The sequence below is a fragment of the Thiomicrospira microaerophila genome (assembly GCF_000934765.1).
In the GTDB taxonomy this organism is placed as follows: Bacteria; Pseudomonadota; Gammaproteobacteria; order Thiomicrospirales; family Thiomicrospiraceae; genus Thiomicrospira; species Thiomicrospira microaerophila.
On the sequence record NZ_JYNN01000020.1, the window covers coordinates 1 to 54,721 of the forward strand.

The window sequence follows — 54,721 nt, forward strand, 5'->3', positions numbered from 1 at the left end:
GAGAATTTTGAAAACTTAATGATGCAACTTGAGCAACGTGGCGAGCAACGAGGCAAGCTAGAAATGGCGCTAAAGATGGTTCGTCGCTTTAATGTGTCTGCTCAAATAGCGGCTGAAGAGGCCTGTGTGTCTGTTAAGGAGTTAATGGACTATATGAAAAAGCACGACAAGTCGTGACTTCATCATTTAACTCAGACCTAAAAAAAACGCCCCTGTCACGGGGCGTTTTTCATTATCCGCACCTTAATCTACCTTTTTTAATCAATCTGCTATGCTGAAAATATGTGATAAAGCAGTGCGCTACCTGCGCCAAGCAGGAGGATGACCAGCAAGGCGCTTAGGCGTATTTTGTTTTACACCCACTCGATTTTTTATGACGGCTCCCCGTTAAGTGATTTTGATTTGGCGCAGTATATCGATGCGGGGCATTTGGGTATCCAATAGATCATACTCATGTGACACTCAAAGCTTTATTTAATAGCGATGTCGCCTGGCATTTGGGCGAAACACCCCTGAATGAGAGTCAAATATTAACCGAACAACAAGGCAAGATGTTGCTAACGGCACAAGTACCCAATGATCATCAAACCCTATGGTGGTTGATGATCATTGGGGGGGGGAAAGTGGATGTTATTGAACCGCTTCATTGGCGCAAAACTATTTATGACCAAGCCGAACAGATTATTGCTCGCGGCTTGGCTGTTAACTAGAAATCGGTCTGGTTTGAATTTTAAGATACTTGGCTTCTTTCTTCTTTTTCCAAAATAAGCGGAATTGTTTTTAGCACCGAATCAGGGTTTAAGCTCATCGACCCTATGCCAATATCAACTAAAAACTCGGCCATTTCAGGGTAATCAGAGGGGGCTTGACCACACAAACCTATGTGTTTGTTATTACGTTTAGCCCCTTCAACCGCCCACTTGATCATCATTTTGACCCCGTCATCGCGCTCATCATAGGAGGACGCCACTTTAGACGAATCACGGTCCACACCCAACACCAATTGCGTAAGATCGTTGGTACCAATCGAGAAGCCATCAAAATACTGTGCAAACTGATCGATTAACAGCACATTATTCGGGATTTCGCACATCATATAAATTTGCAGGCCCTTTTCACCCCGCTTTAGACCATAACGTGCCATGACCTCAATCACCCTCTGCGCTTCATTTACTCTGCGACAAAAAGGTACCATAATAATCACGTTATCCAGCCCCATGGTTTCACGCACTCGACGTATCGCGGCACATTCTAATGCAAAGCTGGATTGATAATCACCATCAATATAACGCGCCGCGCCGCGATAACCAATCATTGGATTTTCTTCTTTTTGCTCAAAATACTGACCAGCCAATAACGAGGCATACTCATTCGATTTAAAATCCGACATACGCACGACAACCGGACGCGGATAAAACGCGGCGCCAATCGTGCCGATGCCTTCAGACAATTTTTCAACAAAGTAAGCCTGGCCGTTTTCATAACCTTTAATCAAATCCGCAACCTGCTTACGTACCTGCTCACTTTCAATGCGTTTAGGGTACAACAAGGCCTGAGGATGCACCTTGATGCTTTCATTGATAATAAACTCCATACGCGCCAAGCCGACACCGGCAACCGGCAAGAAGCTATGCTGGAAGGCCAAATCAGGATTACCTAAATTCAACATCACATCGGTTTTAGGTCGAGGCAAATGTGACAGATCCGTTTCAGTCACTTTATAGTCCAATTCACCACGATAAATAAATCCAGCCTCACCTTCCGCACAGGACACGGTCACCAAATCACCGGTTTTTAGTTTTTCAGTGGCAATATCACACCCCACCACCGCCGGAATACCGAGTTCACGCGAGATAATCGCCGCATGACAGGTGCGGCCACCCCGATTGGTCACAATCGCTGAAGCGATTTTCATCACCGGCTCCCAATCGGGCGTGGTGGTATCACTGACGAGGATTTCACCTGCCTGAAATTCATGCAGTTTTTCAACTGACTCAATCACGCGCACACGACCCACGCCAATCTTCGCGCCGACTGAACGGCCCGTGATAATCAATTCCTTTTGCGTTGCGGTTAAGGCATAACTGCTAAGTGTGGTACCTGTGACCTGCGAAGCCACGGTTTCAGGACGAGCTTGAACAATAAACAACTCCCCCGTCAGGCCATCTTTTGCCCATTCCATGTCCATCGGCTTTTGATAGCCGGCTTGCTTTGAATAATGGTCTTCAATTTTAATAGCGTATTCGGCTAATTTAAGGGCTTCTTCGTCAGTGATACAAAAACGTGCACGATCCGCCTTTACGGTCGGTACATTTTTTACTGGCTCTTTGGTATTGCCATTAGAGTAAACCATTTTGATTTTCTTAGAACCCATGTGGCGCTTTAACACCGCACGAGCGCCCTTCTTAAAAGTCGGCTTATGGACAAAAAATTCATCCGGGTCCACCGCACCCTGTACCACGTTTTCACCCAAACCATAGGCGCCGGTAATAAACACCGCGTCTTGAAAACCGGTTTCGGTGTCAATCGAAAACATTACCCCAGATGAGGACAAATCTGAGCGCACCATCTGTTGAACACCAATCGATAACGCCACACTAAAATGATCAAAACCTTGATCAATCCGATAATGAATCGCACGATCGGTAAACAAGCTAGCAAAACAACGCTTACAGGCATCTAAAAACGCCGCATCGCCACGAATATTTAAATAAGTATCCTGCTGCCCCGCAAAGCTCGCGGTCGGCAAATCCTCTGCCGTGGCTGAACTGCGCACCGCTAAACTCATCTGGTCACCGCACAATTCACGCAATTGTGCATAAGCCGCCAAAATTTCTTGCTTCAGGTCGTCAGGGAGTTCGGCTTGGTAAATCATTTGACGTGCTTTTTGACCGCGCATCTGCAAGTCCGTGACATTATGCGGTTCGAGTGCACCAATCAGTTTTTTAAGCTCATCCCAAATACCGTTTTCTCTAAGCACATAGCGATAAGCCTCGGCGGTAATCGCAAAGCCGTTGGGTACAGGCACACCATTCGGCACGAGAATTTGATACATTTCGCCTAGCGAGGCATTTTTACCGCCCACTAACGGAATATCATCAATCCCTATCTCTTCAAAAAACTTAATATAGTGGTATTTCATCGCTAAATCCTCTTGTTATTTTTAAATACGAGACTCACCATTCAATTGCGACTTGTTCCCTAGCCGTTGGAACGCCATTAAATCGAATAAGGGCAGCACCGCCAATAAGCGGTCAAAAATATCGGATTGGATTTTTTCATAGTTCACCCAAGCCTTGTCCGCACTGAAACAATAAACCTCCATCGGCAACCCTAACTCTGTAGGCTGCAATTGACGCACCATCACCATCAGATTTTGATTAATCAATGGATGTTGACGAAGCGTCCACTCTATATAAGCACGAAACAGTGCCGAATTGGTTAAATCGACTTGATCTAAATCAACATAAGATTGTTCTTCAAAAAAGCGCGATAAAAAAGGATTATTTTTGAACTTTTTCAACTCTTCCTCATCGACAAAGCGAATAGTATGAATATCCAACTGAATGGAACGTTTTATACGCCGTCCGCCCGATTCTTGCATCGCCCGCCAATTGATAAAAGAATCTGAAATCAAGGCATAGGTTGGAAAGGTCGTCACCGTATTATCCCAGTTTCGAACCTTAACCGTAGTCAGTGCGACTTCGATCACATTACCATTCGCGCCATACTTTGGCATTTCAATCCAATCGCCCTTCGCCACCATCCGGTTCGCCGCCACCTGTACACTCGCAACCAAACCCAGCAACGTATCACGAAACACCAATAACAGCACCGCCGTTAACGCACCCAAACCACTTAACAAAAAGGCCGGCGAAGACCCAATCAATAAACTAATGGATAAAATCACTACTACAATTAAGGTTAACAACTTAATCAACTGCGAAATAACACGATAAGGCAAATTGGAGCTTGGAAATTTAAGGTTATATACGGCAGTAACCAGATTCACAACGCTCGCAAAGGTTAACCCTACAAAAACATAGAGATAGAGCCAGGTTAATTTACTTAACCAAGCCTCCCATGCAGGCCAAGCACCAAAAAACCAATCGACTAGCATAATTAATAAAATAGCAGGCACTAAATGTGCAATATTGCTAGCTAAAGCAGGTCGCTCCTCCTGGGTTGCTTCTAGCGTTTCGCCATCAAGATGGTCAATCAAACGATTTAAAAAAGGCATAAGCAATTGCCGTGAAATATAAAAACTAACCGACATAAATACCAGCAGTGTAATAATCGCTACAATTAATGCCGATACATCTAAACCAGTTCCGGTGAGCCCAAGCGGCCTCAAATTATCAAACAAAAAACTTTCGAACATACTTTTCCTATTGAATTTAAATTAACCGTTTAACTCTAACATTTATAAAAACAATCCTCAATAACGTGTAAAATATATAGTATAAATAACATCTTCATAAACAAAGAAGCAGCAAAACAATGAGCATGGATCAAATCCTTCGCCAAGCCATGATGGCAATTAAAGGCGTCAAACTTCCGGAACTGCCGGAAGAATTAATGTTAATTGAACATGAACTAGCTAGCCGGTTTTGTAGCAGTCAAAAAATTGCCTCCATTATTGAACAAAACACAACGCTGTCAGGTGAAGTCCTACGATTAGCCAACTCACCTGTTTATAAACTAAGACAACCGGCTGATACAATCAGCCAAGCAGTGTTAATGCTGGGGCTAGATAATATAAAAAACCTTGTCTTCTCAGCGAGTATGAAACACCTTTTCAACTCATCCGAACTCTATAAGGATATCATGAGCCACTCGGTTGATGTTGCTGTTTGCATGGCTGATTTGTCTGAATGGGTAGCCGATGTCACTCGAGATGAAGCCTACATGCTTGGACTCTTCCATAATGCTGGCTGCCTCATGCTGGCCACCAAAGACCCAGACAACTACCAAAAAATATTTCAACTATCCCACTCTAACCCAAGCGAGTATATGAAACGTGAGTTAGCACGTTACAATACCACACACAATGCTATTGGTGTTTTATTGGGCAAAAAGTGGCATCTACCTATCGACATATTAAGCGCCATCTATTTACACCATATTGATAGCTGCAGAAAAGTCCAGAACGACCGAGTTCGCGCACTGGTTGCACTCACAAAAATCGCTAACTCAATGGTCAGTGAAATTTCACTTGGCGCCTACCGAGGCGAAGAAATGAAAAGCTATGAGAAAGATGGACGCGATGAATTGATGATAACCGAGGGCGCTATCAAAGAAATCCGAATTGCGCTTATGGGTCATAGCAACAGAATGGCATCCTAATACCGCTTCATACAAAAGCCGAGCTCATTGAGACTCGGCTTGAAATCAACTTCACCGCTAAATCAATCAGCCAATCGGCGCAACTGCTCATACTGGCTAGCACTTAAAATGGTTTGCATAAACACATGACAACGCAGTTTTTGATTAAAAATAGTCTGACGAATCGCAATCGATTCCTGCCCAGCAATCTGAGCATCTTCAAGATTACCATTCTTTGCAAACTCAGCCGCCAGCCTTTCTAGCTTGATCACTTTCATCATATCTGCGCGCTGTGAAGATGAGTTCTGCTTATGGTAATTATTCAGCGCATTAATTTGCGATGAAGTTAACGCCAGCACCGCTTGATTATCCATCGCTGTCCGCATCAATGTAGGCATAAAATTGGCATGTTTAACGGCTTTTTGAAAACCCTTCTCAGCCCCACCATGCATACCATGGCCATGATGCATGCCATGGCCGTGGTGCTGAGCGTGAGCCGGAACAACCATCAACATAGAGGCCGACAAGGTAACAGCCGACAATATTTTGAACGAATTTTGTAACTTCATGACATAATCCTCTTTCAATTTTTTATAGAACTAAAACAATACGCAAGGTATTTAATAGTTAGGAACCTGTCGGACTAAAGCCAATCGACTGCAAAAGCGAGATTTGACCGATTTAGTCCAACAGGCTCCTAGCGTCATTTGACACTAGCCTCTATAGTAAGGCATGTCAATAATGCTTGCAATAGATTCTACCAACTCGGGGAACCACTGGCGCTATCCTAGTGTATGCAGACTGCACTCGCCCTTGAGAGATTACCGCGTCGATACGCGCCTCGCAATGACCGTTTTTTCTTAACTTAATGACAGTGACGCACAGCCTGGGAACGAGAAAATCAATCGTTAGGTTTTGCAATGTTTTGTTATGGAGGGTTATCGCTGAAAAGGGGTTAAATGCTTGATTCAATGAGTTTTGTTAGGGTTTGTTGTGTTTCGTGAGAGGGGTGTAAAAGGTGTAATGGTGCCCAGAGCCGGAGTCGAACCGGCACGCCCTTTCGGGCGAGGGATTTTAAGTCCCTTGCGTCTACCAATTTCGCCATCTGGGCGGATGACTTGTATTTAAAGCATTTGTAGCAATGGAGGCTGAGCCCGGAATCGAACCGAGATCCACGGATTTGCAATCCGTTGTATAGCCATTCTACCACTCAGCCATTTTGGAGCGGGAAACGAGACTCGAACTCGCGACCCCAACCTTGGCAAGGTTGTGCTCTACCAACTGAGCTATTCCCGCTTTGTTGGATGCGTATTATAGAGTTTAGTGTAAAAACGTCAAGCACTAATTTGCAATGTAATGAATTTAATTTTGCCTTTTTGCTAACCCATTGTTTTCCAAGCTGACAGGCCATACTGAGCCAATGACCAAAGGGTTAGCAAGGTTGCAATCACGAGCATAACCAGACCAAGCTGCACCCAAGGCACGCCAAATAATTGACCACCATAGATGAGCATCGCTAAGGCGATAAGCTGAAATGTGGTTTTATACTTGCCAATATTGGAAACAGCAACCGCATTACTCCTATTATGTTCCGCCATCCATTCGCGCAAGGCCGAAACGGCCATTTCACGCATAATGATAATAATCGCGGCCATTGTGACTATCCAATGCTGATACTCTACCGCTACGACGATCAACGCGACGGCAACAATCAGTTTATCGGCAACAGGGTCAAGAAACGCGCCAAACCGGCTAGTGGCATTGAATCTGCGCGCAAGGTATCCATCCAGCCAGTCGGTCATCGCCGCTATCACAAAAATCAGCATCGCGATAAAATTTGAATGGTCTATCGGTAAATAATAAATGATTAAAAAAACAGGGATGAGGAATACCCGCGTCCATGTTATTGCCATTGGCAATTGCTTTAATGTCATGTTAATCGAAGCTCTGTTTAGTAATTTTTGAATTTTACCACTTATCGTTTATAAATAGCGCAGCAAATTAGGCTTTCCAGCTAACCGGATCTCCGAAATTTAGCTCAATGGTCTGGTTTTGCAAGCATTGATAGAGTGCATTCGAATAAAGCAGGTTTTGTCCAAATAAAACATCACGCCCCTTTTTACGGTAACTTAACGCATTGGATACCTCGGCTTGGCGTTGAGTTGTAAGCGGATTAATGGATGGAATGATGCAACGTGCGCAGGGTTTTGCGACTTTAAAACAGTGTTCGCCAATCACAACGTCAGCATGCTGATCTTCTTCAAACGCACAGCCAGTATTGATGACAATATTCGGGCGAAACCGAATCATTTCAATCGGCTCGGCTAAGCGCTGAACTAAGCGCTGATTCAAGTCATCCAGTGAGGCTTGGTTGGTTAACAGCAAAGGAAAACCATCTGCAAACGCGACCTGCTCCCCTATTTGTGCGTAATTTAAGTCAATCTGCCGTTGACTCGTGTCGGGAAACCAAACCAATCTTACCGCCCTACGTAGCCCGGATATTTCATAAAGTTCACGCGCCCTCGCTTGTCTATTGATTCCCCAGCACTTTTTTCTCAGTCGGCTGTATGAATAACTACAGCGCTCCTTCGAAAAAAGCACTGGGAAACCAATATCCTGCGCGATCATCACGCGAATTTATGAAACATCCGGGCTAGTACATTAGAAAACCACTGATGCACAGACTCATCGGCTAACCAGGCCTGGCATTTGTCTTGCCAAACTTGGACTGCAATCGCGTTTTGTGAGGCTGGCTGCTGAATAAACAAGGCTTGAAAACCAGGGTAATTCACAACCAGGCCTGGTTGGTTTTTATCACTGGTTTTCACCTGAATTAAACACATTTTAGGAATTTGACGCTGTGTGACCATTTGATTATTTGGATCAATCAGCATCCAGCGTCGGTCGCCTTGAATACCCAGCTTGTCGAGTTTTGCTTGCTGCAACGCCTCACCGCCACAGGATTTAATGGGATAACGCCACAGTTCTGTAACCATCACATTAGCCCTTAGGTTTTAAACAAAAACCCAATAGCGCCTGCATGGACGCTAACCCCTTTTCTCTTGCCAAGTCGATATTGGTTTGCGGAATGCTATCAGCGTCAGGGTGGTGTTTGAGTGCCTGCTCTAAACTGGCTTCACGAATCAGATGCAGCATCGGAAAAGGCGAGCGATTGGTATAGTTAGCTGGATCATCCTCTGGGGCATCGGCAAAACAATAATCAGGGTGGAAGCTGGCCACTTGATAAACGCCTTCATAGCCTTCTTGTGCCAGCAACCCCTGCGCCCAGTCTTCCAAATCAAGATAATCAAAAAACCCCTCAAAACCATAAGGCAGAATCAACAGGGTCGTTTCTATTTCTGGCTGTGCATCCAAGCGATGACATTCTTCAAGCAGCGTTTGCAACACGGCTGGCGTTTCACGACTGTCGGCCACAGCATAATGCACACGATGGGCATCGACTTCGCGCTTGGCAAAAGGACAGAAGTTCAGCCCAACAACGACACGCTCAACCCAGCAGCGCGTAGGCTCAATAAATTCCGCCCATTCAGCAGGCGTTGATTCGAGGGATAGCTTTGTGCTCACCTTATTCTCCATGATAAAAATCGTAAATGCGTTGTGCTATTTTGCCACTAATCCCAGGTACTTTGGCAAGTTCTGATACGGCGGCGTTTTTCACCTGCTCCAAGCCTCCAAAATGCGTTAGCAAGGCTTTGCGTGTTTTGGGCCCTACGCCTTCTATTGATTCCAGCGTTGAGCGGGTCTGCGCTTTTTGTCGCCGTGCACGATGACCGGTAATCGCAAACCGATGGGCTTCGTCTCGAATATAGTTAATTAAATGCAGCGCAATATCATCCGGCTCTAAATCAATGCCCTCATCATTATCCGGCGTATAAAGCACCTCCAAACCGGCTTTGCGCCCCTCACCCTTTGCAACAGAAACAAGGGGGATGGACTCGAGTTCCAAGGTCTTTAACACATCTATCGCTTGATTTAGCTGACCCTTACCGCCATCCACGATCAACAAATCTGGCAACACCGCGTCTTCGTTTTTTAGCCGCTGATATCGACGGGTAAGCGCTTGATGCATAGCGGCATAATCATCTCCGCCGGTAATGCCCTCAATATTAAATTTGCGGTACTGCTGGGTCACAGGCACACCCTCAACAAACACCACACAGCTCGCCACCGTTTGCTGACCCATGGTATGGCTAATATCAAAACACTCCATCCGTGTGGGCGGCTTGGCCAACATCAACGCCTCTTGCAGCGCAGATAAGCGGTCTTGCTGGCTGGATTTTTGAGTGACCTGTTGTTTTAAAGCGGTTTGTGCGTTGGTAATGGCTAACTGCACCAAACCTTTTGCCGTCGCTTGCACAGGCTGTTTAATCTCAACCTTTTGACCCTTTTTATCTGCCAACCACTCTAACAACCAGGCCTGGTCGTCGGGTAATGTGTCAGTCAAGATGGTTTTTGGAATCGGATGGGCTTCATAGTGCTGAGCAATAAAAGCACTTAACACCTGCTCTATTCCAGCGCCGCTGACTTTTGGAAAATAGTTTTCACTACCCCATAAATGACCGCCACGGTAAAGCATCAAGGTGACACAGACATGCCCCGCTTGCTCACAGACCACGACCACATCCAAATCCTGCGAGCCGGGTTGATTGATTAAATGCTGGCTCTGAATCGCACGCAAGGCTGAAATTTGATCACGCGTTATCGCGGCCTGTTCAAACTCTAGGGCTTGCGCCGCCTGCTCCATCTTCTTCCCAAGCTCATCAATCACTTCAAAACTTTTACCCTCAAGAAACTTAAGCGTTAAGCGCACATCCTCCGCATAATCCGCCTGGCTAATCAAACCAACACAAGGCCCGGAGCAACGTTTGATTTGATATTGTAAACACGGGCGTGAGCGATGCTTAAACACGCTCTCGGCACACTGGCGAACCGGAAAAACCTTTTGTAAAGACTGCAAGGTTTGATGCACCGCCCCGCCATTCGGAAACGGTCCAAAATAACGCCCAACCCGTCGCTTAGCACCCCGATGAAAACTCAGCGCCGGATAGGGTTTACCCGTGGACACAAACAAATAAGGGTACGACTTATCATCACGAAACAACACGTTATAACGCGGATTTAAGCGTTTTATCAGCGTATTTTCTAAAATCAGCGCTTCCGATTCCGTATCCGTGACCGTCACCTCAATGCGTACCACCTGCTCAATCATCGCTTGGGTTTTAATGGCTTGCTGTTTAACAAAATAACTCGACACGCGGCGTTTCAGGTTTTTGGCCTTGCCGACATAGATCACCTCATCGGATGGGTTAATCATCCGATAAACCCCGGGGCGTTCGGTTAGATTAGCGAGAAATGCTTTGATATCAAACTCTGACACGTAATTCCTTCAACATTCGATTTTTAAAAGCGGTTAAAATTGCATCAAGTCTACATTAGCACTCACTTATTATAAATCCTTAGGAACCTAAACATGGAACAATACAACCCTTGGACTGACAACCAAATGGTCGATGCTGTCAATAAAACGCCAAAACAACCGGCTGCACTAGATCGCCTCGCCGATGCCGCCGATGCCTATGTAAAACAAGAACGCTGGTCACGCCGTTGGACCAATGTGCTCAAGGCGATGGTGGTTATTTATATTCTGGTGTCGATTATTCTTTTAGCTGGTTTTTTTAAGAGTGACGACAATAAAATATCAACCACACAGCATGCAGCCGTGATTAAAATCAACGGTGCGATTATGGCGGGCGGACGCACGAGCGCCGAAGCGATTAACCCCCTGCTACGCGAAGCCTTCGAAACCAACAGCGCCAAAGCGGTGGTGCTTTATATGAATTCACCCGGTGGCAGCCCCGTTCAATCCGCACTGATTAATGATGAAATTACCCGACTAAAAAATTTACATAACAAGCCGATTTATGTCGTCACAGAAGACATTTGCGCCTCAGGCTGTTATTACATCGCGGCAGCCGCTGATAAAATTTTCGCCAATAAAGGGTCGATAGTCGGTTCAATTGGCGTGCGCTTTGATAGCTTTGGCTTTACGGAGCTAATGGACAAAATTGGGGTTGAAAACCGTTCAATGACCGCAGGCGAATACAAAAGCTTTATCAACCCATTTGGCAAAGAAGATGCTGAGGGTAAAAAGTTTTTCCAAGAACGTATTCTAGAACGGACCCATCAGCAATTTATTGAAGTGGTGCGTGCAGGTCGCGGCGATCGTCTTAATGAGGTTGATGGCGTATTCTCTGGTTTAGTTTGGCTAGGTGACGAAGCGGTTGAAATTGGTTTAATTGATGGACTCGGAGACCTAGGCTCGGTGGTTCGCGACGAATTAGGTTTAACCCGTGTCCGTGAATACGAACAGAAAAGATCATTGATTGAGCATATTATGGGCGATTTAGTATCCGAAACCGCCCTGCGCTTGAGCCAATCCATGATCGGCATGAAATAGCGCTTAATTCGCTTAACCCGGATGTTTTGGGAGGTTATTTTAATCCTCCCAAACCACCTGATTGTTTTCAATTTTAGCGCCACGCGCTAGCGTTCTGTCTAAATTAAACATTAAAGCAGGATCTAAACGCACATTAAACCAGCTCATTCCCCAGTGCAAATGCGGCCCAGTTGCACGTCCAGTTGCCCCCATTTTAGCAATTAACTGGCCCTTTTCGACCCTATCGCCCTGTGCGACAAGCATCTCGTCTAAATGCATAAAATCAGAACGCAAGCCATAACCATGATCAACAAACAGGGTTTTGCCGCTGAGTTCCATATCCTCCGCTAAGGTCACCTCGCCCGCCGCTGGCGCATAAATCGGTGTACCTGTTGGCGCGGCAATATCCACACCCATGTGTGGGCGGCGCGGATGACCATTCAAAATGCGTTGACTGCCATAAATCCCCGTGACCCAGCCTTCCGCTGGCCAAATAAAGCCGTCTAAAAAATAGGGCGTCGCCAATTCGATTTTACGCGCCTCCACCGCTTTTTGACCATCGGCACGAATTTTTGCCAGCGTTGCTTCATCCGGCGTCACGTGACGTGAGGGTAAACCATCAATACGCTGAACGATATAATCGCGTTGCGCAATCTGCAAAATATACTCTCGCTTTTGACCGGTTGGCTCAATGATACGTAAGGTTTTTTGTGGTTTCGCATCACGAGAAAACGCAATCAGCGCTCGCCCTTGCTGATCAGCCTTAAGGGTTTTACCTTCAAACTCAATCATGGCATCAGGACTCACCACCAACTGTACCCAGTTACCCTGTATTAACTCGCCTTGAATTTGCAACGCCGATGCATTCATTGACATCAACCACATTAAACATAATACTAAAACGCGATTTACCATACTTACCCCTTTTTAGTTTGCGCTAATAACTCATCAATCGCTTGATTAGCCAATTGATCAACCCGCTCATTTTCAGCATGACCGCTATGGCCTTTTACCCAGTGCCACTCGACAGTATGCGCCGCTATCGCTTGATCTAAACGCTGCCATAAATCCTGATTTTTAACTGGATGATTGTTGGCGGTTTTCCAATTACGTTTTTTCCAATTCGCCATCCATTGGGTAATGCCGTTTTTGACATATTGCGAATCCGTGGTGATATCGACTTTGCAAGGTCTTTTCAGCGCTTCAAACCCTGAAATCGCCGCCATCAACTCCATCCGATTATTGGTGGTGTCGGCCTCATAGCCCTTGAGTTCTTTTTCAACGCCATTAAAGCGCAACAACGCCCCCCAACCCCCTGGACCAGGATTGCCTTTACAGCCCCCATCGGTAAACAGTTCTACATTCGTTTTCAATCAAAGACCCTTTTTGTTATTTTTATCAGGTTTAGGTGATGTTTGCGCTTGTTTTTGATGTGGCTCATAACTGGTCGCTACCTGACCTTTGCGCACAGGCAACCAGTTCGCCAACTTCCAATCTAAACCAACGGGTTTTGGCGTTACATCGCGTTTTTTAGCCACAATAATATAGACATTGCCAAAATGAATCCCGATTTTGTCAAGCCAGCGTTCAAAACGTTCAACCGTGTTCCAAAACCAGCTATCCAAGCGCCCTTTTCGATTCGCCAAACAGGAGATAGGACCATGCTGGGTGACTTTTAATTCATAACCCAACAGGTTCAGCCAATCAATAATGCGATGCATTTTAATAAAATGCGCCTGCTTCAACTCTTTACGAGCGCCGCCAAACCGACTTCTCAAAATCGTACACCCCCAAGGATTAAACCCGGTAATCACCAGCGAGCCTTCTGATCGAAGCATTGCATCCACTTGACGCACTAAATGATAAGGATCCGATACCGACTCTAGGGTATGAGGCATTAACACTACATCCATGCTCTCGGGTTTAAAGGGCAGAAAATCCAAATCGGCCAACACCAGTAAATCTGGCGTAATAACTGGCTGATCATCCAAAATGATTTTATTTTTAATCCGACTGGTATCGAGCAAGCTTTGTTCAGCTGTTTGCCCGACCTGAAGAAGATAATAGCCGAACAAGCGCGCAAGATGCTTTTCAAGCAACGCGCGCTCTTGCGAAAACAACGCCGAACCTACACGCGTGGTAAACCAACCTTTTAAAAATGTTTGAAAGCGTTGTGTTTGCACAAAATTCCTCAAAGTTGTTTGTGTTTTTTTGATGAACGCGTCATAGACAGGTATAATCAAATTTATTTTTTATCATTGTAACAATCAGGCCTGGTTATGCCTAGCCTCAAAACTAAAAAGCAAGTTAATGAGTTTTATTATTCACCGTATCAATGCGCTAACTGACAATTACATCTGGTTAATTGAAACGCCGAGCCAAGCTTGGGTCGTGGACCCAGGTGAAGCGCTGCCTGTCTTCAACAAACTCAACGAACTAAACCTCAGCCTTGCTGGCATACTGCTCACCCATCATCACTATGACCACACCGATGGCGTGATCTCGCTACTGACTCAGTTTCCGGATGCACGCGTATTTGCAGGTCATCAGATGCAAAAACCTTATATTACCGATTTTGTTCGAGAAGGTGATCAGATTGATTTAGATGGCATTCCATTAAACATACTTGAAACACCGGGCCACACGCTGGATCATATTGCCCTTTATAATAATCAGGTACTCTTTAGTGGTGATACCTTATTTGCAGGCGGATGTGGTCGCGTATTTGAAGGCACTTCTGAGCAAATGGCGCAATCCTTGCTTAAATTGCGCGATTTAAATGATACGCTCGCTGTTTACTGCGGGCATGAATATACCCTAGCAAATATGAATTTTGCACGCATCGCCGAACCGATGAATCCAGCGGTGATTGAGCGTCGTAATGAGGTGAGAAATAAGCGATTAAACAACCAGGCCTGTGTGCCCTCGACGCTTGGGATAGAAAAACAAACCAATCCGTTTTTGCGTTTTGACCTTGAACCCTTAGCTAACGTATTACGCAACAAAACAGGGACTGACAACCCCATGACAACAACAGATTTATTCACCGCCTGCCGAGGCTGGAAAGATCAACTAGACAGAACAGACTTATTAGATGACATCTCCTAACAAAAACCTGATCAAGCCACTTGCGTTAGCGATTTTTACGCTATTATTAACCGCTTGCCAGACCACTGGGCAGCGACAAATGCAGCAAGACAAGGCCGCCGAACAAGCCGGCTCAGCGAGTAAACTGCAATCTGACACAGCACTTGATCGTGCACGCCGACAGCATGCCGAAGGCTACTTAATACGCACTGATCAAGTCAATCTTGATGAGCTCGCCTATGACGAACTAATCAAATCGTCCATCACCCCCTTACCCTTTGACCTACCTGCAACAGAGCCCCGAGACAACTTATGGGATGAGCTTGCGGACCAATTTCATCTAATGGAAGCTAACCAAAGCCTATTCCAAGACTACCTGGCCTTTTACTTAAATAATAAACGGCACTTAGAACGCGTATCCATGCGTGCGCAACCCTATCTTCATTTTATCTACGAAGCAATTGAAAACCGCGGCATGCCTTATGAAATCGCCATGCTGCCGATTATTGAAAGCGCGTTTTACCCTTATGCGCGCTCGAATATGAGCGCCGTTGGTTTATGGCAATTCATTCCCTCTACTGGCAAAATGTTTGATTTGCACCAAAACTGGTGGTTTGACGGTCGCCAGGATGTTTACTTAAGCACGCATGCCGCATTAGATTATCTTGAAACCCTGTATGAGCGCAATAACCAAGATTGGTTCTTGGCCCTCGCTTCCTATAACGCCGGTTATGGTCGCATTTTACAAGCTACCGCACGTTTAAAGCGAGCCGATCCGAATGCCGAAATTAACTACTGGAATATTCGCCCTTACCTGCCCACTGAAACGCGTCATTACGTACCGCAACTGCTCGCGGTAAGCTATCTGATAAAGCACCATGAAAAATACGAACTAAACATTCACCCTATTGCCAATGAACCTCACTTAACACTCATTGAAATCGATCGACAAATCGACCTGAATAAAGCCGCAGAAATGGCCGGTCTTTCAAAAGAGTTATTCAGACACCTTAACCCGGGCTATCTAAAAAGCATCACGCCGCCCGATGGCCCACACCACCTATTAATACCCCTGAGCCACGAAGCGTCATTTAAGCAACAGCTTGGCGAAAACAGCCGCCTTTTTGATATTCAATGGGCACGACACGACATCAAGCCCGGCGAAACACTGGGGGGGATTGCTATGCGCTACAAAACATCCGTCAATCAAATTCGTCAATTAAACAACCTTCGTGGAAACATGATTCGTGCCGGACACACCCTGCTCATCCCGGTACCTGCTGACCAATATCAAAGCGTCACCCAATTGGCTCAAGAACCATCAGCCACCCAAACATCCAACACCTATCGAGTTCATTCCGTAGCGCGCGGAGAATCACTCTCAACGATTGCCCAATCCTACGGCATCAGCCTGACGGACTTAATCAAGTGGAACAATCTAAACCCTAACACGCCGTTACAAATCGCTCAGCCTCTCAAAATAAAAAGTGATAAATTTGGCCATCAACTGCAACACACTGTACGAGAAGGTGAAAGCCTATGGCGCATTGCAAGACGCTATAATGTCAGTGTGGCCGATTTACGCAGCTGGAATAAACTGTCCAACACGAGTCTTATTCGTCCAGGCACAGAACTGACTATTTGGCAATCCGCTCCATCTAATATTTACACTGTTAAGCATGGCGACACCATTTGGGATATTGCGCGCACCTATAACGTGAGCAGAACAGCGCTTATGCGCCATAACAATCTTGCAGAAAACCAGTTCTTACGACCAGGCCAAATATTACGCATCCCCGGACAAAGCTAACCCGACATGTACAGCGCGCCTAGCCTATGAGATTCAAATCATTGTTATTCTGTATCATGACAGGGCTGTTACCTCTCCATGCTTACAGCCAACTTAGCGAAGCGCAACAAGATTTTTTAACGGGGATTGAATACCTCAAACAAGGCGATAGGGAGAATGCAAATCGAATTAAAGCGCGCCTTCAAACCCACCCACTTTACCCTATTTTTTTACATCAAGACATGGTTCGCCAACTAGATAAAACACCTAGTTTTGTGATAGAGGGATTTTTAAACAACTACTCGCACCTTGCCGTCGCGCAACGCCTTACTGAAAGTTGGATAAAGCATCTGGATGAACAGAATAACTGGCCCCTTCTTCTCAAACAAGTTAGCGACCCACAACACATAAGAACCGAGCTGCAATGCGCCTATTACCAAGCTCAACTACAAACCCAAGCTGATGATTTTATTTTAGAAAACGCACAAACGCTTTGGCTATCTCAACTCGCATCCACTAAACCCTGTCAACGACTAGAAGCCCAACTACTTAAAACAAACCAGCTACCGAGTTGGATTATTTGGCAAAAAATTGAAAGCGCGTTTCAAACCAATCAAGCTGATGTCGCCCAAGCACTCGCGCGCCACCTTTCAACATCTGACCGTCAAGCCGTAACGCAATGGCTAGACTTTCACAACAACCCAAAAAAACTCATGCTTACACTACCAAACTTAGAATCGGCTTTTTTAAATCGAAAAATATTCCTTCACAGTCTAAACCGGCTCGCCAACATCGAACCACAAACAGCCCAACAACTACTACAGCTTCACCAACAGCGCTACCAGATCCACACCGATGAACAAAAAACCATTCTACGCACCGCAAGCCTACGCCTCTTTATTCGTGATGATGAAGAGGCAAAACACTTTTTGCATGACTACAACCAGCAGCACTCAGACGCAGACAGTCTACGCTGGCAAGCACAAATTTCCCTGCGCCAATCTGACTGGAAAACACTCCAACTTACCCTAGAAAAAATGGATACCACTCAACAACAACAAGCTAAATGGCAATATTGGCGCGCACGCAGCTATCAACAACTCGGGCACCCTCAGCAAGCTAGACATATTTTTCAACAATTGGCGCAGCAACGTAATTACTACGGTTTTCTAGCGGCAGACCAGCTTAACATGCCCTACCGCCTGGACAGCCAACCCAACCCATCAACAGAACAGTTAGCCGCCACTAGAAAAAAATACCCGGCACTCGACCTGATTGAAAACCTACTAGCCGTAGGCTGGCGGGTTTTCGCCACCCGCGAATGGAACCACTTGCTCAACCAAGCCGATCAAAATGATTTAACCGCGATTGCCCAAATCGCGCACGATTGGCAACATCATGTATTTGCCTTTCGCGCACTGGCGCAAGGCCAACAATGGGATCAGCTGACTTTACGCTTCCCTACCCCCTACCAACAACCTGTCATGCAAAACGCCGATAAAAACCAACTTGACCCCGCTTGGATCTACAGCATTATGCGTCGAGAAAGCGCGTATCAAACCGACATTCGATCCTCGGCTGGTGCGGTTGGGCTGATGCAACTACGCCCTAGCACCGCTAGATACATCGGTCGCCAAAACGGTCTACCTCGCCAAACCTACCAAAACCTCACCGATGCTCAATCCAATATCGAGCTTGGCTCAGCTTATCTAGCCTACCTGATGAACAAATTTGATGGTCATATCGTTAAAGCGACCGCCGCCTATAACGCCGGCCCCAGACGGGTTGAAAACTGGACAGCCACCATCGACCTGCTCGATGCCGATCAATGGATTGACAGCATCCCCTTCACCGAAACACGCCGCTATGTCAAAGCCGTACTCGAACACAAAATCATTTTTGGCAAACTACTAGAGCAAAAGCCACAACGCCTCTCTCACCTAATGCAACCAATCCAGGAGCCTGTCACAGGATCCTAGCGCACATACTAATCTAGCTTCGTCAACAACCAGGCCTGGTGGATTTTGGGGCTGCGTTTAAAGTCTTCTGGCAAGGTTTTACGGGTAATATCCTCAATCTGCCAAGCGGATAACGCGTCCTTATCCAGCTTAAACTTCTGCATATTATTGGAAAACACCAAAGTGCCGCCAGACGCGAGTAACGCCCCCGCCTGTTCAATCAATTCAACATGGTCACGCTGAATATCCAGCACGCCCTCCATCCGTTTAGAGGTTGAAAACGACGGTGGATCTAAAAAAATCACATCAAACGGGTCCATTTTGGGTGGATTTTTCAACCAAGCCACCACATCTTCTTGCAACAGCTCATGGCGTCTGAGATCAATGTCATTGGTCATGAAATTATGCTTAGCCCAATACAAATAGGTTTTCGACATATCCACACTCAGCGAGTTATTCGCCCCCGCAACGGCGGCCTGTGCCGTCGCCGTTGCGGTATAGCAGAATAGGTTCAACAGGTCTTTGCCCTTGGATAGCTTCGCGACCAACGCGCGCACATCACGGTGATCTAAAAACAAGCCAGTATCCAAATAATCGGTAAAGTTCACCCGCACCTTGGTGTTGTTTTCGATGGTGGTGAAATAATCTTTGCGTTCTTCCAGTTTTTCATACTGGCTGCTGCCTTTTTGCTTCTGGCGCATTTTATACACCACCCGCTCAGCCGCAATGCCAAACACCTCAGGCAATACCGCCATCGCTTCATACAAACGTCGTTTAGCCTTGGCGGCATTCACCGTTTTCGGCGGTGCATATTCATTCACCACCAACCACTCGCCCGCTTCAAGCGTATGATAATAATCAATCGCTAAGGCATATTCCGGCATGTCCGCATCATAGACCCGGTACGCCAGCACCTTATTGCGATCCGCCCACTTACGCAGGGTTTTTAAGTTTTTTCGCAGCCGATTAGCAAACATTTGCGCGCCTTCCGTTTGCGCCAAATCGGCCATCGAACTTTCTACTTCCGCCGCTAAATCCGCCCCCGCTTTTAACGCCGGTTGACGGAAAAATTCTTCTTCAACCTCAAAGCGGAACAACTTACATTCCATCGCACCATTAAAAAACGCATGGTCTCGCTTGGCTTTTAAACCTAAATACAAGCCCAGCTCCTTGTTACAAGTAAGCACCGCCGCCTGCCAACCGACAAAACTGCGTTTTAAGGTTTCGCCAATTTGCACATACAAGGCTTTGACTTCATCTTCCTCACCCAAGCGCTCACCATAAGGTGGATTAGTCACTACCAGGCCTGGTTGCAGATCATCCATTGGCTTGGCTTGATTAACCGGCAAGATATCCACTTTAATCACATCGGCATAACCCGCTTGTTGCAACGCTTGGCGCGCAATTTTCACCGCGCCGCCATGCGCATCCGAGCCGTAAATCGGTGGAATCTTCGCTAAACCCGCCAACTCACGTGCTTGCGCATCCTTAACCAGCTCATCCCAAACATCACGCTGATGGCCTAACCAAGATAAAAAACCCATATCATGGGATTTAGCCAGACCCGGTGCGGTGTCCGATGCAATCATCGCCGCTTCAATTAAAAATGTACCCGAGCCACACATCGGATCAACCAATGCCGCGCCCTGCTCGGCCAGCTGCGGCCAACCCGCGCGAATTAATATCGCCGCCGCCACATTTTCTTTCAATGGTGCTTTAACCTGCTGACCTTCACGATAACCGCGTTGATGCAGGCTATGCCCCGACAAATCCAAACTCAGGGTAAATTGATTACGATTTAAATGACCATGCAACTGAATATCGGGATATTCACGATCGACCGCTGGGCGATTGCCTGTGGTATCGCGGAAATAATCAACAATCGCATCTTTGATTTTCAACGCGCCAAAGTGCGTGTGCTCAATACCCATCCCTTTGCCGGTAAACGAAATCGCAAAACTATGATCTTCACTCATGTGACGTGCCCAATCGAGCGAGCGCACATTTGCATACAAATCTTCTTGGGTATCCAGCTCGGATTCTAACAAAACCAAATAAACATGATTCGCCAACCGCGACCATAAACAGGCGCGATAACCATCGACTAACCCACCCTCAAAACTCACGCCTCTGGGCTGGGCTTTAACAGACTGCGCCCCCAGTGCTTGCAGTTCTTCTTTTAACAGTTCAGATAAGCCATTTGGCGCAGTAGCAAAAAATTTCATCGGTTTTTCTCGATCATAAATAAAATTAAGGCTAATTTTACGCTTTTTAACATCAAGGTTTCGGTAAAATGTGACCACATCCATCAAATTGAGATATTAACCCTATGTTCATCGTTTATTCTAGACGCATAAAGTCCTTGTTTGTTGCACTCGGGCTACTTGGTTTATTCGCTTCATTTAACCTAGCCGCCCAAACGCTACCCCTGACGGCCGCTGACGAGCAGGCATTCCAAGCCTGGATAACCAACGACCTTAAACCCCGAGCCAGAGCCGAAGGCATTTCACCCGCCACCCTCGACAAAGCGTTTGAAAATGTCAAACTCAATCAGCGCGTGCTTGAACTGGATCGCCATCAGCCGGAATTTACCCGCACTTTTTGGCAATACCTAGAATCCGCCGTCAGTGATTGGCGTATCAAACGTGGCAAAGAAATGCTAGCCACCCACCAAAAACTGCTGGATGAAGTCACCGAAAAATACGGTATCCCAGGTCGTTTCTTAGTCGCTTTTTGGGGACTAGAAACCAACTATGGTAATTTTACAGGCAGCTTCCCGGTCATCGAGTCACTCGCCACCCTATCCTATGATCAACGCCGCAGTACGTTTTTCACCAAGCAGTTAATCTATGCCCTGCAAATTTTAGACGAAGGCCATATCCCGTTTGAGCAAATGAAAGGCTCATGGGCGGGCGCGATGGGACAAACGCAATTCATGCCTTACAACTACTTGCGCTATACCGTTGATGCCGACAATACGGGGCGCAAAGACATGTGGAATAGTATGGAGGATGTATTTCACTCCTCAGGTAATTTTTTGCAAAACCTCGGCTGGAAACGCGAAGAAACTTGGGGACGTGAAGTTAGCCTGCCAAAGAATTTTGATTTTGCCATTGCCGATGGCCGTACTCAGCGCCCGTTAGCGGAATGGCAGCAAATGGGCATCAGACAAGCAGACGGCTCCCATCTACCTTCTGCCGATATTTCAGCGGCACTCCTTATTCCTAGCGACTATCGTGGACCAGCCTTTTTGGTTTATCACAACTTCAACGTGATCAAGCGTTGGAATATGTCGAATAACTACGCTATAGCCGTTGGGCATCTGGCCGATAGAATTATTGACGCCCCGACCTTAGTAGCTAAGAAACCAGCCGATGATGCAGCGCTAACGCGGGCGCAGATCATTGACATGCAACAACGCTTAAATCAGTTAGGCTATGATGTGGGTGGCGCCGATGGTATTCCAGGTGCGCGAACACGCGCTGGCATCCGTGCGTTCCAGGCAACTCACAATATTCCTGCCGACGGTGCGCCGACAATGAATATGCTAAACCGCTTGCAAAAAGCAACTCAAGCCAACCAAGCAACTCAAACCACCCGATAAATAAACAGGACAAATTGAAGCGCAGATCATGAACACACAAAACACGGATAATACAGCTAACAAACCACTGTTTTTTCGTTTTTTACATTCTCCGCTTGGGTTAGGCTATGCGCTTTGGAAATCCCAAGCACGTAGCGTCAAGCTCGACCATCGACTTTGGCGTAAGCTTAAACAATTTAACCAAGCGAACAAGCCACTCTAATTTTTGACCCATTTTTTATCTACAAAGGCAAACCATGTTGATGTTCAAGCCCGTTTACCCGATTCTATTTATCAGTGCATTCAGCTTAAGTCTGGTTAGCGGTTGTAAACAACAGCCTGATCCTCCTTCAACCGACAACCCGCCTTTTGTTTTGGTATCTCAGGTGCAACAGGCTGGCGAACAACATCAAACGCTACTCGGTCATATCGAAGCACAAAGCCAGACCAAATTAAGTTTCCAAATACCCGGCCTAGTGACAAAACGCCATGTGCAAATTGGCGACAGCGTGCGTGCAGGTCAAACACTGATTCAACTAGACGCCACGGATTTAACGCTCAAGCAACGTGCGGCACAAGCGAATCTCAATGCGACAGAATCCGAACTTAAGCTTGCCCAAACCGAAGCCAAACGTGCGCAAGACTTGCTTAATCGCAACCTAGTTTCGCAACAGGACTTTGACCGCGCTCAAAACCAAGTGACCACCCTGCAGCAACGTTTAGTGGCACTGCAGCGCGAATTAGATCTGGTGAAACGTCAACTGGATTATGCTGAACTAAGCTCCCCAGTAAACGGCTTGGTGCAATTCATCCAAGCGGAACCAGGCCTGGTTGTGCAACCCGGTCAAACGCTGATTGAAATCTTCAGTCAACAGCAGGATATTCTGGTTAAACTGCCTGAATCACGCATCGCTTCAGCCAAACAACAAGGCTTCCTTCAACTACCAACGGGCGAACAAATACCGGTTAGCTTACGTGAAACCACACCCGCGGCCGATTCCGCTTCAAAAACCTGGACACTTCGCTATGCGCTGCCCGAAAACACACAACTAAAACTCGGACAAACAGCCAAACTGGTTTTTAGCACGCCAGAGCAACAGCTTAAACTGCCTAAATCAGCGGTATTCGATCTTGGGCAAGGCACTGGCGTTTGGCTTTACCAAGACGGCCGCATTCAATTTAAACCAGTTAAGGTCACTCAACTAACGCAAGACTTTGCTTTTGTGCAAGCTGACCTCAGCCCCAATGCCCAGGTTGTCAGCGCGGGTGTCCACCTGCTTAAAGCCGGACAAAAAGTACAAACCCGTCAGCTGCAGGAGCCAACGCTATGATGCAGCGGTTTAACCTATCGGCCTGGGCGGTGCGTGAACGCGCCTTGACCCTTTACTTTATTTTAATCGTCGCACTGGCTGGGCTTTATGCTTTTGTCAGCTTAGGCCGTGCGGAAGACCCGATTTTCACGATTAAAGTCATGACCGTTTCGGCTATTTGGGAAGGCGCCACGGCTGAACAAATGCAACAACAGGTCGCCGACCGACTTGAAAAACGCCTGCAAGAAGTGCCCTATTTTGACCGAGTGGAAACCACCGCCCGGCCAGGTCAGTTGAATATGCAAATTCAATTTCTTGACCAAACCCCCAAACACGAAGTACAAAACGTGTTTTATCAAGTACGCAAACGTATGCTGGATGAAGCGAGTTTTCTACCTGCTGGTGTCCAAGGGCCGTTTGTTAACGATGATTTTTCTGATGTCTATTACAGCCTCTATGCCCTCACCGCCCCCGAGCTTCAAGCCTTTCAACTGATTGAACCTGCCGAACAAATACGCAACCAACTCCTGCGCGTGCCGGGTGTGCAAAAAGTCAATTTAATTGGAGAGCGGCCCCAGCAGGTATTTATTGAGCTGGATATTGAACGTCTGAGCCAAATGGCGATTAACCCCTCACAAATCTTTGCCGAAATCGAAGCCCACAACCGCCTCACCCCTTCAGGACAAATTGACACCCAAGCCGCGCGGGTTTATCTGCGCATGAATAGTCAGTTAAACGACTTGAGCCGACTCGAAAATCTGCCTATGTCCATTCAAGGTGATCAGTTCCAGCTCAAAGACATTGCCCAAGTCAGCCGAGGGTACCAAGACCCGCCACAATACCTGGTGCGTGATCAAGGCCAAGAAGCGCTGCTAATCGGTGTCATTATGCAAACTGGTTACAATGGCTTAACCCTAGGTAAAGACCTAGAAAAGCTTGAGCAACAGCTTACCCAACACCTGCCGTTAGGTTTTGAGTTAGAAAAAATCACCAACCAAGCCGATGCCATTAGTCAGGCGATTGACGAATTCCAACTCAAGTTCCTCGTCGCCCTCGGCGTGGTAATGCTGGTCAGCTTTTTAGCCCTCGGCTTACGAGCAGGCCTGGTGGTCGCCCTCGCGGTGCCACTCACACTGGCAATTACGTTTTTTATTATGATGATGACCGGTAAAAATCTCGACCGCATTACCCTTGGCGCTTTAATCCTGGCGCTCGGTTTATTGGTTGACGATGCGATTATTGCCATTGAAATGATGCTCGTCAAAATCGAAGAAGGACTGGATAAAATCCAAGCCGCCTCCTATGCCTGGTCGGTAACCGCGATGCCTATGTTAATCGGTACCTTAATTACCGCTGTGGGTTTTGTACCGATTGGTTTTGCCGCCTCGAATGTCGGCGAATATGCCGGTAATATTTTCTGGGTATTGGCGATTTCTTTGACTGCTTCTTGGTTTGTTGCCGTGATCTTTACCCCTTACTTAGGGGTTAAATTCCTCAAAGATCCCATAGCCGCTAAAGAACTAGGCAGGCCTGGTTATGAAATTCAGCATTTAGACCCTTATCAATCCAAAGGCTATCGGGCGTTACGCGCGATTATAACCGCCTGTGTGCATCAGCGTAAAACGGTATTGTTCGCCACCTTTTTGTTGTTTGTGCTATCAATAGTCGGCATGGCAAAGTTAGTGGAAAAACAATTCTTTCCTAGTTCAGACCGTCCCGAATTAATGATTGATATCTATCTACCAGAAGGCACCTCCATTGGCGTCACCGACCAGCTTGCGCAACGCATGGAAACCCTGATTGCAGACCAACCTGAAGTCCGTACCCTTTCAAGCTACATTGGCGCAGGCGCACCGCGCTTTTTTATGGCGCTAAACCCTGAGCTACCCAACCCGGCTTTTGCCAAAATTATCGCCATTACCGGTGATCGCGATCAGCGCGATGCGCTTCAAGCGCGCTTACAAGGCTGGATTGATCAGGGTGAATTTGCTGAAGCACGTGTCCGTGTTCATCCGTTGCTCTATGGTCCTCCAGTACCTTGGCCGGTTACCTTCCGCGTAATGGGCGATGACCCGTTGGTCTTGCGCGAGATTGCCAACCAAGTTCAAACCATTATGGAACGCCACCCGCAAACCATCCAGCCGCACTTGGAATACGGACAACGCACACCGGTTATCCTGTTGGATTATGACCCACAGCATCTGGAAAACCTCGGCTTTAACCCATTGGACGTGCAACAGCAACTCAATTTCATCCTACAGGGTCAAACCATCAGCCAACTGCGCCATCAAACGCGCAGCGTTCAACTCATCGCGCGTGCGCCCGCTGAGGCACGGTTAAATCTAGAACAGCTGGGCAATCTACCGCTTAAAAACCTAAAGGGTGAAAGCTTCCCTTTAGACGCACTAGTCAACCTGAGGATAGACTATGAGGAACCGGTGCTTAAACGTCGAAACCGCACGCCTTATCTATCGGTTAATAGCGAAATCCGCGCTGGCGCTCAGCCGCCTGATGTGACCATGCAAATCTGGCCTGAACTGCAACAACTTAACCAAACCCTACCTCTGGGCTATAGCGTTGAAATCGGCGGTTCGGTCGAAGAGTCAGGCAAAGCACAAAACTCCATTCGTGCACTAATGCCCGTGATGGTGATTCTGATGTTTACCTTAGTGATGCTAATAATGCGCTCGTTTAGTGGCATGTTCATGGTGATCCTCACCGCGCCGCTCGGTTTAATTGGTGCGGTGATGGCACTGCTGATCTTCTCACAACCGTTTGGCTTTGTGGCAACCCTGGGGCTTATTGGTTTGGCAGGGATTTTAATGCGTAACACGCTGATTCTGGTCGGTCAAATTGACGACAACAAACGTCAAGGACTCAGTGATTACGACGCGGTGATCGACGCCACAGTGCGCCGTGCGCGCCCCGTTGTCCTAACCGCTTTAGCCGCCGTGTTAGCGTTTATTCCACTTACAACTTCGACCTTCTGGGGGCCGCTTGCGTATGTGTTGATTGGCGGTATTACAATGGGCACCCTACTCACGCTCCTATTCTTACCCGCACTCTACAGTGCGTGGTTTAAGGTAAGAGCCGCCTAGCTCGATATCCGCTTCCTACGCCTGTGCTTTAATGCGGATTAAAGCACAGTAATACCTAAGTTCTTGCAAAAAATAAATCTTGCCCTACAATAGCGCACATCATTTAGGTGCGCGGTTTCAATACCGCGTTAAACGGGAAGAGTCGTACGAACGAAAACCTCGTTCAAATCGAACGCTGCCCCCGCAACGGTGATGGAGAAGACTTTCAAACAAACCACTGGTTCAAACAGGTGCAAGCCACTGAACTGGGAAGGTGAAAGAAACCGCTCCTCAGCCCGGATACCGGCCTAGTGAGCCGGCTAAATTTAATTTAGTCAACAACCTATTGCGGTGGGCAATACGGCAGCTTGTAAAATTTTCAACCTTGAAATGCCTGAATCGTATCAGGATAAGTCCGTTTTGCCTTCGTTCATAATTTTTAAATATGAATTGAAGGAAATTTCCATGTTAACAACAGCAACACGTTTTAAAATTAAACCTCTAATCGCCGTCTTATGTCTATCACCAGGCCTGGCCATCGCCGACAATCCATTATCACAGATTGTGGTAACCGCCAGTAACACCGAACAAACCGAGCGCAGCGTCACTGCCAATATGTCAGTTATAACACGTAAAGAGATTGAGGCTAAACAATATCAAACCCTAACCGAAGCCTTAACCTCTGTACCCGGAGTCAGCCTTAGCCTAAGCGGTGGCCTTGGTCATGCTTCAAGTGTCTTTATTCGCGGTTCCAACCGCGTTCTTGTACTGTTAAATGGTGTTCCGCTCAATGACCCGACAAGCATCAATAACACCGCACTATTTGAATCCATGCAACTTTCAGATGTTGAAAGAATTGAAATCGTCCGAGGTGGGCAATCCTCAATTTGGGGAGCGAATGCCGCTGCGGGGGTAATTAACATCATCAGCCGACAAACCGAACACCCCCATCAGGTTGAAGCCAGCCTTACCCGTGGTAATCACGGCTACCAGCAGTTAGCCACCACCCTAGGTGTACGTAATGAGCAAGCTGACTTCACTTACCACTTTTCTAACACGCAATCTGATGGCTTTAGCCAAATGAAACCCTACAAAGGTGATGAAACACAATTTGAACGTGATGGATTTGATCAAACGGATGTATCACTCGCTATCGGCATTAATCCCACCAAAAATCAACGACTGGTCGCTTTTGTTAAAAATAGTGACATGCAAGCGGATTACGATTCCAATTGGTCCGGTGGGCCTGACGATGATGCATCAACTCGCTCAATCAACACCCAAGTTCGCCAACTAAACTATCAGATTCAATTGGATCAAGTTCAGGTTAAAGCCTGGGTTAATGAAACAGATCTTGAACGAAATGAAGCGGGCTGGTTATCTGCGGGCAAACAGAATCAAAAGGCACTGCAAATCGAAAGTCACTATGCGAATAATGCAAACGCACACATTATTCTTGCCGAAAACAACAGTGAGTCTGAAAGCTCAAACCTAAAGATTAACAACAAAACCATTGGCTTATATAATCAAAACCAATTTAATCGTTTGACTTTAAACCAAGCGCTACGACATGACGAATACAACGCCTTTCAAGATAAAACCACAGGACGGCTTGGTGCTGGCTACCAAATTAACCCCGCTATTCGATTGTTCGCCAATATCGGAACCGCTTATACCGCCCCAACGCTTTTTCAGCTAACACAAGGCACCACTGAAAACTTAAAACCAGAAGAAACGCAAGATTGGGATATTCGACTTGAAGCTTGGGGCTTAGGTATTACTTACTTTAAAAGTGAAGTTCGAAATATGATTGACTATGGCTCATCGGGCACTTGGGACATCGACTACACTGACTTTTACTACAACCTTAATGGTAAAAGTAAATTTAGTGGCTGGGAAATTGATTACGCACGTGATTTGAAGTCATTAAAAACGCAACTTGAACTTCAATTCACACAATTGGAGGCTAAAGACGATCAAGGAAAAACCTTGGCCAGAAGACCCGAACAATCAGCCTCGATGGATTTGCGTTTTTATGGTGTAAAAGACACACAAATCAACTGGCATACCCGCTATATTGGCACCAAATATGACTACCGTTCTAACGGAACCCAGCAAATTGGTGAGTATTTTGTTTCAGACTTAACCGCAAGCTATGCGTTAACAAAGCATATCGACTTACAGGCCAAAGTTAAAAACCTGTTTGATGAAGACTATACCGATGCAGTTGAAACCGCGACAGGCTCAACGCCCGATATTGTTTATGCCAATGGCGGCCGCCAATTTTTTGTAGGCATTCGCGCTGGGCTAAAATAAAACTTTAATTTAACCAACAACGCGTATTCCCCGTTGTCGTTCACAGCGGGGAAAGTATTAGAACTGCACGCGCTGTTCTAATAAATATGGCGTTGAGATCAACAAACAGAAAATAGAGAGCTAAGAGCCCTAAGTGATGGAAGTTACATGGGGGCCTATAAGTCTTGCGCCGACCATGGTCACTAATTGGTTAGGTTTAAATTTTGGGCGAAAAAAAAAGTGACCGAAATAGTTTTTAATTACTTCTAAGTCACTTTTTATTACTAAATTTGGTCGGGACAGTAGGATTTGAACCTACGACCCCCGCCACCCCATGACGGTGCTCTACCAGGCTGAGCCATGCCCCGAAACTTTGTGAGCTGTATTCTATATTAAAAAATAGAATATTCAAGCTAAAAAACACATTACCTTTGAAGTTAGGGCTTAGGTATTGTCTTGCCACTTACTTGATAAGCAAAAACCAGGACCTGCACCATCGCCTCATATAACACTGGCGGAATTTCACTATCTATTTCAACTTGACTGAGCATTTCAGTTAATGCCTGGTCTTGTTTTATAGGGATCCCTTTTTCACTTGCTATCTGCACAATTTTGTCAGCGATATGACCGGCACCTTTCGCTGTCACTTTTGGCGCACGGGTACCATCGTACTCTATACTAACTGCAAGCTTTGGTGCCTTCAAACACGCAACCCAAAATTAGACGCTAGCAAACTGAAACTTTGTTGATAAACCTAAGTTTGCAACACTAGACACAAATAGCTCACTGGGATTTAGCCACCTCAGCTTTAATCCTTTTTCAGCCAAGGATTCAACTACTACAAGCAACAACTGGATACCCGATGTATCAATTGTTTCTAGCGCTGACGCATCAATAGTCAATTCACCAGAGGCGTCAGCTATGGCTTTTTTCATCGCAACCATCTGCTCACTTGCATAGTGAATGGTAAGACTTTCGGGCAACTGAATAACTTGACTCATAAACGCTCCCTATAAGGCAAAATTTTAAAGTACACGCCCTATTACAGACAGTAACTTTTCTGGACTAAAGGGTTTTACGATCCAGCCTGTTGCGCCGGCATCTTTACCCTTTGTTTTCATATCACCTGAGGATTCAGTTGTTAAGCACAAAATAGGCGTAAACTTATAATTTGGCATAGCACGTAAAGCTGCAATTAACTCTATACCGTTCATATTGGGCATGTTAATGTCGGTTACAATCAGATCAAACTGCTCTGTTTTTGCAATCCCAAGTGCTACTGCACCATCTTCAGCTTCCGTAACATCATGACCTGCTGACTTTAAAGACATACCTACCATTTGACGCATAGATTTTGAATCATCAACCGCTAAGATTTTTGACATTTAACTTTCTCTCTATTTTTAAGTGTTTAACCCGTGGGGTATCGCTTTTCAAAGAATAATTTAGTTGAGATTTTACGCACAAACAAAGAATATGTAAAACATTAAACAACAAAAACCTGCTTTAACCCTACAAAAAAATAAATATAGCGCGTAATTTCACTAAAAAAGGCCTATCAATCTGTCAAGCGCAGATCTACTGGAGGCAAAAACGCCGGATTCGATTAAACCCACTAAACGACATGCGAACATCTCGCGAAGTTATGAAACATCTGGGCTAGGAGCCCGTCGGATTAAAGCCAATCGGCTGCAAAAAAGCTGGACTTGGCCATTTTTTACCCATTTCCTCGTCAAATAGCTCGCTATTCTCCTCGAAATTGAACAAAAACTGACTCAATCGAAGAAAGCGAAGCTAAACCAGACTTTTTTCGCTTCGACCGGTTTAGTCCGACAGGCTCCTAGGCCTTCACATTAATTAATTGATCGATTAAAGCAGGCTCGTAGGCGGCAAGCTTTCCCTGCTTCACGTCTAAATACGCTAAAACCAGGCCTGCGCGCTCAAACATATCTTTTAATATCGTCAAGTGTTGCTCAATTAACTTTACACCCGCGACGGATTCCATAAATAACTTGCAGTCAAAATAGCCTGTCTGCTGGTCATAACCTAAAACACATGCGCACCGTTCATCATGTATCGCCACAGAGAACTTTAACTGCCAACGTTTTTTTTTCGACTTCTCACTGGAAATCTCGACATCCAATTCTTCATATTCATTGGCTACATAAACAGGCAGTTGCACACTTAAGTCGGCAGGATTTTGCAATTGCAACAACTGACCTAAACTCACTTTATCAATCGCCTGCCCAACCAAGCTAAGCGCTTGCGCTATTGAGGGTGGCGTCTTAGCCTTTTCAGATGGGTTTGCCGTCAACAATGCGCGCAACTTATGTAGCTCGGCTTTTAGATCCTTATCCACCCCCTTACGCATCCCCTTGAGCCCCGACTCAAAAAACGAACCCGAATGTTCAATGGCGTGTTTTAGTTTTGATGCATTTAACTGGGAATCTAGCCGCAGAATTTGATGGAGAATAGCATTAATCTGCGCTTGTGCGGCAGGGGGTAAATGCGCGAAGAGCGGTGGGGAGGTTAGTTGACTCATGACATTGTTGAGACTCAATGCGTTAGGCAAAAGTTGACGGAAAAAAGCCTTTTCTAAAACAGATTCCTTTGCTACCGGTTCGCTCACGACCAAGCGAATTTGGCCCTCTACCTGCGCGACCCGAGCCATTAACGTTTGACCTGGCGTCAAAGCAAGCGCAGAGCTCGCTACCAGCGTTTGTCCGCCGACATCAAGCTTGATAGTTGAACTAGACACCTGGATTACGTTTAGACTCACCTGCTGGCCAACCACCCAGCCAAATCGCGCTAAGGACGCCTGTGAAATAGGGGCGAGCTGATTGGTTTTTAAACCTGATTCGGCGGAAAAATTGGTCAGCATCGCATTCATCCTTCAAATTTAAAGCCACATCATCAATTTTCAGTGCTTTTGTAAGCAACAGTTTTATAAACTGGTGTTAAACTATTACAACGAGTTCACAAAGTAGTCCAAAAACTATATTCACTATACTTCGGGCCAACACCCCAAGCTAACAAGGAACATGATAAATGAGTGTAAATGAATATGCATTCAACGACAATGATTTTAAACGTGTCAAAAAAATCGTTTATGACTTTGCAGGCATTGACCTCAACGACACCAAGAAAAATCTAGTTTACAATCGACTAGCGAAACGTATTCGTTTTTTAGAAATGAGCAGCTTTGAAAGCTACCTTAATTATGTTGAAAAAACAGGTGAAGAAGAGCTAGTCAATTTGATTAACGCCATCACCACTAACTTGACTTTCTTTTTTCGAGAAAACCATCACTTTGAGTATTTGGCAAACCAGGTTATCCCACAGCTTCTAAAAAAAAATCAAGCATCCAAAAAAATTCGTATTTGGTCTGCAGGTTGCTCTACGGGCGAAGAACCTTACTCTATTGCAACCGTCATTAAAGAGGCCGTGCCTTCAGGCTGGGATGCACGCGTATTGGCAACTGACCTTGACACCACTGTTGTGGAGTTTGCAAAACAAGGGATATACAACATTGAACGCCTTAAAGGTGTCTCTGAGCCGCGAAAAAAGCGTTGGTTTTTAAAAGGAACCGGTGACAAAGAAGGCGCTGTAAAAGTTAAATCTGAACTACAAAGCATTATTGACTTTGGTCAAATTAATCTCATGAATGATTGGCCTATTAGAGATAAGATTGATGTTATATTTTGCCGAAATGTCGTGATTTACTTTGACAAACCTACCCAAAGTCGGTTGTTTAATCGCTATGCCGACCTGTTACAAGAGGGAGGGCACTTATTTATCGGTCACTCAGAATCTTTGTACAAAATTTGTGACAGATTTGAACTTCTGGGTCAAACAATTTATCGAAAAATAAAATAACACTGATATAAACAACGAGAAAAATATGCAAAAAATTAAGGTACTTATTGTTGATGACTCCGCGCTTGTGCGTCAAATGCTACAAGAAATGCTATCATCTCACCCGCAAATTGAAGTCGTCGGCAGCGCGCATGACCCCTACATGGCGCGCGATATGATTAAACAAGTTCATCCCGATGTTTTAACCTTAGACATTGAAATGCCGAAAATGGATGGCATCAGCTTTTTAAAAAACCTGATGCGCCTTCACCCCATGCCGGTTGTCATGGTATCCACCTTAACAGAGCATGGTGCCGATGTTACACTCCAAGCACTGGAACTAGGTGCGATTGACTTTGTTACCAAACCCAAGCTTAACCTTGCTCAAACCTTTGAAAGCTACACCACAGAAATCTGTAACAAAGTCATCATGGCATCGAAGGTAACACGCGGTACACTTGAGCGCCAATATACCCGCTTCTCTAACAACCAACTCGCTCGCCCAAAAGTTGAATCCTCACCGGCAACAATCAGTGAAAAATACGATGCCGATGTCATTATCAAAAAAACAAACGTAATTAAAAAGCCACGCTATGCTGAAACGATCATTGCAATAGGCTCGTCTACCGGCGGCACCGAAGCGATCAAAGAAATTCTAATGCGATTGCCTGCTACCACCCCGCCGATTGTTATTTCTCAACATATACCTGCTGCATTTTCGGGGCCTTTTGCTCAACGAATGGACAGTGTCTCCGAAATGACCGTTCATGAAGCAAAAGACAACCAGCCTATTCTTCAAGGCCATGCCTATATCGCACCCGGTGATAAACACTTACTTATTGAACCAGTAGGAGGCAAGTTTATATGCCGACTCAATGATGGCCCTCCGGTTAATCGCCATAAGCCCTCGGTCGATGTGATGTTTCGCAGTGTGGCACAAAATGTCGGCAACAATGCTATCGGTATAATATTAACGGGGATGGGTGCCGATGGTGCCAAGGGGCTAAAAGAGATTCAAGAAGTCGGCGCCCCCACTATTGCACAAGACCAGAAATCAAGTGTTGTTTGGGGAATGCCTGGCGAGGCGGTAAAACTAGGCGCCGCTGATTTTGTTTTAAGCCTTGATCAAATTGCGTATAAAATTTTAGCGCTAGCTAGCAAATAGTGGCACGCATCCTGCTAAAGTTTCAAATATTTTCAGTTTATCGTTTTTTAACTTTTAACCCGGATATTTCATAAACTTGCGTGTTAATCGCACAGGACAGTGGTTTTACAGTGCTTTTTTTCGAAGGCGTGCTGTCGTTATTCATACAGCCCATCAAGAAAAATACTGAAAAATCAATAGAAAACCAGGGCGCGTGTGCTTTATAAAGCATGCGTGTTAAGAACTGCCAGCCTATCAAGGAATGTTTTGAATGAAACAAATCATCGAAAAAATGCAGCACAAGTTAAAGCAACAATGGTTAGCATGGACCGTTACGCTTGTCACACTATGCTTAATACTTCTAGTCGACCTCGTTATTGTGTCGCTGCTTGCTGTTATTATTATGTCCATTATTTGGGCAAAGACGCCCCCCGCTCAACCCACCATAGACAGCGCAACAGAGACACTAGACAATCTGTCGTATGACGAAAACGACGTGACCACAGAGCCAGCCTTTGAAGAGGTTTGTCTACCCCCCTCTATTGCCATTAAAGAATCAGGCGAAGCGCTACAAGTGATCATGCGCGATGTCGATGCCGTTGTTCATCAAGAAGTTGATATTGTTAAAACTGAACTCACGCAAGTTAACAAACTCATTGCAGAATCAATTGACACCCTCAACGACAGTTTTAGCGGGCTGCATAAACAAACAACACAACAATATGAACTCGTACTCTCCCTGCTCGCCAACCTGGGTGGCACCGGTGAAGGCATGAGTATTGAAAAATTCTCCTCTGAAACCAAACAGGTTTTACAGCAGCTCATTGACATGATTAAACATGGCAGTCAAAGAAGCAACCAAACCATGCACAAGATTGATGAAATGGTTGATCAAATTGATGGCATCTTTAATCTACTTGAGGACGTTAAAGGAATTGCTGACCAAACCAACCTGCTTGCCCTCAATGCCGCGATAGAAGCGGCGCGTGCGGGTGAAGCTGGCCGCGGCTTTGCCGTGGTCGCCGATGAGGTGCGCAAACTTTCACTTAACTCCAATCAGCTCAATGAGCAAATAAGACAGAAGGCACAAAAAGCGAACCATACCGTAGAACAGGTGAAAACAATCGTTAGCGAAATGGCTAGCAAAGACATGGAGCAAGCGTCTACCTCTCAAAATCGCGTTAACGCCATGTTAGTAGACCTTGAAGCGATGAATGCCACCATTTCAACCAAACTCGGTGATGTATCAGGGATCATTTCGGGCATAGAACGCAGTGTGTCGAATGCGGTGCGCTCACTGCAGTTTGAAGATATTGTTCGCCAACTCGTTGAGCAAGTTATTAATCACCTTGAAAACCTCAATAGCTTTTCACAAGAAATTAACCATTACCTAGATAGTGAAAAAGACAACCCCTCCTCTTCTGCTGCCGAATATCAAGAGCGACTCAATAACTTCCGAACCCGTATTCATGATGAACGCAACCAGATCGAGTCAACAAGAATGAAAAGAGTTAGCAGCGGCTCGATGGAAGAAGGCGAGATTGACCTTTTCTAATCAAAAAAAACACCTGTGAACCGAATACCTTCACCTACTGATGATGTATTCGGGCAAAAAAGCTGGATTTAGCCATTGGCTCGTTCTCACGCACAGCGTCACTGCCATTAAGTTAAGAAAAAAACTGTCATGGCGAGACGAAGCTTTACGCGGGATGCGATAAATGTCGCTGTTTAATCGATGCAAGTAACCCCTTTGATGCTTGCTCGACCATATCAAAGACCTGATCAAACCCCTGCTCACCACCATAATACGGATCAGGTACATGATCATGCCCTAAATGAGGCGCAAACGCCATAAACAGCATTATTTTTTCTTTTAGATCAGCAGGCGCCATTTGTTGCAAGATAGCTAAGTTATCCGCATCCATCGCTAAAATATAGTCGAATTCAATCAAATCTGAAAAGTCAACTTTACGCGCACGCAAGTCCTGCATAGTGACGCCGCGACTAGCCGCCGTTCTCATTGAACGCTCATCAGGTGGGTTACCAACATGATAAGCATGCGTACCCGCCGAGTCGATTCGTATTTTATGCGCCAACCCAGCCTCTTCAACCTGCTTTCTAAACACCGCATGCGCGGTGGGTGAACGGCAAATATTGCCCATGCAAACAAATAAAACTGAAATTTCATGACCCGACATTCGCTCTCTCCTATAGAATAAAGGTTAAATTTTACACTTAAAGTGACATCATGTTCAAAAACATCACCCCGCCTCATGACTGGATTGTATATGAAGACAGGGATATTATTATCCTTAACAAACCAAGTGGGCTTTTATCGGTACCTGGCAAAAGCGAACAGCATAAACACTGCGTTTTAAGCTACATTCACCTTACACATCCTGATGCGCTGATTGTTCATCGACTAGATATGGACACATCGGGTTTGTTATTGCTTGCACGTAACAAAGCAAGTCATCGAAACCTCAGCATCCAGTTTCAAGATCGACAAGTCCATAAAATGTATTTTGCATGCTGTGCAGGACAGATTGAAGAACCTGAAGGCGAAATTCAGCTCCCTATGCGATGTGATTGGGAAAGGCGCCCACGACAAATCATCGACTTCACCCATGGCCGTCATGCGCAAACACGCTGGCAATTGATTAAACAGCATACTGACCATTTTTCTGTTGCACTTTACCCTATTACCGGACGCTCGCATCAGCTTCGACTTCATATGAAATCTCTTGGTCACCCCATTTTAGGGGATAACTTTTATTCAGACCGAAAAAGCTTTACTATGGCGGACAGATTAATGTTACATGCACAAAAACTCACGTTCCAACACCCTACAACACACGAGTTCATAACAATTGAAAATAAGGCTGCGTTTTATTAGTTAATTTGGCATATTTTATGCTTTTTTGTACATTCACTCAGTCACTTGGTTAACAGGAGAGCACCATGACCGCACTTGAAAAAGAAGAGTTAGCTAATCAAGAAATGTTAAAAATGCTTGATCAAGAGCAACCTGAATCACTTGAAGATGATTTATTAAGTGACATAGACGAGCTTGACTTATTAAGCGACATGGAAACACATGACACCGATGACCTTGAGGACTTAAATGAAACTTCACTCGATGAACTGAGTAAACTGGAGGCATCGGGTGAGGATATTGAAGATACGCAAGAAGCCAGCGACATTGAAGCCCTGAGCGAACTAGACGAATTGGATTCATTAGAGGACGCCAGCGCTTCTGAGCAGTTGATGGATGATCAACCTGAAGAGGATGATCAACCTGAAGAGGATGATCTACTCGATATCGAAGATAACGCACAACCTGAAGTCGATACAGATGAAAAAACACCAAAGGAAGACGAACTTGAAGAAACCGATATCGACCTAGACATGGCCGATACCGAGTCGGAGATAGATGCGCTTGACCTAGACGATGAACCGCTAGATGAGGCGTTACTTAATGCTTCCTATGCGTCTGCAACTGATGACTTGCAACCAGAAGAACCAGAGGAAACCTCGCAACCTAAGCCGAGTGATACCCAGCCAACTGAGCCGGCGGCTACACAGGACAAGCCCCCCCTCAACCCTTCAATTGAGTCGTCAGTGGACTTTATGCAAGAAGCCATAGAGCTTGACAAAGAAATGCATACTATTGCTCAAGAAATTAAACAAACGGTGTCCGAAGTAAATAATTTAGCGATATCCACCGCAAAACAAGCACAAGACTCGGCTGAAAAAGCACGCTCACTGATTGAGTCTACCTTTAACGCTGCCGAACGGGCGTTTGAAACGGTAAAAAATGCAGGCTATACACTCGATAACACCCACTTCACTGAGCGATCTGAAGATCAAATTGCGCAAGAACTTCAGCAAATAAAAGAGAAAAACGATGCATTAAAATCAGCAAATCAACAAATACGCGCACGATTAGCACAGCTAAAAACAAAATAACTTGAATTTGCTAAAAAACAGGCCACTCTAATGAGCGATATAACCGACGAACTTCTTGATGAACTCGAAAGCCTCGAAAAAAACACCGAAGACCTGAGTGCGAAAGTAGGTGACGTAAAAAACACTAAAAAGCAATTAGATCATACGCCGTCAGCCGAAAATATCAGCACAACCGGTCTACTGTTAGAAGCGTGTAAGTCATCACAACAGGCCGCACAGTTTAGCCAAGAAACGGCCGATATCAATCTTCGTACAGCGCAAAAGCAGCAGTTACAGCTTGATGACATGCAAGAGATCGCGCTGGCTTCGCGTCAAGCCATGCGCAATGCCAACCAGGAAGCGAAGTCCAGTAAAAGCTTTGTGACCGCCTTATCCATCAGCAGCATTTTATTTGTCGGCGGCTTGGCTGGGGCATCCAGCTGGTTTCTCTACTCAAGCCAGCAAACACAGCAAAACCTTGAGCAACAAATCATCGATATCATCAAAACGGAAAACACGCTTAACCAGCGTCATTTAAATTTAAAAATTAATGAGCTAGCCTCACTCATCGAGCTGAGTCTCGCTGACTTAAAACACCCTCCACAAAGTTTTGACTTACAATTTGAAATCCCTGAAATCCCTGTGGAGCAAAATGCAAATAACATGCTAGCGCCGGCCAAAACGTCGATCAACCCTACCGATACGGTAGACCTTAATCACGCGATTCAGTCACACCAACAAACACTTTTAACTGCGCTGACGCAATTACAGGCGGATCTTCATCGTTTACAAGAACAAATGCCCATCACGCAAACAACCCAAAAAGCTAGTCCCTCGACACCTGACCTGAGTAGCTTAACACCTAGATTTAACCGTCTTGAAAATCAAATCAAAACACAAACAGCAGAAATAAAAGCATTACAAGCACTTATCACACAAAGATTTCATAATCAAACAACAGCCACCCCTACATCTACAACAACGGCTCATACCATCTCAACACAGGACTGGAGTGCTTTAAAAACACAAATCAACACCCTGAGTGAACAACAGAAGTCAATGGAAAAACGATTAGGGCAACTCAGCGAGTCGATGACCAATCTAAAGCAAGAGTCATCTGCGCCGCCCGCTCACTATCAATATAGAAACCCCTACCAATACTCGAACTAATGCAAGGCCGCCTCTACTTAGCGTCCGCTCAAAATAGGGGCGTTAACCAGGCCTGGTTAGTTAACCACATCCTTCTTGAATTAAAAATGACCTCTTATACTAAATGAGGGCAAGAACGGGAAGCCTTGTACTTTATCTGGATTGTTAAAGTTGCTGTAATCTGGCTCATAGTCATAACCAATGACAGCGGTATCGGGTGCGATCAATGCGCCGATGTTCAGCAACTCAAAGCGCACATCTAAATTCCAACCGCTATACTTGTAATTTTTCTCCATCGACAAATCCAATCGCGCATTAACCGGCAAACGCTCGCTATTAACCTTGCCATACTCGGGTATCCAGCGCTCGCCATCCTGCGTACGGCCAACAATCGGTGTATATGGCCGCCCTGATTGTACCTGCGCACTCACGCCCCAAACCCAATCGGCCCAATGGCCGCCAAACGGCTGTGCCCAAACCAGATTAAGGGTATGGGGTTGGTCACCATCAAACAGGCGCTCAGTGCTCGGGTCATCCTTATCACGGCGTGTTGACTCTAAATAACTGTAACTCAACCAGCCATAGCGGCGATCTTTAAAGTTACGCTTTACTAACACATCCAATCCCTGCGCCACACCCACGCCTCGGTTGGCCAAGTTTTCCGGTGGATCACGCGATACCACTAATTTGGTCATCGGCTTTTGATAGACTTCAACCTGCGTTGACCAGAGTGGACTCCATTCATATTTGACCCCAAGAATACGATGCTCAGAATCGGTCATCACCAGCGCTGGGTTGCCGATCGTTTTTGAAATTTCATTGCCCTGCGGCACCTGCATAAATCGCCCCCAGCTGGCGGTGAATATCGTGTTTTCAGCGAAATCATATTCCAAGCTGATACGCGGTGATAGCGCATGATAACGCTCCGCTGCCCAGTCATAATGTCCTGAACGTAAACCCAGCGTAGCAAACAAGCGCTCGGTAAGCGGACGCTGCAACTCGACATAGGCAGCGGCTTCATATCCACTAAACGCCTCTGCGATATCCGCCGCGTTCGTGTTAGTCAAAATGCAGTCGGCTTGCCCCTCCCGACAAGGCTGACCAATATAACCATCAATTGAAAAATCATAGCGATAACCATCGACACCTAACGTCCAACGATTGTCACCCTGATAAACTTCCCATTGCGGTAACACAAACCAAGTTCTGCCCCGTTGCTCAAAGCCATAAGGTTGACCCGGATTGCGATCACCCGCCTGCTGAGTACCTATCACAAAGTCATTATTGGTAAACAGCACCCCCGCGCGCAGCGTTTGCTCGACATCCTCATTCAACGCCTTCACCCAGCGCGCACCCAAGGTTTGAAACGCGCGTTTGCTGCCTAAATCACCGATTAAGGCCGGATCCTGCAAACGTTGTTTTTCATCACGAATATCAAAGCGCAATTGATCGTCAGCGGCATATAATGAGAAATCAACAAAGCCATCCGCCAATTCGTGTCGATACTTAGCTTGCACATCCCAAAACTGCGGAAACTGGGTGTAACGGTTATCTGAATCCGAACCTAAAGAACCGGTTGCCGGCAAGAACAAATCGATGTAACTGCGCCGCACCGCAAAAAACGCTGACCCCTTTTCAGAGGTTGGCCCCTCAATTCGCGCAGACGAATCATAAAAACCCACTTGATAACTTTGGCTGACGCGCTGCGCATTGGGTTTGCGGGTTTGCACATCCACCACGCCGCCCATTCTGTCGCCATACTCCACGCCAAAGCCACCCAAATAGGTTTTAAAATTATCAATTAAATCGGGATTCAGCACCGAATAGATCCCGCCAAAATGATAGATATAACCGACCGGCAAGCCATCAATCAGGATTTTGTTTTCATTGGCATTCGAGCCACGCACATAAAACCCCGGCGTGCGTCCACCGCCGCCATTGGCTAGGTTGATCCCCGGCAAGGTACGCACCGCGCCGAGCGGATCGCCTTGGGTACCGGCCACCCCTTTTAGTTCAAGAATATTAAGTTGGATTTCGGAAGGCGCGGTATCGAGTGTGGACACAGAGGGCGCGATTTCAATACCGGGTTGCAAACCCTCAGATATAAGGGATTCCGCGCTAGATTCTACTTCTATGGTCGAGAGGCGATTAACATCCTCAGCGATGACAGGTTGCATACAACCTATAAGACCAACAACCGTCCATTTTAAGTGCTTCATTTTGGTTATCCATTTACAATGAGTTCTGTCATTCTATTGTACTGCCTGTAAAATGTTTTACAATAGTTATACAATAATACCAAAACTTTATTAAACAGGTTTAATCATGAACACACCCAATTTTAATGACAAGCATTTACCCCTGATCGCCCACTTGGCGCAAGCCGATTTTGCATTCAATTTAAACGAATGGTTAGGCAGCTTATCTAACCATGAACTGGCGATGTCCATCGACATTTTGCGTTATGCGCATCAACAGGGCGCACAGGATACGTGGCTAAGCACCGAAGGTGAAAAAGCTCGCGGCAAACTTGAAACACAATACGCCTATCAACAAGGCAACCAAGCCGCCAGCGCACAAAACCCGATTGAAATCCGTGTTAAAAATCAAGTGCTCTGCAAAAACCTCAACCCATTTAACGCCCAAACCCAAATCAAACAACATCTGGCCTGGCAAGATGGTTTCCTCGACTGGGTAGAAACCCAACTAGGCGAATCTTGGTAAGCCTTGATAGACTTGCACTTGTATCACATTGAATATACAATCACTACACACAAATTAAACGGACAAAACAAAATGAGCTCAAAAGTCCTGCATATTAGACTTGATGAAAATATTAAAAACCAAGCCACTGAAACGCTTGCATCAATGGGATTATCCGTCTCTGAGGCAGTACGCGTGTTTTTAACTCAAGTTGTTACGCAAAAACAAATTCCATTTGATATAAAAGCACCTAACGAAATCACGCAACAAGCCATGCAAGAAGCGGATAACATCCTTCTCGCTAAAAAAGCGCGCTTTAGTTCAGCAGACTCACTTTTAGCAAACCTAGGAGCCTGTCGGACTAAACCGGTCGAAGCGAAAAAAAGTCTGGTTTGAGTCAGTTTTTGTTCAATTCCGAGGAGAATAGCGAGCTATTTGACGAGGAAGTGGACAAAAAATGGCCAAATCCAGCTTTTTTGCAGCCGATTGGCTTTAGTCCGACAGGCTCCTAGAAAAGCATGTCTAAAATTAAGCGTGCACTATTGCCACGCCAATCTGATTTTACAAAACAATTTTCTAAAGACTGGGAGCGATTAAACCAATCAGGTCGTTATGACATGCCCAAGTTAAAATCGGTAATGCTGCAACTAATAGCCAATGAACAACCCCTTGACACCATCTACAGGGATCATGAACTTATTGGAAACTGAAAAGGCTTTAGAGAATGCCACATTGGTGGTGATTTTTTACTCATCTACAAACTAGAAAAAACCGGCAAGCTTGAAAATATCGTCTTCACCCGAGCCGGTACACACGCTGAACTATTTAGATGAAGCAATCAGCTTTTCTAAACGAGTCTCAGCCTGTTCAAAATCGAAGGCATCCAGCGCGTTAGTCATGGCTTGCCAATCGGCCAGACAGTGATTTGGCAATGTCTTTTCGATTTTGTCTAGCCATTCATCATCAACATACTCACTCGCCGCAATTTTTAACCTAAGCTGGGCTAGTTGATTTAGCGTGTCTTGACTGATTTGCTCGACTGAGCCAGATGGCAAGGATTTCTCAGTTTGATCAGCGAGGTTATTTGGCATTAAATAAGCGGCTATCTCGGCCTTAGTTTGCAGCAAGGCTTGTTCAAATTCCCTAATTTGCTGGTCAGTTGGACGCTGGTGTTGCTTGAGCAATAAATCTATTTCCAAGCTGTGTTTAAACAGCCCTTCCACCGCTAAATTTCCTGCTACACCCTTGAGCGCATGATTGGTTTTTTGTACTTGATCGAACGCATCGGCCGGTGCGTGTTCTGTCAGTGCTTGGAGCTGTGGCACGATCGGCAAATAATCCTGCTCAATTTGCGCGTTAAAACGCAACAGCAGTTTGTGGTAAAGGGCTTGATTGCCCATTAACTGATCCAGCCCCGCTTGCACATTTAACATCTTGGCCTGACGCCAGGCGTGCGGCTGATTTTTTTGCTGCGGCTTGGGCGCAATATTTTCGGGTGATGCACTGTCTTTTACGCGTCGCCCCGCTAGATAACGTTTTAAAACCGCCATCAGTGCTAGCGAGTCCAGTGGCTTACTCAGATGATCCTGCATACCCACCGCGAGCGCCTTATTGCGATCCTCAATCATCGCCGCAGCGGTTAAAGCGATAATCGGCACCTCGGCGTTAAACGCTCTAATTTGTCGCGTGGCTTCATAGCCGCCCATGATGGGCATTTGAATATCCATTAAAATCAAATCAAACGACTGCTGCTTGGCTTTTTCAACCGCAATTTCCCCGTTATCCGCATACTCCACCTCTAAACATAGCTTCTTAAGCTGTTCAGCCGCGACCAATTGATTAATTTCATTATCCTCAACCAGCAACACACGACCGTCAAAACAGGTTTTTGTCTCGCTCACCACTGGCGCGGATTTCACCACTTGCGCCTGCTGCGCTGGGGTGCAACCCGACATTGGCAAGCTAAACGAGAAACAACTTCCCTCATTGAGTCGGGATTCGACCTGAATATCAACGCCACCCATTAGCGCAACCAATCGCTGACTAATCACCAAGCCCAGACCTGTACCCCCATATTTACGCGTAGTACTCGTATCCGCCTGACTAAAGGACTGAAACAACTGTGACACCTGTGCAGAAGTCATCCCGATGCCGGTGTCCTTTACCTCAAAACATAACCAGGCCTGGTTATCTTTTTCCGTTTTTTTCTCAGTGATAATGAGGCGAATCTCACCTTTTTCAGTGAATTTAATCGCGTTATTGAGTAAATTAGTCAATACCTGATGCACGCGCAGATCATCGGCTACCCAACAGCGTTGCTTAACAGCATCCGCCTCCATCAACAACTGAATGCCCTTTTGCTCGGCCTGATGCAAAAACAAAGTTTCTAAGCTATCAAGCACAGTTGAAAGATAAAAGGGGTGCGGGTCTAGCGTCATTTTGCCGGCCTCGATTTTTGAAAAATCAAGAATATCATTAATAATACCAAGCAACAAACGCCCGGAACTATTCACTTTTTTCAACATATCCTGCGTCTTGGCGGGGTCTGTTTCGGCCATACCCAACTCGCTTAAGCCAATAATGCCGTTCATGGGTGTGCGAATCTCATGACTCATATTCGCTAAAAAAGCCGACTTAGCTTGATTCGCCGCTTCGGCTTCTTTACGCGCGGTTTCAAGCTCTGCTGTGCGTTCTTGCACACGGCACTCTAACAACGCACGGTCTTGCTGAATATGCGTCGCCATTCGATTAAAATCACGCGCGAGCAGTTTAATTTCTTGTGCGCCCTTTTCTTGCGCACGCTGCGATAAGTCACCCGACTCCATCGCTTGCGCTACCCGCTGCAATTCACGAATAGGTGTCACCAACCGATTACCAAACAAATAGGCCGCCACACCAAACAACAACATAAACAAAACCATCAAGATAAACGCGAGATTGCGCTGTTGATATATAGGCGCAAACGCCTCAGCCGCATCCACTTTAACCACCATCCCCCAATGGGTGGCTGGCAAAAACCGTGACGCCGACAGCACACTCACACCCGCATAATCATAGGTTAAGGATTCGGTTCGCTCACCGGTTAACGCCGCTATCATCGGTGGAGGCACCTTATCCAACCCCACTAAACGCTGAAAAGACGCGTTAGGAATGTGACGTAAATCGGATAAATACAACACCTTGTTGGTATCTGGCTGAAATTGAGCCAATACGATTTCAGCGGTTTCACCCAGACCCGCACGATCAATTGAAATATCAATCAATTTTCCAACGTCTAATTGTAACGCGACCGAACCCAAAAAGCGCCCATCCTCAACCATCGGGCTTACAACAAAAATCGCGACCTGCTCTCTGGATGGCGCATAGGGTTCCGCTTTGGTAATTTGGGTTTGCAATAACGAAGATACATCGCGATGTGCTTGAGCGAGTGCCGAATCTTTATAGGGCCCGGTATTTAAGTTTGTTCCCAAATCACTTTCACGAATCGCTGAAAAGACCACATTGCCATCGCTGTCCATCAACAATAAATCATAATAACCCCCGTCTTCATAGAGCACACTAATGTCTTTAAGATACGCCTGAGCCTGGGTTTCCCACTCGGTTGAAAAAACCGGGTATCGCGTAAAGTTAACCATCGCTTGATGAGTGCAACGCACATGAGCAATATGCCGTGCGCTGACAATGCGTTCAGCGATAAACTGATTAACCTCAACCATTTTACGATCCGCTATCGCCGATAAATGATTGAGCGCTGTTTGCTGCAAACCCCGTTCAACGTGCACACTATTGAGGGTAAATACACCAATCATAGGCACCACCGCCAACAAGGTAAACCCTAACATCAAGCGTGGCAAAATTTTAGAAAAAAAGTTCATAACCCCAACCTCGCTCGCTCATTCTCCCAATCATGACGACTACGGTAGGTCGGCCAGGGTGTTGGACGAATCAATCGTTCAGTGACATAAACCTGTTTATATTGACCATCTGGCTGAACATGTCCAATACGTAATGGGCGCCAAAGATGGCGGTTGGTGCGCTCAACCACCACCATCGAACCGGGCGCGGGCATTGATAAACTTTGCAAGAACACATTATTGACCTGATAAGGTCTGACAGACTGCTCATAGGCCACAGCCCTCGCCCAGAGTTGCATGCCTAGATAACTGGCGATCATCGGATCAGAGACGGCCAATCCTGCGCCAAAACGTTGCTGATAAGCCTGCACCAAAGCCAGCGTACGTGGATCCGTTTGTGACTGGAAAAAACCCCAAACGCCATAATGTTGTGTTAATCGCCCGCCTCCCCAAGCCGCAAGCTCAGGCTCGGCGACACTGAAGGAAACAATCGGCTTGTCCGACAGATTAGCGCTCACCAGCGCATCAAAAAACGCCTGATTACTATCACCGTTTAGCGTATTCAGAATCACATCAGGGTTGAGGGCTTTTATTTGATCAACAACGGCATCAAACTGTTGATTACCCAAAGGCTTGTAGAGTTCAGCTAAAACCTCGCCCTGATTCGCACTAATCATATCGCGCAAAATCATATTGGCGACTCGCGGAAACACATAGTCAGAACCAACCAACAAAACCCTTGGACCAAACTGCTGCATCGCCCAACGCGCGCCAGGCACAATTTGCTGGTTCGGCGCCGAACCTGTATAGAAAATATGATTGGACTGCTCTAGTCCTTCGTATTGCACGGGATAAAACAATAAATGGCGGTGCTGCTCAATCACCGACCTCACCGCTTTACGACAAGACGAGGTCCAACAACCAAATACCACACTAACCTCTTGATCTACAATTAAGTTTTGTGCTTGCTGGGCGGCGATCTCGGCATCTGACTGGGTATCAGCCATCACCAGTTCCAGCGGCCGCCCAAGGAGTCCGCCTTGCTGGTTTATTTCTTCGACGGCTAGCTGCAGCATATTCACCAGCGGCTGTTCGCTGGTCGCCATGGTGCCGCTTAAAGCATGCAAAACGCCGACTTTTATCGGTGGCTGAGGTTTAGTGAACGGCGATATAAAGATAAATAGTAAAAAAATAAGCAGCAACACCAGTAAGCTAAAACCAACGCGTTGGCCAAGTGTATTTTTAATGCCTTTTTTTAAAGCGTTTTGAGATAACATACTTTATTTTCCTTTCCTATAGCATAATATTACCTTATTTATTTATAACTGTGAATTTCTATCTAAGAGCCTGTCACCCTGCGCGCAGGATGACGTCTCTGGGTAAAAGAAATGGGTCATTGCGAGGCCGAAGGCCGTGGCAATCTCTGGCAGACTGAGCACGCCCTTGAGAGATTGCCGCGTCGCTGCGCTCCTCGCAATGACGGTTTTCTTCTTAACTTAATGGCAGTGACGCTGTGCGTGGGAACGCAGACCGATTTAGCCTATGAAACAACGCTCAAACCCAAGTCCAAGGCGCTCCCACGTTCAGCGTGGGAGCGAGATCTGAAATGTCCGGGTTAAGCTCTTGATTTATTGTTTACTTTAGATGCGTTTGCCCTGGTTAGATAACGGGTTCAATTTGTTTCTTGTAACCGCTGCAAATCACGCAATACTTCCGCCACATGGGTTTGTGGGTCAACACCTTTATACGCCTTCGCAATCTGACCATTCGGGTCAACAATAAAACTGTTGCGGCGCGCGAACTTCATAATCCCTAAATTCAGCAATGAGTTGTAACTCGCCGCCACCTTGCCGTCACTATCTGACAACAGGCTAAAGGGCAAACGGTGGGTTTGCGCAAAGTTTTTATGGCTCTCAACCGAATCCACACTCACGCCAAACACAGTCGCTTGCTTGGCAATAATGCCATTGATATTGTCACGAAAACTGCACGCCTCGGTGGTGCAACCTCTAACGTATGCACATATGTTTATAACTCGCACCCACGCTGTGCGTGGGAACGAGGTTAATCATGCCCGTTGCTATGATTTTTTGCATTATCTAACCCAGACCATCCTGTTTAAAATCCAATAATATGGATTTTAAACAGGATAAGATGTAAAATTATTTTAAATTCCACTGAACTAGAGTTTTAAATGAAAGGCAAGCAAATCGTTATTGCAGACAAACCGAATCATATCCAAGCAGGCCTGGTAGAACTGGGACAGATGGTGCGGCATTGTCGAACAAAAAATCGTTTAAAAATAAAAGATGCGGCGGATCTACTCGGGATGTCGGTCACGACCTTAATTCGGATTGAGAAAGGTGATCAAGGTGTAAGTAGTGGCAATCTATTTAAAGCGCTACAAGGTTTTGGCATTCGTTTAGATATTCAACAAAGCGAGTCAACATTATGAACCCATCATCAGAACCCAAATATAAGCCGCAACTCCAGCTTTATTACCAACAGATCCATGTCGGCACACTCACCGCTGAACAAAACAGCGTAGGTTTTACTTTCAACTATACCGAACACTGGACTAAAACGGGGTTTGCACTTTCACCGGCACTTCCCTTTGACCAATCACTTAAAGAGCGAAGCGTCACAGCTTTCTTTCAAAACCTACTACCCGAAGGGCAAAACCTGGATAACATCGCGCTCGCACTCCGAGTCTCAAAAAACAATCGCTTTCAATTATTACATGCAATAGGTGAAGATGCCGCTGGCGCGTTTGTTTTAACGACTCAACTTGATAACACCTCCAAAACAAAAGATCGCCCTTTGACGCATACCGAACTCTCAGCTCGGCTCGCACTGCGCGAAAGACGAGACTTTGCGATATGGGATCAAAAAGTGCGAGTGTCCGTCGCTGGTTTTCAAGACAAAATTGGCATTAAGGTTAAAGATCAACAGTGGTTTCTACCGGAAGGACAAAACAACCATACGAGCCATATTCTTAAACCACCGCCCGTTAATGCCCAGTTTGAATCGATGGTGGTGAATGAAGCTTTTTGTATGCAACTGTCAGAACGCATTGGTTTGCCCACAGCGGGGTGTCAACTGGTTGAAGTACCTGAACCTGTGTTATTAATTGAACGTTTTGACCGCACGTTCCAAACCCACGGCCATTACACTAAACGCCATGTAATTGATGGCTGCCAGCTACTCGACTTGCCGCCCCACTATAAAATGGAACGGCCTTATGGCAGCTCGCCCGATGTAGCGATGATTCGTGAAGGGGCATCCATTGTTAAACTGGCCCAGGCCATTCGCCAATATTCCGCCGCACCGATACTGGATATTAAAACGTTCATGGAATGGATCGCATTTCAATTGTGTATTGGCAATGTCGATGCACATGCCAAAAACCTCAGTTTTTTTGTGCAAGCGGATGGCCGCATTCGCATCGCCCCGTTTTACGACCAGGTATGTATTTTGGAGCTTGAAGGTTTGGAAGAGCGCTTAAGTCAGACCGCTCCAGCCGGTATAGACACCCAATTAGCCATGGCGATCGGTGATGAATTTACTATTAGCCAAGTGTCGGCCTACGATTTGGCACTGATGGCGCAAGAAGCGGCATTTCCCATCAAAGCCATGAAAACCGTGTTTGATCGCGTCACGCAAGGCGTAATACAACAACTAGAAAATGTTCAAGTCGTTGATTATTATCAACGACTGACTAACCAAAAACACATCATCCAACATGCAACGCTTAAACTGCAAAAGCACTTGGCACAATTAGAACAAGCCTATCAGGACTTATAAAATCGTTTAACAAAAAGACCACCCATCTAGCAACACTACAGAAATACTTGACCATTACACACTAATGCCCTTCCTGAACAAAACCCGATATTGTTGCGGCGGCCAGAGCATTCTGCCGAAACCAACACTTTCAACCGACGCAAACAGGCAAGGTCAATAACGCTTTGCTCACCGGTAAATTGCGAGCACATAGAGTAATTTGCCGATGAGCAACTTGTCAGTCTCTACATAGCCTCGTTTAAGTCCACTTTCAATCCCGCAACTTTAAGCTCTTTAGCTAATTTGAGTCTCCATGCACCAGCAGCGTCAATATCGACATATAACACCCCAAGATAGTCAGAGGGAATTTCAACGCCTCCTTTTCTTAGAACGCAAACTTTGTCCCGTCCGATTTTTGCAGCCATATACCCGAGTTCAACCAATACGTTCTGCCGTGCTCGTGGCCGGAGGTTATCTTTTGATTCGGCGCTAGCACCCACATCGTCCGGGGTGAACAGAACGACTGCATATCCAGCGTCAGTGTGCTTTTCCAGTTTCTCAATTATGGTTTTTCCTTCATTTGCCTGCTCATGAAGGATTACTGCATTCAATCCTAATTTTTCAATGAATCTTGCTGTAGATTCTTTTACCTGTTCATCATGGCCATGGACAACAAAAACATTGTTGTTATCGCCACCAGAAATCACATCACCTTTAGTATTTTTCACCGCAGGCTCTTTGAAAAGAAGGTCATGTGTATAGTCCTTTCCTAATGACAATGGTAATAACCTCCGGTCGGTTGCCATGTCGGCTATACCAGAACTACGCATTTTGTTGTTATGTTGATCTGCATAATAGGATTTTGGCTGTGGAGTGTTGGTTATTTTAATTTTTTGGATATCATCGATACTCTTGATGATCATTCCGTCAACAGTAAACGCTCTTCCAGAATGCCAAGGTGTTATGACCTGCTGGCTAAGCTCGTCAAAAGTTAAATCGTTGAACACCGAAGAACGGTCTCTCTTTTTTCCATCACCAACCAACTCAACATGGCAGTGCCAGTATTTGTCAGGGAAAACGTCAACTTCATTCATATACTCGTTTACCTTTAATGCTGAGAAGCCCTAACGCCAATCACAGCGGAGCCATTGAGCGGAGCGAAATGGTTTCCGGCCGCCAGCGGCGGCGAACTGCTGCGCTTTGTTATTGACAGGTTAACAGAAAAACAAAGGCAAAAAACGATAGCCTGCCACAAACGACACCACAAAAGCCGCAAGCCCCTGGCCATCGTTCCACCAAACTGCTTCAGAATGGAACCCGCAGAATGCAACCAACCCGGATCTGCAAAATCTCGCAGATGGGGCAGTCTCTGGAAGCTGCCCGATACAGCAAAGGAACAGCTTGAACGAGAGCACCGCTTTCTGCACCCAAAAAATTTCAGGCCATTTTAAAAGCCAGCGAGAGCAGCCCCACAACACAAACGCCAAACTTCCTTCAATACACCAAGCTTGAACGGAACCCTTCCTGAACAGAACCCGATATTGTTGCGGCGGCCAGAGCATTCTGCCGAAACCATCACTTTCTACCGACGCAAACAGGCAAGGTCAATAACGCCTTGCTCACCGGAAAATTAGGAGCAGAGCGAGTAATTTTTCCGCGTGCAGCATTTTGTTAGGCTTTCGTAGCCTGGTTTGATCGTTCAATAAGACTTCCCAAGAAGTCCGATATTCCGTTTAAATAACGCTGCATTTCCAATGGAACAGAATCCAAAACTTTTCCTTCATATGATTCAAAATAACCGTATGCTGCAAGCTTATCAGAAACTAGAGGATCATGCTTTATTGCATTATTTAAAGCCCTGCACTCATCTGCATTTTGGTAATTTTCGCACCCTTCGATATCTATGCCGATATCAGAGAACCTTAACTTTATTTGATCCCACCGGTATGGAACTGAAATACTGGATTCTTCACAGTTATTCATCATGCTCACAGCTCGACGGTAGGTTTTAGATACAAACTGCTCACAAATAGCCCATAAACCAACCACCATAATTTGATCGGAAAACGAAGCAATTCTTTTGTTCTCTATGTCCTTGTCAACAACTGCTTGGCGGAGTCTTATTTTTTTTATATCCTCCATTGTCTGGTCCGATTGATAGTCCATCGCTTCTTTGGGTATTTGGTCCAACTTCTGATCCCACCGTTCCATCTCTGCATAAACGATGTGGTGAATCCTGCAAAAATCAAACAACCTCCACCGCAACTGAGAAACGATGTCGTCAAACTCATCTACAAATGGGGGCAAGGGAGTCGGACCATTCTGGTCACGATGATATGGGTACTGCATGTCTGAGTACATAGGTTCTTTCATAATTCTTGCCTAACGCCCGCATTTGCGGCTGGTTTGGAGCGCAGCGGAAAACCAGTCCGACAACATGCGCTTGTTATATGCCTTATCGCGTAATTTATTTTGAGTTCATTCTTTCTTGTGCTTCTTTTGTATAAGTCACTAATGAACCACCCGGAGAGCCACCATTTACTGAGAATTGATTGATCGCTGTTAAGAGTATTTCTTTCTTAAACGCCACATGGATGGCATTTGCCGTTCCGTTATTAATTCTGGCTGTCAAGGAATTGGGCCACCTGTTATATAGCTCTTTAGGTGCATAGATTGTGTCATATCCGACATACACGCAAATCAATGGTATCTTGTAAAAATCAACAGCCTTTTCGATTTCGTATGACAACATGCTGCCCGTTTTTCTGGTGTCATCACTTAATATTACAATGCAGTTTTTTGATGCCGCCAACCGTTCTCTGATTCTTGATTCTAATGTACTCCGAAGACTTGTATCTCTTACGGCTGCAGTTTTGTCATGGCTATTTACAAACTTGAAATCAATGTTTTTTCCTGTGCTCCATGCTTGCATTGTTGCGTAATACTTAAAATCAGATTCAGTAGGGTTCGTTTTACCCAGTCCGTCAAAAGCGATATAGGTTCCGGTTCTGTTTGCCATGCTATTCCCCAAGTAATATTAATTTATAAATCAGCAGCGATTCAAATTCCATTTTCTATAGCTTTAATATCCAATAGATTTATTGAATCAATTTTATCTTTGTGAATGACAATGTTTAATTTCGCTGGATATTTGAATTTCATTTCACTCACTCGAAATGTCCAAAGCATTATCTTGAGCAGTTCCTCATCACTAATATTTTTGTGTTCTTTAATTCGAGTTATGCCAGATCCAAATATTGGAACCGAAACACTTTTCTGAGAGTAAACTCGATTAACGCTATCCCAAAAATTTATTAAGAACTCGAGATACTCAGGCATGCTAAGAACCGCTTTATTCTGGCTATCAAACTTCGAAAACGCAGCCAATAGATAGTCTTCTATAAGACAAACGGTTCCTAGTTTGTATTTTTTTGACTTTCCCGTGCGTTTAACATCTCCATCTATTAACTCGCCATCTTCAAATGGATAATCTTCGATAATTTGATTCAGCTCAGCCACTGATAAGTTAGAGTGCTCATTGATGTAAATTCCATTCAGTGAGTTCTTGGATATAATCTTATCATCCACTTGAGTATCGAAATATTCATTAAATGCAATAGCTTTAATTCCGGGCTGACTGAACAAGTCACCTGTCAATACTGATACTTTGCTTCCATCAATTGAAAGATTCAGGTGTCTCAAATTGTTGTATCTCCACCACAGATACAAGTACAAACCAACAAAGAAAAGTACAACTGACAAGCCGGCACAATTTTTATACTCATCGGAAACATCAATAAAAATGAAAGCTATTGATAAAATGGCCGATATCATCGACATCATTTTTAAGAACTCTTGCCATACTGACCTGTCTGTAATCTTAACTTTCAATCTATGCGTCCTTTTCCATAATTAATGATTTTGTAGCCCGATGGCTTGGGCATATAACGCCAAGCACAGCGGAGCCATTGAGCGGAGCGAAATGGTTTCCGGCCGCCAGCGGCGGCGAACTGCTGCGCTTTGTTATTGACAGGTTAACAGAAAAACAAAGGCAAAAAACGATAGCCTGCCACAAACGACACCACAAAAGCCGCAAGCCCCTAGCCATCGTTCCACTAAACTGTTTCAGAATGGAACCCGCAGAATGCAACCAGCCTGAGCCTGCAAAATCTCGCAGATGGGGCAGTCTCTGGAAGCTGCCCGATACAGCAAAGGAACAGCTCGAACGAGAGCACCGCTTTCTGCACCCAAAAAATTTCAGGCCATTTTAAAAGCCAGCGAGAGCAGCCCCATAACACAAACGCCAAACTTCCTTCAATACACCAATCTCGAACGGAACCCTTCCTGAACAAAACCCGATATTGTTTCCGCGACCCGAACATTCTGCCGAAACCAACACTTTCGACCGACGCAATAACGCCTCAATAACCGGCGCAGTTTGCTGCGTCCGGCGCCTTTAAGGCGCGTAGTTAATTCAATTGTTATGTTTTGTCTAGAACTGAGTACATGTTGCTCTTTAGTTTGGTGTAGATGCTTGGTTTTCGGTAGGAACTGGCCCCAACAAAAGCAACTCCAGAACGTGGATTTATACCGATAGACTCGAGATAACTAGAGCCAAGTATTTTTGGTGTATAAACCAATTTTGAGCCAATGTCAGGCAAGTTGTCTGGGTGAATAGCGAGCATCTGACCGATTAAATCTTTTGGCCCATCATGAACACCAATAGTCGTAGCCAATGTAGCATCAATAATTTCCAATGAATCCAGTGTTATCCAGCAGTGAAGTTTGTACTTTGACATAATGCCAAATGAAAGAGTTTGACTTATATATTCATCAGTCATATCGAAGTAATTGTTCTTATGGTCTCTAACACTCCCTATTGTCAGATATGCCTTGCATTTAAAGTACCTTTCCATTGCGGGTAGGACATTGAAATGAATAGAGATGCACTGCTCTGAAATATCAGTGGGCGTTAAGGGCAAAAATGTTTTTTCAAAAACCTGATTGATACCGGAAGTCAAAAATTTTTCGTCTATATGAGACCTTTGCAAAACCCAGCTATTCCCAAAGTTAAATTTTCAAATTCGACTTTTTTGAACCGTGGTCTTGCATTTTAGTCCTTTTTTCGTTGTTTTGCGTCACTTTTATGACGCTTTCTTGCTACTTTGTGCGTATATCCTGTTTTTTGGATACACGCACCCCTTGAGCCTTAGCTCAGTTGTATGTTTATTGCCCGTTTTAGGTTGTATCCGATACACATGAGTGTTAATTTTGCCGCATTGCGCTTGAGTCCGTTATAGCGGGCTTGTGCCATTCCATAGTGCTGTTTTAATACACCAAAGGTGCGCTCCACGATGTAGCGTACTTCTGAGGCCAATCGGTTGTGTTGTTTTTGTTGTTCGGT

General features: G+C 45.6%; 49 protein-coding genes, 4 tRNA genes, 1 pseudogene and 1 riboswitch. Of the genes and pseudogenes, 23 read left to right on the forward strand and 31 right to left on the reverse strand.

Translation table 11 applies throughout. The features are described from left to right. The first annotated feature begins 321 nt into the window (after positions 1-321). Together NA59_RS15700 and NA59_RS07825 are read left to right on the forward strand one after the other, a co-directional pair. Positions 322-444, forward strand: coding sequence for a hypothetical protein (locus NA59_RS15700; RefSeq protein ID WP_269763837.1), 123 nt, complete (start codon positions 322-324; stop codon positions 442-444). 11 nt (positions 445-455) lie between these two features. Then, a complete protein-coding gene (locus NA59_RS07825) occupies positions 456-710 on the forward strand; it encodes a WCX domain-containing protein (RefSeq protein WP_044410634.1) in 255 nt (84 codons plus the stop codon). Positions 711-730: 20 nt separating this feature from the next. On the opposite strand, the gene ppsA is transcribed toward NA59_RS07825, so the two are convergent. After that, positions 731-3,142, reverse strand: coding sequence for a phosphoenolpyruvate synthase (ppsA, locus tag NA59_RS07830; RefSeq protein ID WP_044410637.1), 2,412 nt, complete (start codon positions 3,140-3,142; stop codon positions 731-733). Positions 3,143-3,163: 21 nt separating this feature from the next. Beyond that, positions 3,164-4,381, reverse strand: a complete 1,218-nt coding sequence (locus NA59_RS07835; protein WP_044410641.1) for a mechanosensitive ion channel family protein — start codon at positions 4,379-4,381, stop codon at positions 3,164-3,166. A 119-nt stretch (positions 4,382-4,500) separates the two neighbouring features. Between NA59_RS07835 and NA59_RS07840 the strand changes: the two genes are divergently transcribed. After that, complete coding sequence (locus tag NA59_RS07840; protein ID WP_052501539.1) at positions 4,501-5,346, forward strand: HDOD domain-containing protein; 846 nt, start codon at positions 4,501-4,503, stop codon at positions 5,344-5,346. Between the two features lie 62 nt (positions 5,347-5,408). Here NA59_RS07840 and NA59_RS07845 read toward each other — a convergent pair whose 3' ends face one another. From NA59_RS07845 to uvrC, 9 genes are all read right to left on the reverse strand, one after another. After that, on the reverse strand, positions 5,409-5,894 hold the full coding sequence (locus NA59_RS07845) for a hypothetical protein (RefSeq protein WP_044410646.1): 486 nt from the start codon (positions 5,892-5,894) through the stop codon (positions 5,409-5,411). Between the two features lie 455 nt (positions 5,895-6,349). Then, positions 6,350-6,436: transfer RNA gene (locus NA59_RS07850), tRNA-Leu, on the reverse strand. A gap of 31 nt (positions 6,437-6,467) precedes the next feature. After that, a tRNA-Cys gene (locus NA59_RS07855) sits at positions 6,468-6,541 on the reverse strand. A gap of 4 nt (positions 6,542-6,545) precedes the next feature. Then, positions 6,546-6,621: transfer RNA gene (locus NA59_RS07860), tRNA-Gly, on the reverse strand. Between the two features lie 83 nt (positions 6,622-6,704). Then, a complete protein-coding gene (gene pgsA, locus NA59_RS07865; protein ID WP_232504060.1) occupies positions 6,705-7,238 on the reverse strand; it encodes a CDP-diacylglycerol--glycerol-3-phosphate 3-phosphatidyltransferase in 534 nt (177 codons plus the stop codon). An 88-nt stretch (positions 7,239-7,326) separates the two neighbouring features. Next, a complete protein-coding gene (locus NA59_RS07870) occupies positions 7,327-7,800 on the reverse strand; it encodes an MOSC domain-containing protein (protein WP_052501540.1) in 474 nt (157 codons plus the stop codon). Positions 7,801-7,952: 152 nt separating this feature from the next. Further along, positions 7,953-8,321 (reverse strand): MOSC domain-containing protein, encoded by a 369-nt coding sequence (locus tag NA59_RS07875; protein ID WP_052501541.1) that lies wholly within the window; start codon positions 8,319-8,321, stop codon positions 7,953-7,955. A 4-nt stretch (positions 8,322-8,325) separates the two neighbouring features. Beyond that, on the reverse strand, positions 8,326-8,910 hold the full coding sequence (locus tag NA59_RS07880) for a DUF1415 domain-containing protein (protein WP_232504061.1): 585 nt from the start codon (positions 8,908-8,910) through the stop codon (positions 8,326-8,328). Position 8,911: 1 nt separating this feature from the next. Beyond that, positions 8,912-10,723, reverse strand: coding sequence for an excinuclease ABC subunit UvrC (gene uvrC / locus NA59_RS07885; protein WP_044410652.1), 1,812 nt, complete (start codon positions 10,721-10,723; stop codon positions 8,912-8,914). A 93-nt stretch (positions 10,724-10,816) separates the two neighbouring features. On the opposite strand from uvrC, the gene sppA reads away from it, so the two are divergent. Then, positions 10,817-11,803: a signal peptide peptidase SppA gene (sppA, locus tag NA59_RS07890; protein WP_044410655.1), complete on the forward strand. Its 987-nt coding sequence runs from the start codon at positions 10,817-10,819 to the stop codon at positions 11,801-11,803. Between the two features lie 39 nt (positions 11,804-11,842). On the opposite strand, the gene NA59_RS07895 is transcribed toward sppA, so the two are convergent. From NA59_RS07895 to NA59_RS07905, 3 genes are read right to left on the reverse strand one after another with little or no spacing between them, the layout of a single operon-like run. Next, complete coding sequence (locus tag NA59_RS07895; protein ID WP_044410657.1) at positions 11,843-12,697, reverse strand: M23 family metallopeptidase; 855 nt, start codon at positions 12,695-12,697, stop codon at positions 11,843-11,845. Positions 12,698-12,699: 2 nt separating this feature from the next. Next, positions 12,700-13,155 (reverse strand): ribonuclease HI, encoded by a 456-nt coding sequence (gene rnhA / locus NA59_RS07900; RefSeq protein ID WP_044410662.1) that lies wholly within the window; start codon positions 13,153-13,155, stop codon positions 12,700-12,702. After that, positions 13,156-13,965, reverse strand: coding sequence for a class I SAM-dependent methyltransferase (locus NA59_RS07905; protein ID WP_052501542.1), 810 nt, complete (start codon positions 13,963-13,965; stop codon positions 13,156-13,158). A gap of 127 nt (positions 13,966-14,092) precedes the next feature. On the opposite strand from NA59_RS07905, the gene gloB reads away from it, so the two are divergent. From gloB to NA59_RS14330, 3 genes are read left to right on the forward strand one after another with little or no spacing between them, the layout of a single operon-like run. After that, positions 14,093-14,890, forward strand: coding sequence for a hydroxyacylglutathione hydrolase (gene gloB / locus NA59_RS07910; protein ID WP_044410665.1), 798 nt, complete (start codon positions 14,093-14,095; stop codon positions 14,888-14,890). Further along, on the forward strand, positions 14,877-16,679 hold the full coding sequence (locus NA59_RS07915) for a LysM peptidoglycan-binding domain-containing protein (protein ID WP_044410667.1): 1,803 nt from the start codon (positions 14,877-14,879) through the stop codon (positions 16,677-16,679). The genes gloB and NA59_RS07915 overlap by 14 nt, the downstream gene beginning before the upstream one ends. Positions 16,680-16,705: 26 nt before the next feature. Next, on the forward strand, positions 16,706-18,637 hold the full coding sequence (locus NA59_RS14330) for a lytic transglycosylase domain-containing protein (protein WP_083945016.1): 1,932 nt from the start codon (positions 16,706-16,708) through the stop codon (positions 18,635-18,637). Positions 18,638-18,645: 8 nt separating this feature from the next. On the opposite strand, the gene rlmKL is transcribed toward NA59_RS14330, so the two are convergent. Then, complete coding sequence (rlmKL, locus tag NA59_RS07925; RefSeq protein WP_044410742.1) at positions 18,646-20,841, reverse strand: bifunctional 23S rRNA (guanine(2069)-N(7))-methyltransferase RlmK/23S rRNA (guanine(2445)-N(2))-methyltransferase RlmL; 2,196 nt, start codon at positions 20,839-20,841, stop codon at positions 18,646-18,648. 104 nt (positions 20,842-20,945) lie between these two features. Here rlmKL and NA59_RS07930 point away from each other — a divergent pair, with 104 nt between their 5' ends. From NA59_RS07930 to NA59_RS07945, 5 genes are all read left to right on the forward strand, one after another. Further along, positions 20,946-22,220, forward strand: a complete 1,275-nt coding sequence (locus tag NA59_RS07930) for a lytic murein transglycosylase (RefSeq protein ID WP_044410669.1) — start codon at positions 20,946-20,948, stop codon at positions 22,218-22,220. Between the two features lie 28 nt (positions 22,221-22,248). Further along, positions 22,249-22,422, forward strand: a complete 174-nt coding sequence (locus NA59_RS15110; RefSeq protein WP_157792573.1) for a hypothetical protein — start codon at positions 22,249-22,251, stop codon at positions 22,420-22,422. Between the two features lie 34 nt (positions 22,423-22,456). Beyond that, positions 22,457-23,530 (forward strand): efflux RND transporter periplasmic adaptor subunit, encoded by a 1,074-nt coding sequence (locus NA59_RS07935; RefSeq protein WP_044410671.1) that lies wholly within the window; start codon positions 22,457-22,459, stop codon positions 23,528-23,530. Beyond that, the gene (locus NA59_RS07940) at positions 23,527-26,607 is read left to right on the forward strand and encodes an efflux RND transporter permease subunit (protein ID WP_083945017.1); all 3,081 of its coding nucleotides are present in this window, start codon (positions 23,527-23,529) and stop codon (positions 26,605-26,607) included. The genes NA59_RS07935 and NA59_RS07940 overlap by 4 nt, the downstream gene beginning before the upstream one ends. Before the next feature lie 87 nt (positions 26,608-26,694). Beyond that, a riboswitch (cobalamin riboswitch) is annotated at positions 26,695-26,912 on the forward strand. Positions 26,913-27,051: 139 nt separating this feature from the next. After that, positions 27,052-28,902, forward strand: a complete 1,851-nt coding sequence (locus tag NA59_RS07945; protein ID WP_044410672.1) for a TonB-dependent receptor plug domain-containing protein — start codon at positions 27,052-27,054, stop codon at positions 28,900-28,902. 270 nt (positions 28,903-29,172) lie between these two features. Here the strand turns inward: NA59_RS07945 and NA59_RS07950 are convergent. The 5 genes from NA59_RS07950 to NA59_RS07970 form a co-directional block, all read right to left on the reverse strand. Further along, a tRNA-Pro gene (locus tag NA59_RS07950) sits at positions 29,173-29,249 on the reverse strand. Positions 29,250-29,318: 69 nt separating this feature from the next. Then, the gene (locus NA59_RS07955) at positions 29,319-29,585 is read right to left on the reverse strand and encodes an EscU/YscU/HrcU family type III secretion system export apparatus switch protein (RefSeq protein WP_044410674.1); all 267 of its coding nucleotides are present in this window, start codon (positions 29,583-29,585) and stop codon (positions 29,319-29,321) included. A gap of 15 nt (positions 29,586-29,600) precedes the next feature. Further along, the gene (locus NA59_RS07960; RefSeq protein WP_044410676.1) at positions 29,601-29,882 is read right to left on the reverse strand and encodes an STAS domain-containing protein; all 282 of its coding nucleotides are present in this window, start codon (positions 29,880-29,882) and stop codon (positions 29,601-29,603) included. Positions 29,883-29,906: 24 nt separating this feature from the next. Next, a complete protein-coding gene (locus NA59_RS07965) occupies positions 29,907-30,266 on the reverse strand; it encodes a response regulator (protein WP_044410680.1) in 360 nt (119 codons plus the stop codon). A gap of 455 nt (positions 30,267-30,721) precedes the next feature. Beyond that, the gene (locus tag NA59_RS07970) at positions 30,722-31,762 is read right to left on the reverse strand and encodes a hypothetical protein (RefSeq protein ID WP_044410683.1); all 1,041 of its coding nucleotides are present in this window, start codon (positions 31,760-31,762) and stop codon (positions 30,722-30,724) included. A gap of 167 nt (positions 31,763-31,929) precedes the next feature. Here NA59_RS07970 and NA59_RS07975 point away from each other — a divergent pair, with 167 nt between their 5' ends. From NA59_RS07975 to NA59_RS07985, 3 genes are all read left to right on the forward strand, one after another. Beyond that, complete coding sequence (locus tag NA59_RS07975) at positions 31,930-32,757, forward strand: CheR family methyltransferase (protein WP_044410686.1); 828 nt, start codon at positions 31,930-31,932, stop codon at positions 32,755-32,757. Positions 32,758-32,782: 25 nt separating this feature from the next. Continuing rightward, positions 32,783-33,901, forward strand: a complete 1,119-nt coding sequence (locus NA59_RS07980) for a protein-glutamate methylesterase/protein-glutamine glutaminase (protein WP_044410689.1) — start codon at positions 32,783-32,785, stop codon at positions 33,899-33,901. 250 nt (positions 33,902-34,151) lie between these two features. Continuing rightward, positions 34,152-35,435, forward strand: a complete 1,284-nt coding sequence (locus NA59_RS07985) for a methyl-accepting chemotaxis protein (RefSeq protein WP_232504062.1) — start codon at positions 34,152-34,154, stop codon at positions 35,433-35,435. Positions 35,436-35,580: 145 nt separating this feature from the next. On the opposite strand, the gene NA59_RS07990 is transcribed toward NA59_RS07985, so the two are convergent. Continuing rightward, a complete protein-coding gene (locus NA59_RS07990) occupies positions 35,581-36,078 on the reverse strand; it encodes a low molecular weight protein-tyrosine-phosphatase (protein WP_044410691.1) in 498 nt (165 codons plus the stop codon). A 50-nt stretch (positions 36,079-36,128) separates the two neighbouring features. Between NA59_RS07990 and NA59_RS07995 the strand changes: the two genes are divergently transcribed. The 3 genes from NA59_RS07995 (at position 36,129) to NA59_RS08005 (ending at position 38,998) form a co-directional block, all read left to right on the forward strand. After that, complete coding sequence (locus NA59_RS07995) at positions 36,129-36,776, forward strand: RluA family pseudouridine synthase (protein WP_044410693.1); 648 nt, start codon at positions 36,129-36,131, stop codon at positions 36,774-36,776. A 65-nt stretch (positions 36,777-36,841) separates the two neighbouring features. Then, positions 36,842-37,849, forward strand: a complete 1,008-nt coding sequence (locus NA59_RS08000) for a hypothetical protein (protein ID WP_044410696.1) — start codon at positions 36,842-36,844, stop codon at positions 37,847-37,849. Between the two features lie 30 nt (positions 37,850-37,879). After that, on the forward strand, positions 37,880-38,998 hold the full coding sequence (locus NA59_RS08005) for a hypothetical protein (RefSeq protein WP_044410699.1): 1,119 nt from the start codon (positions 37,880-37,882) through the stop codon (positions 38,996-38,998). 80 nt (positions 38,999-39,078) lie between these two features. Here NA59_RS08005 and NA59_RS08010 read toward each other — a convergent pair whose 3' ends face one another. Continuing rightward, positions 39,079-41,196: a TonB-dependent receptor plug domain-containing protein gene (locus NA59_RS08010; protein WP_044410702.1), complete on the reverse strand. Its 2,118-nt coding sequence runs from the start codon at positions 41,194-41,196 to the stop codon at positions 39,079-39,081. Positions 41,197-41,302: 106 nt separating this feature from the next. Between NA59_RS08010 and NA59_RS08015 the strand changes: the two genes are divergently transcribed. The 3 genes and pseudogenes from NA59_RS08015 (at position 41,303) to NA59_RS15560 (ending at position 42,513) form a co-directional block, all read left to right on the forward strand. Further along, on the forward strand, positions 41,303-41,701 hold the full coding sequence (locus NA59_RS08015) for a hypothetical protein (protein WP_044410705.1): 399 nt from the start codon (positions 41,303-41,305) through the stop codon (positions 41,699-41,701). Between the two features lie 72 nt (positions 41,702-41,773). After that, a complete protein-coding gene (locus NA59_RS08020; protein ID WP_044410708.1) occupies positions 41,774-42,076 on the forward strand; it encodes a type II toxin-antitoxin system RelB/DinJ family antitoxin in 303 nt (100 codons plus the stop codon). Positions 42,077-42,198: 122 nt separating this feature from the next. Continuing rightward, a pseudogene (locus NA59_RS15560) lies at positions 42,199-42,513 on the forward strand (type II toxin-antitoxin system YafQ family toxin). On the opposite strand, the gene NA59_RS14335 reads toward NA59_RS15560, so the two are convergent. The 3 genes from NA59_RS14335 to NA59_RS08040 all read right to left on the reverse strand — a co-directional run bounded on the left by NA59_RS14335 (position 42,502) and on the right by NA59_RS08040 (position 47,575). Continuing rightward, a complete protein-coding gene (locus NA59_RS14335) occupies positions 42,502-45,555 on the reverse strand; it encodes a hybrid sensor histidine kinase/response regulator (protein WP_052501544.1) in 3,054 nt (1,017 codons plus the stop codon). The pseudogene NA59_RS15560 and the gene NA59_RS14335 sit on opposite strands and share 12 nt — an antisense overlap. After that, complete coding sequence (locus NA59_RS08035) at positions 45,552-46,811, reverse strand: urea ABC transporter substrate-binding protein (protein WP_052501545.1); 1,260 nt, start codon at positions 46,809-46,811, stop codon at positions 45,552-45,554. The genes NA59_RS14335 and NA59_RS08035 overlap by 4 nt, the downstream gene beginning before the upstream one ends. A 395-nt stretch (positions 46,812-47,206) precedes the next feature. Further along, positions 47,207-47,575 carry a peroxiredoxin gene (locus NA59_RS08040; RefSeq protein ID WP_083945019.1) on the reverse strand — a complete coding sequence of 123 codons (369 nt, stop codon included), beginning with the start codon at positions 47,573-47,575 and terminating at the stop codon, positions 47,207-47,209. Positions 47,576-47,728: 153 nt separating this feature from the next. Here NA59_RS08040 and NA59_RS08045 point away from each other — a divergent pair, with 153 nt between their 5' ends. Both NA59_RS08045 and NA59_RS08050 read left to right on the forward strand, forming a co-directional pair. Then, complete coding sequence (locus tag NA59_RS08045) at positions 47,729-47,989, forward strand: helix-turn-helix domain-containing protein (RefSeq protein WP_052501546.1); 261 nt, start codon at positions 47,729-47,731, stop codon at positions 47,987-47,989. After that, positions 47,986-49,338, forward strand: coding sequence for a HipA domain-containing protein (locus NA59_RS08050; protein ID WP_052501547.1), 1,353 nt, complete (start codon positions 47,986-47,988; stop codon positions 49,336-49,338). Before NA59_RS08045 ends, NA59_RS08050 begins: the two co-directional genes overlap by 4 nt. Before the next feature lie 224 nt (positions 49,339-49,562). Here the strand turns inward: NA59_RS08050 and NA59_RS08055 are convergent, their stop codons facing one another. The 6 genes from NA59_RS08055 to NA59_RS08085 all read right to left on the reverse strand — a co-directional run. After that, positions 49,563-50,411, reverse strand: coding sequence for a TIR domain-containing protein (locus NA59_RS08055; RefSeq protein WP_052501548.1), 849 nt, complete (start codon positions 50,409-50,411; stop codon positions 49,563-49,565). A 577-nt stretch (positions 50,412-50,988) separates the two neighbouring features. After that, positions 50,989-51,690, reverse strand: a complete 702-nt coding sequence (locus tag NA59_RS08065) for a hypothetical protein (RefSeq protein WP_044410716.1) — start codon at positions 51,688-51,690, stop codon at positions 50,989-50,991. Positions 51,691-51,784: 94 nt separating this feature from the next. Continuing rightward, the gene (locus NA59_RS08070; protein WP_044410719.1) at positions 51,785-52,336 is read right to left on the reverse strand and encodes a TIR domain-containing protein; all 552 of its coding nucleotides are present in this window, start codon (positions 52,334-52,336) and stop codon (positions 51,785-51,787) included. 41 nt (positions 52,337-52,377) lie between these two features. Beyond that, positions 52,378-53,208: a macro domain-containing protein gene (locus NA59_RS08075; protein ID WP_096777604.1), complete on the reverse strand. Its 831-nt coding sequence runs from the start codon at positions 53,206-53,208 to the stop codon at positions 52,378-52,380. Between the two features lie 590 nt (positions 53,209-53,798). Further along, complete coding sequence (locus NA59_RS14340; RefSeq protein ID WP_157792576.1) at positions 53,799-54,338, reverse strand: hypothetical protein; 540 nt, start codon at positions 54,336-54,338, stop codon at positions 53,799-53,801. A 188-nt stretch (positions 54,339-54,526) separates the two neighbouring features. Next, a partial coding sequence (locus NA59_RS08085; RefSeq protein WP_044410722.1) for a transposase occupies positions 54,527-54,721 on the reverse strand: 195 nt, incomplete at its 5' end.

Excerpts from the sequence above, each read along its gene's own strand:
- NA59_RS07930 (WP_044410669.1), top strand. The coding sequence starts at position 20,946 with ATGTTCATCGTTTATTCTAGACGCATAAAGTCCTTGTTTGTTGCACTC.
- NA59_RS14330 (WP_083945016.1), top strand. The coding sequence starts at position 16,706 with ATGAGATTCAAATCATTGTTATTCTGTATCATGACAGGGCTGTTACCT.
- gloB (WP_044410665.1), top strand. The coding sequence starts at position 14,093 with ATGAGTTTTATTATTCACCGTATCAATGCGCTAACTGACAATTACATC.
- NA59_RS08000 (WP_044410696.1), top strand. The coding sequence starts at position 36,842 with ATGACCGCACTTGAAAAAGAAGAGTTAGCTAATCAAGAAATGTTAAAA.
- NA59_RS07840 (WP_052501539.1), top strand. The coding sequence starts at position 4,501 with ATGAGCATGGATCAAATCCTTCGCCAAGCCATGATGGCAATTAAAGGC.
- NA59_RS07990 (WP_044410691.1), bottom strand. The coding sequence starts at position 36,078 with ATGTCGGGTCATGAAATTTCAGTTTTATTTGTTTGCATGGGCAATATT.
- NA59_RS08055 (WP_052501548.1), bottom strand. The coding sequence starts at position 50,411 with ATGAATGAAGTTGACGTTTTCCCTGACAAATACTGGCACTGCCATGTT.
- NA59_RS07845 (WP_044410646.1), bottom strand. The coding sequence starts at position 5,894 with ATGAAGTTACAAAATTCGTTCAAAATATTGTCGGCTGTTACCTTGTCG.
- NA59_RS07935 (WP_044410671.1), top strand. The coding sequence starts at position 22,457 with ATGTTGATGTTCAAGCCCGTTTACCCGATTCTATTTATCAGTGCATTC.
- NA59_RS08065 (WP_044410716.1), bottom strand. The coding sequence starts at position 51,690 with ATGAAAGAACCTATGTACTCAGACATGCAGTACCCATATCATCGTGAC.
- NA59_RS14335 (WP_052501544.1), bottom strand. The coding sequence starts at position 45,555 with ATGAACTTTTTTTCTAAAATTTTGCCACGCTTGATGTTAGGGTTTACC.
- NA59_RS07980 (WP_044410689.1), top strand. The coding sequence starts at position 32,783 with ATGCAAAAAATTAAGGTACTTATTGTTGATGACTCCGCGCTTGTGCGT.
- NA59_RS15700 (WP_269763837.1), top strand. The coding sequence starts at position 322 with ATGACCAGCAAGGCGCTTAGGCGTATTTTGTTTTACACCCACTCGATT.
- NA59_RS08020 (WP_044410708.1), top strand. The coding sequence starts at position 41,774 with ATGAGCTCAAAAGTCCTGCATATTAGACTTGATGAAAATATTAAAAAC.
- NA59_RS07960 (WP_044410676.1), bottom strand. The coding sequence starts at position 29,882 with ATGAGTCAAGTTATTCAGTTGCCCGAAAGTCTTACCATTCACTATGCA.
- NA59_RS08045 (WP_052501546.1), top strand. The coding sequence starts at position 47,729 with ATGAAAGGCAAGCAAATCGTTATTGCAGACAAACCGAATCATATCCAA.
- NA59_RS07835 (WP_044410641.1), bottom strand. The coding sequence starts at position 4,381 with ATGTTCGAAAGTTTTTTGTTTGATAATTTGAGGCCGCTTGGGCTCACC.
- NA59_RS07995 (WP_044410693.1), top strand. The coding sequence starts at position 36,129 with ATGTTCAAAAACATCACCCCGCCTCATGACTGGATTGTATATGAAGAC.
- NA59_RS08035 (WP_052501545.1), bottom strand. The coding sequence starts at position 46,811 with ATGTTATCTCAAAACGCTTTAAAAAAAGGCATTAAAAATACACTTGGC.
- NA59_RS07985 (WP_232504062.1), top strand. The coding sequence starts at position 34,152 with ATGAAACAAATCATCGAAAAAATGCAGCACAAGTTAAAGCAACAATGG.
- NA59_RS15110 (WP_157792573.1), top strand. The coding sequence starts at position 22,249 with ATGAACACACAAAACACGGATAATACAGCTAACAAACCACTGTTTTTT.
- NA59_RS08015 (WP_044410705.1), top strand. The coding sequence starts at position 41,303 with ATGAACACACCCAATTTTAATGACAAGCATTTACCCCTGATCGCCCAC.
- rlmKL (WP_044410742.1), bottom strand. The coding sequence starts at position 20,841 with ATGAAATTTTTTGCTACTGCGCCAAATGGCTTATCTGAACTGTTAAAA.
- NA59_RS07915 (WP_044410667.1), top strand. The coding sequence starts at position 14,877 with ATGACATCTCCTAACAAAAACCTGATCAAGCCACTTGCGTTAGCGATT.
- NA59_RS07945 (WP_044410672.1), top strand. The coding sequence starts at position 27,052 with ATGTTAACAACAGCAACACGTTTTAAAATTAAACCTCTAATCGCCGTC.
- NA59_RS08070 (WP_044410719.1), bottom strand. The coding sequence starts at position 52,336 with ATGGCAAACAGAACCGGAACCTATATCGCTTTTGACGGACTGGGTAAA.
- pgsA (WP_232504060.1), bottom strand. The coding sequence starts at position 7,238 with ATGGCAATAACATGGACGCGGGTATTCCTCATCCCTGTTTTTTTAATC.
- NA59_RS07940 (WP_083945017.1), top strand. The coding sequence starts at position 23,527 with ATGATGCAGCGGTTTAACCTATCGGCCTGGGCGGTGCGTGAACGCGCC.
- NA59_RS07970 (WP_044410683.1), bottom strand. The coding sequence starts at position 31,762 with ATGCTGACCAATTTTTCCGCCGAATCAGGTTTAAAAACCAATCAGCTC.
- NA59_RS07895 (WP_044410657.1), bottom strand. The coding sequence starts at position 12,697 with ATGGTAAATCGCGTTTTAGTATTATGTTTAATGTGGTTGATGTCAATG.
- NA59_RS08005 (WP_044410699.1), top strand. The coding sequence starts at position 37,880 with ATGAGCGATATAACCGACGAACTTCTTGATGAACTCGAAAGCCTCGAA.
- NA59_RS07975 (WP_044410686.1), top strand. The coding sequence starts at position 31,930 with ATGAGTGTAAATGAATATGCATTCAACGACAATGATTTTAAACGTGTC.
- ppsA (WP_044410637.1), bottom strand. The coding sequence starts at position 3,142 with ATGAAATACCACTATATTAAGTTTTTTGAAGAGATAGGGATTGATGAT.
- sppA (WP_044410655.1), top strand. The coding sequence starts at position 10,817 with ATGGAACAATACAACCCTTGGACTGACAACCAAATGGTCGATGCTGTC.
- NA59_RS08010 (WP_044410702.1), bottom strand. The coding sequence starts at position 41,196 with ATGAAGCACTTAAAATGGACGGTTGTTGGTCTTATAGGTTGTATGCAA.
- NA59_RS07875 (WP_052501541.1), bottom strand. The coding sequence starts at position 8,321 with ATGGTTACAGAACTGTGGCGTTATCCCATTAAATCCTGTGGCGGTGAG.
- NA59_RS07965 (WP_044410680.1), bottom strand. The coding sequence starts at position 30,266 with ATGTCAAAAATCTTAGCGGTTGATGATTCAAAATCTATGCGTCAAATG.
- NA59_RS08050 (WP_052501547.1), top strand. The coding sequence starts at position 47,986 with ATGAACCCATCATCAGAACCCAAATATAAGCCGCAACTCCAGCTTTAT.